This window comes from Sporolactobacillus terrae DSM 11697, from assembly GCF_000648615.1.
Classification (GTDB): Bacteria; Bacillota; Bacilli; order Bacillales; family Sporolactobacillaceae; genus Sporolactobacillus; species Sporolactobacillus terrae.
Genome location: NZ_JFZC01000009.1, coordinates 1 through 57,671 on the forward strand (window position 1 = coordinate 1; position 57,671 = coordinate 57,671).

At 42.9% G+C, this 57,671-nt stretch carries 46 protein-coding genes, 2 pseudogenes and 2 other annotated features (1 of these 50 running past the window's edge); of the genes and pseudogenes, 21 read left to right on the top strand and 27 right to left on the bottom strand.

Annotated features, from left to right (window positions below; all coding sequences use genetic code 11):
• Positions 1-146: 146 nt before the first annotated feature.
• Positions 147-1,034, top strand: coding sequence for a CvfB family protein (locus AA84_RS0100900; RefSeq protein WP_028975651.1), 888 nt, complete (start codon positions 147-149; stop codon positions 1,032-1,034).
• A 12-nt stretch (positions 1,035-1,046) separates the two neighbouring features.
• On the opposite strand, the gene AA84_RS0100905 is transcribed toward AA84_RS0100900, so the two are convergent.
• The 4 genes from AA84_RS0100905 to rpsN form a co-directional block, all read right to left on the bottom strand.
• A complete protein-coding gene (locus AA84_RS0100905; protein WP_028975652.1) occupies positions 1,047-1,859 on the bottom strand; it encodes a metal ABC transporter permease in 813 nt (270 codons plus the stop codon).
• Positions 1,860-1,910: 51 nt separating this feature from the next.
• Positions 1,911-2,681, bottom strand: coding sequence for a metal ABC transporter ATP-binding protein (locus AA84_RS16755; protein ID WP_051577721.1), 771 nt, complete (start codon positions 2,679-2,681; stop codon positions 1,911-1,913).
• 254 nt (positions 2,682-2,935) lie between these two features.
• Positions 2,936-3,838 carry a metal ABC transporter solute-binding protein gene (locus AA84_RS0100915; protein WP_028975653.1) on the bottom strand — a complete coding sequence of 301 codons (903 nt, stop codon included), beginning with the start codon at positions 3,836-3,838 and terminating at the stop codon, positions 2,936-2,938.
• 124 nt (positions 3,839-3,962) lie between these two features.
• Positions 3,963-4,232, bottom strand: a complete 270-nt coding sequence (gene rpsN, locus AA84_RS0100920) for a 30S ribosomal protein S14 (protein WP_028975654.1) — start codon at positions 4,230-4,232, stop codon at positions 3,963-3,965.
• 346 nt (positions 4,233-4,578) lie between these two features.
• On the opposite strand from rpsN, the gene AA84_RS0100925 reads away from it, so the two are divergent.
• Positions 4,579-5,049, top strand: coding sequence for an RpiB/LacA/LacB family sugar-phosphate isomerase (locus AA84_RS0100925; RefSeq protein WP_028975655.1), 471 nt, complete (start codon positions 4,579-4,581; stop codon positions 5,047-5,049).
• 43 nt (positions 5,050-5,092) lie between these two features.
• Here AA84_RS0100925 and AA84_RS0100930 read toward each other — a convergent pair whose 3' ends face one another.
• Positions 5,093-5,275 carry a hypothetical protein gene (locus AA84_RS0100930; protein WP_028975656.1) on the bottom strand — a complete coding sequence of 61 codons (183 nt, stop codon included), beginning with the start codon at positions 5,273-5,275 and terminating at the stop codon, positions 5,093-5,095.
• A gap of 358 nt (positions 5,276-5,633) precedes the next feature.
• On the opposite strand from AA84_RS0100930, the gene AA84_RS0100940 reads away from it, so the two are divergent.
• Both AA84_RS0100940 and AA84_RS0100945 read left to right on the top strand, forming a co-directional pair.
• Positions 5,634-6,629 carry an acyltransferase family protein gene (locus AA84_RS0100940; protein ID WP_028975657.1) on the top strand — a complete coding sequence of 332 codons (996 nt, stop codon included), beginning with the start codon at positions 5,634-5,636 and terminating at the stop codon, positions 6,627-6,629.
• Between the two features lie 223 nt (positions 6,630-6,852).
• Positions 6,853-7,038, top strand: a complete 186-nt coding sequence (locus AA84_RS0100945) for a DUF4083 family protein (RefSeq protein ID WP_010027353.1) — start codon at positions 6,853-6,855, stop codon at positions 7,036-7,038.
• A 159-nt stretch (positions 7,039-7,197) separates the two neighbouring features.
• Here the strand turns inward: AA84_RS0100945 and thrS are convergent, their stop codons facing one another.
• Entirely contained in the window at positions 7,198-9,126 is a 1,929-nt protein-coding gene (thrS, locus tag AA84_RS0100950) for a threonine--tRNA ligase (protein ID WP_028975658.1), read from the bottom strand.
• A 39-nt stretch (positions 9,127-9,165) separates the two neighbouring features.
• Positions 9,166-9,382, bottom strand: a binding site (T-box leader).
• A gap of 263 nt (positions 9,383-9,645) precedes the next feature.
• Between thrS and AA84_RS0100960 the strand changes: the two genes are divergently transcribed.
• From AA84_RS0100960 to AA84_RS0100990, 7 genes are all read left to right on the top strand, one after another.
• The gene (locus AA84_RS0100960; RefSeq protein WP_028975659.1) at positions 9,646-10,830 is read left to right on the top strand and encodes a hypothetical protein; all 1,185 of its coding nucleotides are present in this window, start codon (positions 9,646-9,648) and stop codon (positions 10,828-10,830) included.
• A gap of 22 nt (positions 10,831-10,852) precedes the next feature.
• Positions 10,853-12,040, top strand: coding sequence for a metal-dependent hydrolase family protein (locus AA84_RS0100965; RefSeq protein WP_028975660.1), 1,188 nt, complete (start codon positions 10,853-10,855; stop codon positions 12,038-12,040).
• A 391-nt stretch (positions 12,041-12,431) separates the two neighbouring features.
• Complete coding sequence (gene hisC, locus AA84_RS0100970) at positions 12,432-13,493, top strand: histidinol-phosphate transaminase (protein ID WP_028975661.1); 1,062 nt, start codon at positions 12,432-12,434, stop codon at positions 13,491-13,493.
• Between the two features lie 433 nt (positions 13,494-13,926).
• Positions 13,927-14,919 (top strand): FecCD family ABC transporter permease, encoded by a 993-nt coding sequence (locus tag AA84_RS0100975; RefSeq protein ID WP_081791692.1) that lies wholly within the window; start codon positions 13,927-13,929, stop codon positions 14,917-14,919.
• 3 nt (positions 14,920-14,922) lie between these two features.
• A complete protein-coding gene (locus AA84_RS0100980) occupies positions 14,923-15,684 on the top strand; it encodes an ABC transporter ATP-binding protein (RefSeq protein ID WP_028975663.1) in 762 nt (253 codons plus the stop codon).
• A gap of 14 nt (positions 15,685-15,698) precedes the next feature.
• Entirely contained in the window at positions 15,699-16,709 is a 1,011-nt protein-coding gene (locus AA84_RS0100985; protein ID WP_028975664.1) for an ABC transporter substrate-binding protein, read from the top strand.
• Positions 16,710-16,883: 174 nt separating this feature from the next.
• Positions 16,884-17,798 (top strand): methyl-accepting chemotaxis protein, encoded by a 915-nt coding sequence (locus AA84_RS0100990; protein WP_028975665.1) that lies wholly within the window; start codon positions 16,884-16,886, stop codon positions 17,796-17,798.
• A 153-nt stretch (positions 17,799-17,951) separates the two neighbouring features.
• Here the strand turns inward: AA84_RS0100990 and AA84_RS0100995 are convergent, their stop codons facing one another.
• Positions 17,952-18,320 (bottom strand): MerR family transcriptional regulator, encoded by a 369-nt coding sequence (locus AA84_RS0100995; RefSeq protein ID WP_028975666.1) that lies wholly within the window; start codon positions 18,318-18,320, stop codon positions 17,952-17,954.
• Positions 18,321-18,399: 79 nt separating this feature from the next.
• Here AA84_RS0100995 and AA84_RS0101000 point away from each other — a divergent pair, with 79 nt between their 5' ends.
• From AA84_RS0101000 to AA84_RS0101010, 3 genes are all read left to right on the top strand, one after another.
• Positions 18,400-18,705: a hypothetical protein gene (locus AA84_RS0101000; RefSeq protein ID WP_028975667.1), complete on the top strand. Its 306-nt coding sequence runs from the start codon at positions 18,400-18,402 to the stop codon at positions 18,703-18,705.
• A 98-nt stretch (positions 18,706-18,803) separates the two neighbouring features.
• On the top strand, positions 18,804-19,286 hold the full coding sequence (locus tag AA84_RS0101005; protein WP_028975668.1) for a DUF2975 domain-containing protein: 483 nt from the start codon (positions 18,804-18,806) through the stop codon (positions 19,284-19,286).
• Positions 19,287-19,296: 10 nt separating this feature from the next.
• The gene (locus AA84_RS0101010) at positions 19,297-19,527 is read left to right on the top strand and encodes a helix-turn-helix domain-containing protein (RefSeq protein ID WP_028975669.1); all 231 of its coding nucleotides are present in this window, start codon (positions 19,297-19,299) and stop codon (positions 19,525-19,527) included.
• 122 nt (positions 19,528-19,649) lie between these two features.
• Here AA84_RS0101010 and AA84_RS0101015 read toward each other — a convergent pair whose 3' ends face one another.
• From AA84_RS0101015 to AA84_RS0101025, 3 genes are all read right to left on the bottom strand, one after another.
• Complete coding sequence (locus AA84_RS0101015) at positions 19,650-19,976, bottom strand: hypothetical protein (protein WP_028975670.1); 327 nt, start codon at positions 19,974-19,976, stop codon at positions 19,650-19,652.
• Positions 19,977-20,106: 130 nt separating this feature from the next.
• On the bottom strand, positions 20,107-20,922 hold the full coding sequence (locus AA84_RS0101020; protein WP_028975671.1) for an ABC transporter permease: 816 nt from the start codon (positions 20,920-20,922) through the stop codon (positions 20,107-20,109).
• A complete protein-coding gene (locus AA84_RS0101025; RefSeq protein WP_037562609.1) occupies positions 20,919-21,944 on the bottom strand; it encodes a daunorubicin resistance protein DrrA family ABC transporter ATP-binding protein in 1,026 nt (341 codons plus the stop codon). Before AA84_RS0101025 ends, AA84_RS0101020 begins: the two co-directional genes overlap by 4 nt.
• 319 nt (positions 21,945-22,263) lie before the next feature.
• Between AA84_RS0101025 and AA84_RS0101035 the strand changes: the two genes are divergently transcribed.
• The 4 genes from AA84_RS0101035 (at position 22,264) to AA84_RS0101050 (ending at position 26,787) form a co-directional block, all read left to right on the top strand.
• Positions 22,264-23,022 (top strand): ABC transporter ATP-binding protein, encoded by a 759-nt coding sequence (locus AA84_RS0101035; RefSeq protein WP_028975673.1) that lies wholly within the window; start codon positions 22,264-22,266, stop codon positions 23,020-23,022.
• Positions 23,023-23,032: 10 nt separating this feature from the next.
• Entirely contained in the window at positions 23,033-25,048 is a 2,016-nt protein-coding gene (locus AA84_RS0101040) for an FtsX-like permease family protein (protein WP_236628045.1), read from the top strand.
• Positions 25,049-25,211: 163 nt separating this feature from the next.
• The gene (locus AA84_RS0101045; protein ID WP_028975675.1) at positions 25,212-25,862 is read left to right on the top strand and encodes a response regulator transcription factor; all 651 of its coding nucleotides are present in this window, start codon (positions 25,212-25,214) and stop codon (positions 25,860-25,862) included.
• Positions 25,849-26,787 carry a sensor histidine kinase gene (locus AA84_RS0101050; RefSeq protein WP_028975676.1) on the top strand — a complete coding sequence of 313 codons (939 nt, stop codon included), beginning with the start codon at positions 25,849-25,851 and terminating at the stop codon, positions 26,785-26,787. The genes AA84_RS0101045 and AA84_RS0101050 overlap by 14 nt, the downstream gene beginning before the upstream one ends.
• 159 nt (positions 26,788-26,946) lie before the next feature.
• Here the strand turns inward: AA84_RS0101050 and AA84_RS16760 are convergent, their stop codons facing one another.
• Both AA84_RS16760 and AA84_RS0101060 read right to left on the bottom strand, forming a co-directional pair.
• On the bottom strand, positions 26,947-27,255 hold the full coding sequence (locus AA84_RS16760) for a coiled-coil domain-containing protein (RefSeq protein ID WP_037562612.1): 309 nt from the start codon (positions 27,253-27,255) through the stop codon (positions 26,947-26,949).
• A gap of 170 nt (positions 27,256-27,425) precedes the next feature.
• Complete coding sequence (locus AA84_RS0101060) at positions 27,426-28,427, bottom strand: dihydroxyacetone kinase subunit DhaK (RefSeq protein WP_028975677.1); 1,002 nt, start codon at positions 28,425-28,427, stop codon at positions 27,426-27,428.
• Between the two features lie 106 nt (positions 28,428-28,533).
• Between AA84_RS0101060 and dhaS the strand changes: the two genes are divergently transcribed.
• The gene (dhaS, locus tag AA84_RS0101065) at positions 28,534-29,112 is read left to right on the top strand and encodes a dihydroxyacetone kinase transcriptional activator DhaS (RefSeq protein ID WP_028975678.1); all 579 of its coding nucleotides are present in this window, start codon (positions 28,534-28,536) and stop codon (positions 29,110-29,112) included.
• Between the two features lie 101 nt (positions 29,113-29,213).
• Here dhaS and AA84_RS0101070 read toward each other — a convergent pair whose 3' ends face one another.
• The 4 genes from AA84_RS0101070 to dhaK all read right to left on the bottom strand — a co-directional run bounded on the left by AA84_RS0101070 (position 29,214) and on the right by dhaK (position 32,521).
• Positions 29,214-30,362, bottom strand: coding sequence for a glycerol dehydrogenase (locus AA84_RS0101070; RefSeq protein WP_304363905.1), 1,149 nt, complete (start codon positions 30,360-30,362; stop codon positions 29,214-29,216).
• A gap of 214 nt (positions 30,363-30,576) precedes the next feature.
• On the bottom strand, positions 30,577-30,948 hold the full coding sequence (gene dhaM, locus AA84_RS0101075) for a dihydroxyacetone kinase phosphoryl donor subunit DhaM (RefSeq protein WP_028975680.1): 372 nt from the start codon (positions 30,946-30,948) through the stop codon (positions 30,577-30,579).
• The gene (gene dhaL, locus AA84_RS0101080) at positions 30,941-31,522 is read right to left on the bottom strand and encodes a dihydroxyacetone kinase subunit DhaL (protein WP_028975681.1); all 582 of its coding nucleotides are present in this window, start codon (positions 31,520-31,522) and stop codon (positions 30,941-30,943) included. The genes dhaM and dhaL overlap by 8 nt, the downstream gene beginning before the upstream one ends.
• Positions 31,523-31,531: 9 nt before the next feature.
• On the bottom strand, positions 31,532-32,521 hold the full coding sequence (gene dhaK, locus AA84_RS0101085) for a dihydroxyacetone kinase subunit DhaK (RefSeq protein ID WP_028975682.1): 990 nt from the start codon (positions 32,519-32,521) through the stop codon (positions 31,532-31,534).
• Positions 32,522-32,736: 215 nt separating this feature from the next.
• Positions 32,737-32,994: a binding site (T-box leader), on the top strand.
• Between the two features lie 62 nt (positions 32,995-33,056).
• Between dhaK and brnQ the strand changes: the two genes are divergently transcribed.
• Positions 33,057-34,457, top strand: coding sequence for a branched-chain amino acid transport system II carrier protein (gene brnQ, locus AA84_RS0101090; protein WP_037562614.1), 1,401 nt, complete (start codon positions 33,057-33,059; stop codon positions 34,455-34,457).
• 55 nt (positions 34,458-34,512) lie between these two features.
• Here the strand turns inward: brnQ and AA84_RS16765 are convergent, their stop codons facing one another.
• The 4 genes from AA84_RS16765 to AA84_RS19590 form a co-directional block, all read right to left on the bottom strand.
• A complete protein-coding gene (locus AA84_RS16765) occupies positions 34,513-35,166 on the bottom strand; it encodes a DUF1801 domain-containing protein (RefSeq protein WP_081791688.1) in 654 nt (217 codons plus the stop codon).
• 51 nt (positions 35,167-35,217) lie between these two features.
• Positions 35,218-35,649 carry a hypothetical protein gene (locus tag AA84_RS0101100; RefSeq protein WP_010027488.1) on the bottom strand — a complete coding sequence of 144 codons (432 nt, stop codon included), beginning with the start codon at positions 35,647-35,649 and terminating at the stop codon, positions 35,218-35,220.
• A 96-nt stretch (positions 35,650-35,745) separates the two neighbouring features.
• Positions 35,746-39,006: a DEAD/DEAH box helicase gene (locus tag AA84_RS0101105; RefSeq protein ID WP_028975684.1), complete on the bottom strand. Its 3,261-nt coding sequence runs from the start codon at positions 39,004-39,006 to the stop codon at positions 35,746-35,748.
• A gap of 251 nt (positions 39,007-39,257) precedes the next feature.
• A complete protein-coding gene (locus AA84_RS19590; RefSeq protein ID WP_081791689.1) occupies positions 39,258-39,458 on the bottom strand; it encodes a DUF4357 domain-containing protein in 201 nt (66 codons plus the stop codon).
• Between the two features lie 213 nt (positions 39,459-39,671).
• Here AA84_RS19590 and AA84_RS16770 point away from each other — a divergent pair.
• A pseudogene (locus AA84_RS16770) lies at positions 39,672-41,006 on the top strand (IS3 family transposase); the annotation flags it as partial.
• Positions 41,007-41,056: 50 nt separating this feature from the next.
• Here AA84_RS16770 and AA84_RS16775 read toward each other — a convergent pair.
• From AA84_RS16775 to AA84_RS0101155, 7 genes and pseudogenes are all read right to left on the bottom strand, one after another.
• A pseudogene (locus AA84_RS16775) lies at positions 41,057-41,332 on the bottom strand (transposase); the annotation flags it as partial.
• Between the two features lie 129 nt (positions 41,333-41,461).
• Positions 41,462-41,722, bottom strand: coding sequence for a hypothetical protein (locus tag AA84_RS0101125; protein ID WP_028975685.1), 261 nt, complete (start codon positions 41,720-41,722; stop codon positions 41,462-41,464).
• Positions 41,723-41,831: 109 nt separating this feature from the next.
• Positions 41,832-44,087, bottom strand: coding sequence for an AAA family ATPase (locus AA84_RS0101130; protein ID WP_028975686.1), 2,256 nt, complete (start codon positions 44,085-44,087; stop codon positions 41,832-41,834).
• A 90-nt stretch (positions 44,088-44,177) separates the two neighbouring features.
• On the bottom strand, positions 44,178-45,563 hold the full coding sequence (locus AA84_RS0101135) for a hypothetical protein (protein WP_201770033.1): 1,386 nt from the start codon (positions 45,561-45,563) through the stop codon (positions 44,178-44,180).
• A 98-nt stretch (positions 45,564-45,661) separates the two neighbouring features.
• Positions 45,662-50,383, bottom strand: a complete 4,722-nt coding sequence (locus tag AA84_RS0101140; protein ID WP_037562619.1) for a DEAD/DEAH box helicase — start codon at positions 50,381-50,383, stop codon at positions 45,662-45,664.
• 127 nt (positions 50,384-50,510) lie between these two features.
• On the bottom strand, positions 50,511-56,039 hold the full coding sequence (locus tag AA84_RS0101145) for a DUF3320 domain-containing protein (protein WP_028975689.1): 5,529 nt from the start codon (positions 56,037-56,039) through the stop codon (positions 50,511-50,513).
• An 874-nt stretch (positions 56,040-56,913) separates the two neighbouring features.
• On the bottom strand, positions 56,914-57,671 hold the 3' portion of the coding sequence (locus tag AA84_RS0101155) for an HNH endonuclease (protein ID WP_028975690.1). It continues 175 nt past the right edge of the window; 758 of the gene's 933 nt are visible here — the last part of the coding sequence; its start codon lies off the right edge, out of view; its stop codon occupies positions 56,914-56,916.

Genomic DNA, 57,671 nt, shown 5'->3' on the forward strand with positions numbered 1-57,671 from the left:
CTAATCGGTGAAAAAACGAAAAGGGTTATCTCCTTGTGGGGAAAGCGTTTTGGCCAGTTAGCAAATTAGGCTATGAATAATTCAGGAAGACACATGCTATAATGGAACTAATCGTAATCAGGAAATGCAAGAAAGAAGGAAACAATGTGTCTGAACTAACCGCCGGAACAATTACAACGCTCGAGGTTTCACATAAAGCACCGTTCGGCTATTTTCTAACCGACGGCAACCAGGAAGTGCTGCTTCACGAACATGATGTAACCGAACCATTGAACGAAAAAGATAAGCTGACCGTATTTCTCTATCATGATCACCAGCAGCGGATTGCCGCTACGATGACCATCCCAACGGTTCGATTTGATGCCTTCGACTGGGCAACTGCCGTCTCCCAGCATAAGAAATACGGGGTGTTCCTCGACATTGGAACGAGCAAGGATCTCCTGCTCTCAAAAGATGACCTTCCTTATGAATCCATCTACTGGCCGCAGCCCGGCGAACGCGTCTTCTGCAGCCTGAAACTGGACAAAAAGAAGCGCCTGTTCGCTCGTCTGGCCGATGAACAGATCATGCAAACGCAATCGGTTCCTGCTCCCGAAACAATGCAGAACAAAACGATCCAAGCGACGGTCTACCGGCAGCTTGAGGATGGAATCCATGTCATCAGCGAAGAGGGCTATCTCGGCTTCGTTCATAACAACGAACAGAGCGGCACACTGCGAATCGGCCAAGTCATTACCTGCCGCGTCATTGCCGTCAAAGAAAACGGCAGCTTAAATTTATCGATGAAGCCGCGCACTTACGAGCGAATCGACGACAATGCGGCAAAGATCATTGCCTATATGAACAGCCGTGATGGAGCCATGCCTTATTGGGATAAAAGTCTGCCTGAAGACATCAAAAAGCGATTCGGCATCAGCAAAGGCGACTTCAAAAAAGCGCTCGGCCAATTGATGAAAGAAAATCTCCTGTATCAAAAAGAAGGCTGGAGCTATCTGACGAAAGATCAAAAAGCGGATCAAGAGCACCACTCTTGACCCGCTTTTCATTTATGGTGCGAGCACGCGGCGCCGCTCCCTGACTCGATGAAAGAACATGCCGAAAAAGTAACTGATCGCATTGAAGAAAACAATGAAAAAACTGATTGGTGCATTTGTATAATAGCCGGCAATAAGTCCGAACCAAACACTGAGTACCGCAATGAGCGTTGAAATCAGAATCATGCCGAAAATAGATTGCGTATAGAAGCGTGCGGCGGCGGCAGGGACCGTCATTAACGCAAAGACGAGCAAAGCGCCGACAATCTGAACGGTCACACTTGTCGCCGCTGCCATCAGCAGGAGAAAACCGATCGAGATGAGCCGGATTGGTAATCCCGCAGATTGTGCGCCGACCTGATCAAACGAGTCAAACTTAAGCCAGCGGTAGCCAACTGCAAGTACAACAAGGACAAGAACAGTAATTAAAACAATCTGCCAGATATCCTGCATATCGATGCCGACAACACTGCCAAACAAAAGTGTGCGCGAGTAATTGCCTTGTATATTCCCGAGCGACAGGAATAAAATGCCCAGTCCAAGTGCCAGACTTAGGATAACACTGATCGATGCGTCACGCCGATACATGCGAACGCCGAGCTGACCGACACCAACTGCCCCCGCAATCGTAAACAGGAGCAAGCCAAGCAGCGGATCGATCCCTGCATAAGCGGAGAAAGCGGCACCGGCAAAGCCAATGTGCGACAGGGTATGCGCAATAAAAGAAAGCGACCGCGCAATGATAAACACACCAATCACACCACACATCATCGCTATCAGCGTGCCGGCGATAAACGCGTGCTGCATAAAATCATACTGAAACATTCAATTTCCCCCATTTTTCCAGTGCATTAAGGCAGCTCGCAGATGTTTGACTCACTGCGGAAAACCGGCGAGCGGCAGCTCGGACTCCGTCGGCACATGATGCATGGTGCCGTTCTCCGAAGATGATCCATGAAAAACCGTTGTCATCAATTTTCGGTCATGCAGAATATCTTCCGGATGACCCGTTTTGTACCCTTGCCGTGACAGAAGCAGAACATGATCTGCATAAGTGCCGACCATTTGCAGATCATGACAGATAAAGAGGGCGGTGACACCCCATTCTTTAGCCGCGTTTTTGACCAGTTCCATCATTTGAATTTGCGCCTCAGGATCGAGATTTGCTGTTGATTCATCAAGCAGCAGCAAATCCGGTTTCCGAACAAGTGCCTGAGCCAGAAAAACACGTTGCCGCTCTCCGCCGGACAAGGTTCCAATCGGCTTATTTGCCAATCGCTTCGTATCGGTAAACTGCATGATTTCATTCAGCGCTTTTTTTTCTTTCCGCGAGAGCCAAGGCAAGAAGCCGCTGATTTGACCTAATGAAACAAAATCGCTTGCACTGATCGGTGTTTCATCGTCAATCACCCGCGACTGCGGCACATAACCGACAATGACTTTTCTATGATCACCAAGAATTGAGACATCACCCTGTTGTGGATGAATCAATCCCAGTATTGATTTTAACAACGTTGACTTTCCTGCTCCATTCGGACCGATTATGGCAAATAACTCTCCTGGTGCTACCTTAAACGAAAGATCATTCAAGATTTGTTCCCCATTAAAACGGACTTGGAGTTGATGAATTTGAAGCTGGCGCAGCATAAGAAGCCCTCCGATCAACACCATTCGTGCTGCTGATTCATGGTTATTCAATAAGTTTATCAATAAATAGAGCAGTCCTACCCAGTATGCTTTCGACCTATAGATACTGGATAAATAGTAATGATTTCGATTTACTTTGTCAAGTGATCTTAAGCGCTGAAGGCAGAGACCTCTCTATCAATGATAGAAAAAGAGAATCAGAGAAGAACCATGTGCTACTTTTGCTCCGATTCAAACGGCCACTGTGGTTAGTGTCAGTTTTGCGCCGCTTCAATTTGGCTAAGTTGATCCAGCATCCATGTTTTATAGTTCTTTCCTTTCGGAAGTGTTTCGGTCACCTTAACCACCGGCACATGATGCTGATCAGCGAGTATCATCATTTTGCTCACTGTTGGACTGATTTCTTGGATGTTGCTGACAAAGAATGCAATCCGTTGCTCTTTGATATCCTGTTGCATTGCGGCGATATCTTTCGGTGAAGGATCGCTTTCTTGCTCCACCGCCGTTTCGAAATGATTGTTGGCGATCGTATAACCGAGTGCCTGCACCATGTAATCGAAAACCGGTTCGGATACATCAACCTTCTTATGATCGGCATGTTTGCTCAATGCGGCAACTTTCTCTTGAATTGGCCTTAATTCTTCAATGTACTTTTTCGCATTATTCTTGTACTCCACTGCATGCTTCTCATCAATTTTAGAAAGCTGCTCTGCAATAGCGTTGGTCAGTTTCGGCATTGTCTCGGGATTGTACCAAAGGTGCTCATTGTCGCCGTCTTTCTTACCCATCACGTCTTCAGCAACACGAATCGTCGTCTGCGCTTTAGATTGCTTCACGAGATTGTTCATCCAGCCGTCATAACCAATGCCGTTGAAAACGACTAGTTTTGCATCACTAACCGCCCTTGCCGTAGCGGCTGTCGGTTCAAAGTCATGCGGATCCATACTTGGTTTGTTAATGACCGACGTTACCGATACGCGCTTTCCGCCAACTGCTTGAACCGCTTCCCCATAGAAATCTTCAGCAGCAACGACCATAATTTTATTTGAAGCCCCTTCTTGTGAGGAGGGACCTCCGCACCCGGCAAGAAGGCCGAGGAGCAAACTAAAAATACTTATAAGCAAAAAAATAGGCCGTCTTTTGTATTGTCTCATCATCTATCGCTTCTCCTAATGAATCCTATGTATAACAAAACGTAATTATTACGATTTAAATGCACTATTAAATTTATCAAATTCTCTTTCTCATTGTCAAGTACTTCTGACCCATCATCCGAAGAAGTTACCAGCTAGCTTTTTTCACGCCGGGAATTTGGCCTTTATGGGCGTAATCACGAAAGGCAATCCGCGACATATTGAACTTGCGCATATAACCATGCGGTCGTCCCGTAAGCGGACAGCGATGATGCAAACGCGTCGGTGATGCATCACGCGGCAATTGGGAAAGGGCCGCATAATCTTTCTTCTCTTTTAATTCACGTCTGAGTTCTGCATACGCTGCGACCATTGCTTCACGTTTATGTTCTTTAACGACTTTTGATTTCTTTGCCATACAAAACTCCTTTCTTAATTTATAAATCGTAACAATTACGTTTTGCATATTTATTAAACCACCATTTCTTATCTTTTGCAAGGATGAACAAAGAAGTTCTCGCCTATCCATCCGCTGGATCCGCGTCTTTGGGACGCTTGACGTGCCAAAACATTCCGGTGCGCCGGTGTCGGTGATGACGCACGCCAAATAAGTCTACGATAGCGGCATTCTTTTAGATTAATGAATGAACGGTGAAGCAGCGCAAGCATCGTTTTTTTTAAGTCGATGCGTTTTCTTCGTCGATCCTATATTATAATAAACAAGGACGAACCTTGAGAATCTGTATCTTGTGGAGGTATTCATCGTGAAAATTGCAATGGCAAGCGACCATGCCGGTTACGCATTAAAAGGCGAAATCAAAGCATGGCTTGAAAATGAAGGACATGAAGTGATCGATTTCGGAACAGACAGCAGCGAATCCTGCGACTTGTCCGACTATGTCTATCCCGCCTCACTCGCAGTCGCAAAGGGTGAAGCAGAACGCGGCATTTTTGTCGATGGGGTTGGCTACGGCAGCGCGCTGATCGCCAACCGAATCTATGGTCTGAACGCAGCAGTGTGCCAAGACCCTTTTTGTGCCAAGCTGGCTCGCCAGCACACTGACAGCAACGTTCTGTGCATTGGCGGTAAGATTATCGGATCTGGAATCGCCTTGGAAATCGTCAATGTCTGGATGCATACCGATGTACTCAACGGTATCGACAAGTACACCAATCGCATAAAAAAAGTACAAGCCATCTCGGAAAAACATCTGAAAAAACTTTCCGAAATCTAAAAAGTCTTCTCAAAAAGCAGCCCCGACAAATGGGGCTGCTTTTTCACACTGGTAAGAAAGTATAGAAAATAAAAGATTTAAGGAAACGAGTGTAAGTGGTTCGGTAGAACGCCGCGGCCTGCGGCTCACCGAACACTAGGCCGTCCATGGCCGTCGCGGGCGGCGACTTTGCCTTCGCCAGAGGCTTGGCAAAGCCAAGTTTTCTAATTTGACCGATGCCAGCCATCCACCATTTTCTCCGCCAAAAAAGTAATATTCTTGTAAAAAAATACGTATTGAAACCGTTTTTCAAATGTGCTATAACATATCTTGCTTCTCGATTCTCTTCGATCCGGTGACGACTGGAGCAAAGGCAAGCGAATCGGGATGTCTTTTTTGTGCGCAAAATTTTTGTGCGCATTTTTTTAAGTCAAAATTAATCTGATTTTGCAAAAATAAACGGATCAACGTCGATTCGATTGGCATTCCCATTACAGTATTACATGCTTTTTTCAATCGGATCATCAATCGATGACAACACTGAATTTACTGCGAGAGGAAACGAAACAGATAGGATAACCACTGGAAAGGGAGAGAAGAAAAAGATGACGAAAGTCAGAGACAGTTATTTTGATAACGCCAAGTTCTTCTTAATCTTGCTTGTTGTATTTGGTCACAGTCTCACCAACCTGAAAAGTGACATTCCTGTGATTAACTCATTGTACACATTCATTTTTATTTTCCATATGCCTGCGTTTATTCTTATATCCGGTTATTTTTCGAAGCATTTTCGTAAACCCGGTTATGTGAAAAATGTTGTGAAGAAAACATTAATTCCCTATTTTATTTTTCAAGTTGCTTACTCGTATTTTTACTATATGACCGGTTATGAAAAAGTCTTTAAAATTGATTTAGTATCCCCGCATTGGACGCTTTGGTTCCTTGTCAGCATCCTGTTCTGGAAATTAATGATTATTCCTTTTTCTAGATTGGGAAAACTGGGGTTGCCTATCGCGATCATGCTCGGTATTGCCGCGGGATTCTTTGATACGTTTGAAACGGATTTCAGCGCATCGCGGACGCTCGCGTTTTTCCCGTTTTTCTATCTCGGTTACCTCGTAAAGAAAGAGCAGTTTATGCAGCTGCTGACACGAACTTCGGCGCGCGTCGCCAGCATTTTCGTATTCATCGGTGTCTTCCTGGCCTGCCACTATGTGTTCCCGGATGATCTGCAGGATTGGGTGCTTCATGATTCGTCCTACCATACCTTTGGGCTTTCAAATCTGGAAGGCGGGATCACACGTCTCTTTGTTTACGGCATCAGCTTCTTAACCATCTTCGCCTTCATGGCGCTGATCCCAAAGAAACGGTTTTCGTTCACAGCCCTTGGCAAAAACACTCTGTATGTCTACCTGCTGCACGGCTTTTTCATTAAAACAATGGTGCTGTTTCCACTCTACAAGAATATTGAGCATTTGTATCAATATTCGTTCTTGTTTACCGCGTCCTTGGCGCTCTGCTATCTGCTCGCCAGCCGCCCTGTACGCCTTTTCACAGAGCCGTTCATTGAAATTAGAATGCCGCGTCTGCAGCAGCGTTAGCATCTGGATCTGTAAGAAATGCTCCGGTACACGAGAAAAGCGGATAGTTCATGACGTTGTGCCGCATTGCATGCTACCGGTGCATGCAGCAACACGAGATGTACGCGCAATTCGGACGACTTCTTACTGAGACAAAAGCCTTCACATGGAGGCTTTTTTGTTTTGCTTCAAATCGCGCAATGCTATACTAGGCTATTAGAATACCACACACGGAGGGATGAATATGCTCTCATTTAGTTTGGGTACGGTTATTTTTCAACTGATTATCACACTTATCCTCGTTGCACTGTCCATCTTCATTGTTGCCTTTCTGGTTAAATATTTGGTCATCAGCCTGCCAAAACGCAGGAACAAAGAAATTCTCGACAAACTTGATGAGATCAGTAAAAAGTTAGACCAACGCAAATAACAGCTAAACCCCTAATGGAATCAGGCAATGCGTATGCTGCGTTTTAAAAGGTTAATGAACGCCCTTATACTATAATCCGTGGAATTTTTATACTTTCTATAGTGCAAAAAAGAAGCAGATGGGTTTATCCCCGTCTGCTTCTTTGGTTCTTATAACGGTTTATGCTTGCGGTACTTTTGTGACTCTGTTCTTAATTTCTGCAAGAATGTTTGCCTTAAATTCATCATAGGCAACGGTATTGGTTTCCTGTTGTCCATATTTGCGGACGTTGACGGCATTCTGTGCAATTTCTTGATCACCAATAACCAGTGCATAAGGAATCTTGTGCGTTTGAACATCGCGAATCTTATAACCCAGCTTCTCGCCGCGCAGATCAGCATGAGCTCGGATACCGACCTTTTTCAGATCCGTAACAAGTTTCTTCACGTGATCGATGTGCACATCGGCAACCGGGATCACTTCAACCTGTGTCGGTGCCAACCAAGTTGGGAAAGCGCCGGCAAAGTGTTCGATCAGAATCGCAAAGAAGCGATCAAGCGACCCATAAACGGCGCGATGAATCACGACCGGGCGTACCTTTTCATTGTTTTCGTCAACGTACGTAAGGTCGAATTTTTCCGGCATTTGATAGTCAAGCTGAATCGTCGCACATTGATGTTCACGTCCGATGGCATCCTTAATATGGAAGTCGATTTTCGGGCCGTAGAATGCGCCGTCGCCTGCATTAATCATATACGGCTGATTGATTGCTTCAAGCACACGCTTCAACCCTGCTTCTGCCTGTTGCCACATTTCCAAGCTGCCCATGTGGTCTTCCGGCATGGTTGACAGTTCAACCGTGTATTCAAAGCCAAAGGTTTGATAGATCTTGCTGATCAATTGGAAGATGTTTTTAATTTCGCTTTCAATTTGATCCGGACGAACAAAGATATGCGCGTCATCTTGGCAGAACGTGCGCACGCGAAGCATTCCGTTCAGTGCCCCGCTTAATTCATGACGATGAACTTGCCCGAATTCGGCAATCCGAATCGGCAGGTCGCGGTACGAATGCAGATCATCCTTGTAAATCAGCATATGTCCCGGGCAGTTCATCGGTTTCAGCGCATAATTGACATCATCGACTTTGGTGAAGTACATGTTTTCATGGTAGTGATCCCAGTGCCCTGAGTTTTCCCAGAGGCGCTGATTCATCATTAACGGCGTGCGGACTTCATCATAGTCCACTTGACGCTGCAGTTCACGTGAGAAGTTTTCCAGTTCCGTGCGGATAATCTGACCATTCGGCAGATAGAACGGCATGCCTGGCGCTTCTTCAGAGAACATGAACAGTTCAAGTTGTTTGCCGAGTTTGCGGTGATCTCGTTTTGCCGCTTCTTCAAGAAAATGCAAGTGCGCGTCGAGATCCTTCTGTTTCAGGAAAGCAACTCCGTAAATCCGCTGCAGCATTTCATTATCGCTGTCACCGCGCCAGTAAGCACCGGAAACGTTCATCAATTTGAATGCTTTAATCTTACCGGTTGACGGAAGATGTGGTCCGCGGCACAGGTCGACATAGTCGCCTTGCGAATAGATCGTAATCGTGGCGTCTTCCGGCAGATCACGGATCAATTCAAGTTTCAGATGATCATCAAGCTTTTTGAAAAGATCAATCGCTTCGGAGCGGCTGACTTCCTTGCGAACGATCGGCAAATTTTCGCTAACGATCTTCTTCATTTCCTTTTCAATCTTCGGGAAGTCCTCTTTGGAGAGCGAGTGCTCCATTTCAACATCGTAATAGAAGCCATTCTTAATTACCGGACCAATGCCCAATTTAACATCCGGATAAATCCGCCTTAAGGCTTGAGCAAGAAGGTGTGCGCAGCTGTGGCGCATGATTTCCAGACCGTCTTCGGAATCCTGTACAACAATTTCAATTGAAGCATCTGCGTCAATCGGCCGCGTTAAATCGTAGAGCGCTCCGTTGACTTTACCGGCAACCGCCTTTTTTTTCAAGCTGTTACTGATTGATTCTGCAACTTGTTCTGCAGTGACGCCCTTTGGAAATTCCCGTACATTGCCGTCCGGGAACGTTAATGATACAGATGACATGACTTTCACTCCTTTGAAAAATAAAAAACACCCGCCTCAATAAGAGACGAGTGTTTCTGCTCGTGGTTCCACCCTTGCTTCCGCAATCAAAAAGACTGCGGCACTTAATCCAATAACGGCGCTGCCGTCAGCGGCTACTCGCATTCACCGCTGAAACTCCGAGGTGGTGGGCGATGGCTCGCGGTCAGGAAGTTCGCAGCATCCTTCCCTCTCTGTGCACCGAAACAATCACTCGTGTCCTCTTCATTGCTTTTTTCTTTTATTTCGTGTTGCCCTTATTGTATGCGTTTCGTTTGCAAAGTGCAAGTCCACCTTTGTTTGCCTCAGGATGTGAAGCCTGAAGGCTAGGTTCAATGCGTTGCGCGCGTTCATCACAACATTTATGATTTTGCGAACAAAAAAAATACAATAAAAAATTATTATTTTACGAATCTTTTATTGATTTTATTGGTAGCTGGTGATAGTATTTACTCACACTTCACCACATTAAGTTATTAAATGTCATTGGGAGGCGCCATCATGTCTTTTCTGCTCTGTTTTTTGGCAGTCATGGTTTTTATGCTGATTGGTGAATGGGTGTCCACCGCATCAAAAGCCTATATTCCATCTGTTTTTGTGTCTGCCGTATTATTCATTATCGGGTTCTGGACGTTCATTCCAAAGGATGTTGTTGTTCAGGCTTCCTATAGTTCGCAATTCGTTCAAATCTGTATCGCCCTTTTGCTGGTTCACTTGGGCACGCTGATGAATCTGAAACAGCTGATTGCCCAATGGAAAGCGGTCGCCATCGCGCTGCTCGGTGTTTGCGGTACCATTCTGATCACACTGACGGTCGGTTCAATGATCTTTGACTGGCATACCGTTATCGCTGCGGTTCCGCCGCTGACGGGCGGACTCGTCGCCGCTCTATTGATGACGGACGGGCTTAAAGCTGCCGGGATTACGGCCTTAGTTGCACTGCCGGTATCCATGTTCATTACACACAGCCTGATCGGTTATCCGGTTACTTCGGCAATGCTGAAAAAGGAAAGTCAGCGTTTGCTGAAAAAATTCCGGGGTGGCAGCGTGAAACTGGATCCGAATCGGCAACGGATGATGCAGGGAGCAAGCGATGCCCCGGCAAAACGCATTTTCGGACTGCCGGATGACTATCAAACCTCTGCATTTATTTTGGTTCGTGTGGCAGTTGTTGCGGTTATCAGCCTTTACGTTGCCCAACTGATGCACGGCGTCATCAATTCCTTTGTTATCTGTCTGATTTTCGGCGTCATCGCACATCAATTCGGTTTTCTTGAAGACAATGCACTAAACCGTGCCGGTGTCTTCAGCTGGTTGATTTATGGTTTGCTTGCCTATGTGTTCTCGCAGCTGAATCTAACAACGCCGGCGATGCTCGGTCAGATTATTATTCAGATTGTGGTATTAATTCTCCTTGGTATACTAGGAATGTATCTTGCATCTCTAATTCTTGCAAAACCATTTGGGATGAGCCGGCCAATGGCGTTTGCCTGCTCGCTGACTGCGCTGTTCGGATTTCCTGCCGACTACATATTGACCACAGAAGTGTGCAAGAACAACGCCAAGACGGCTGATGAAGAAGAATACCTGCTTGAAAATATCCTTCCGAAAATGCTCGTTGGCGGTTTCGCAACAGTCTCAATCGCTTCAGTCATTATTGCTTCAATCTTCCTTAAACTCATCTAATCGCTAAAGGAGAGAATCATTTATGACAAAAACATTGTACCAGAACTTTTCACTATTTGACGGAACAACCGATCATTTCGAGACCGACGCGTACTTTGTTGTTGACGACGAAAGCGGAAAGATTATCGAAACAGGGACCGGTTCGCCTGCCTCTGCCGATCAAACCGTTGATCTGCAAAACAAATTCGTCATGCCGGGATTGATCAATGCACATACACATATCACTTCTGATGTCTCGGGCAAGCTTGACGCGCTCGGCTCACCGAATCTGAACCCGATTGTAGCAACCAAAATTGCACTTGATAACTTAAACCGTTTATTGAAACACGGCGTTACCTATATTCGTGATGTCGGTGCCGACTTCGATGTCGATATTCAACTATCCAAACTGGAAAAGGGCGGACACATTGTTTCGCCAGGCATTTGTGCTTCAGGACGGCCGCTCGCAATGACTGGCGGACACTTCTGCACGATTAGCTACGAAGTTGACAGCCCGGATGAAGCACGCAAGGCCGCTCGCAAAGCACTGAAAAACGGGGCCGACAACATTAAGCTGATGGCTACCGGTGGTGTTTCTTTCGGCGGTGAATCACCGAATGACGTGCAACTGACCGAGGAAGAACTGCGTGCCGCAGTTACCGAAGCTCATCATAAAGGCAGAACGGCAAATGCCCATGCTCAAGGTACCGAGGGCATTAAGAATGCGCTCCGTGCCGGCGTTGATTCGGTTGAACACGCGTTTTATCTCGATGATGAAGCCATTCAAATGTTCCTTGACCAAGGTACATTCATTGTTCCAACGCTCATCGCGGTTTACGGCATTTCCGACCGCGGCGAAGGACAAGTTCCGGACTTCATGCTTGATGTTGCCCGCGAAGTGAAAAGGGCACATATGGAAAGCATCAGCAAAGCGGCACATGCTGGCGTTAAACTAGCAATGGGCACCGATGCCGGAACACCGAACAACGATTTTAAAAATGATTCGGCGTTCGAGCTGGAACTCATGGTCGAAGCAGGGTGCACGCCGCTGCAGGCGCTGCAGGCAGCAACCATTAATGGTGCTCAGCTGCTCAAGATCGATGAAGAATACGGCACACTTGAAAGCGGAAAATTTGCCGATTTCATCGTCCTTGAGAACAATCCGCTCGAAAGCATCAAAACCGTTCAAGGCAAGAAACAGGTCTTCAAAAAAGGGCATGAAGTCCTCTGATTAAGACTAAATCCAATGAAGCGAGCCGGAGTCATTCAGACGCATGAAGTGCCTGAAGCTCCGGCTTTTTTTGTACCTAAGCGCTCTGGTGCCAGCAAGCACCGCAGATTCTTGCCTGTCTGAGGAGGCTCGCGGTGCGCCCGCGGCAAGCGAGTAACCGAAGCGACGATTCAACCTTTGAATTTTGTTTCTACTTTCGCGCAATTTCATTTATGGAGTGAAACCATTCGTCGCCAATTCAACCGAATCCTATACTCATATGAAATTATTTCTTTTTGCTTTTATTCAATAATACTGCATAATAGTAAAGAGAACGGTCGTCCGCAGAAAACTGCTCCGTTTGAATGCTTAATAGACGTGGACGAAATTGTTGATTACTGTGAGGTGCGCCATGAGTAGCTATTGGAACCAATTTGCTCAGAAACTCGATCCTTATGTGCCGGGTGAGCAGCCTAAGGATAAAAAGTATGTCAAACTGAACACAAATGAAAATCCGTATCCGCCTTCGCCAAAGGTTCTGACTGCGATCAAGGAGGCGGTGAATGATCAGCTTCGCCTCTACCCGGATCCAAACTGTGATCTGCTGCGCCAAAAAATTGCGGATCATTTTGAACTCGATGCAGATCAGGTCTTTGTCGGCAACGGTTCTGATGAAGTCCTTGCCTTCAGCTTCATGACCTTTTTTGAAGCAGAAAAGCCGGTTGCCTTCGCTGATATTACATACAGCTTTTACAAAGTGTACGCCAATCTGTGTTCACTGAACCCGAAAATCATCCCGCTGAACGCAGACTTCACGGTACCGACGGATGCGTTCTGCACCGCGAACGGCGGTGTGGTCCTCCCAAATCCAAACGCGCCAACCGGACGTGGTCTCTCGATCGAAGCTGTAAAACAAATCCTGGATGCAAATCAGGAACAGGTGGTCATCATCGATGAAGCGTACATCGATTTCGGCGGGACTTCGGTTGTTCCACTCATTAACGACTACCCAAACCTGCTCGTCGTTCGAACCCTGTCCAAATATTCATCGCTGGCCGGTATTCGCGTCGGATTCGCATTAGGGCAAAGCGATTTAATGAATGGACTCAATACAGTCAAAAACTCATTTAATTCCTATACGATCGATCGTCTTGCGCTCGCCGCTGCTTGTGCCGCGATCGAAGACGATGCCTATTACCGTGATCAGGCACAAAAAATCATCGCAACCCGTGAAAAAACGGCCAAACGTTTGGAAGCTCTCGGTTTCTCTGTTATACCTTCTCAGTCCAACTTTATCTTTGCCAGTCATTCTGAGGTGAATGCAGACATCATTTTCCACGCATTACGCGATAAAGGTGTACTGGTTCGCTATTTCAATCAACCACGCATTGACAACTTCATGCGTATCACAATGGGTACCGATGAAGAAATGGACAAACTGGTTAAAGCACTAAACGAGATTCTGGACAAATAACTGCTGAACGAATCGATCAGGCGAACAAAGCGCCTGCGCGTTTAAGCTATGGTCTCATTGATCGAACAACTTTTCGGGGCATTTCATAGTCAAAAGTAAGTTTTGGCTGTGAGATGCCCTTTTTTAGCATCCCTCCACGTGATCCTAAACTTCCTCAGAATCCCCATCCGTCTTCCCTTCTACCTATTCGAGCCGGTCAATCATTGCTGCCGTTACGCTTCATAAAAATTCGGATTACTTTGTATTTAATATTGTCTCATGATCGATCTTCGCTTATACTAATAGTCGATGACAATGATAATCATTTTCATTTAAAACGGTAACAATTCTTATTGGAGGTGTTTTTTTGGTTACACGCGCGGCTCATCGAAGCGGGAGCGCTTATCTCTATTATCCACTGATTCTCCTTCTTCTTTTCCTGATAGCGGCATCAATGGTCTTCTCCGTTTCAATTGGCCAAGTACATATCCCGCTCAGGCAATCGATGAACATCATGCTTCATATTTTGTCCGCTGACCATATCGGTTCTCTGGACAGCGTAACAAACGATTCGTATTTCAACATCATCTATCAAATCAGAATGCCGCGTGTGCTTTTCGCCCTGCTGATCGGCATGGGTCTGTCCCTTTGCGGTGCCGTGATGCAAGCGATTGTACAGAATCCGCTTGCGGATCCCTATATTATCGGCATCTCTTCAGGAGCTTCGCTTGGCGCAACCGTTGCTATTTTAATCGGCTTTGGAGCAGCCGCGTTTCTTTCTAATTTTGGTATTGCCTTCGGAGCATTTATCGGCGCAGTTTTAACTTCTGCTGCCGTACTCTTGCTCTCAAGCATCGGCGGCAGGGCTACATCGGTGAAGCTTATCCTCTCTGGCGTCGTGGTCGGCGCGTTTTACAGCTCGATGTCCAATCTCGTTATTTATTTTGCCAACAATGCCGAGGGTGTTCAAAAAGTCGCCTTCTGGTCAATGGGAAGCCTTGCTCCGTCAAGCTGGGACAAAGTCCCCATTCTCGCCAGCGTTGTCCTTGCCGGATGCGCTCTGTTTCTCTTTCAGCACCGCATTCTCAATACAATGCTGCTTGGCGACGAATCAGCGGTTACATTGGGCATTAATTTAAGCCTCTATCGCAAAATTTATATGGTTCTCGCTGCATTGATCACTGGAACCATGGTCGCTTATTCCGGCACAATCGGCTTTGTCGGCTTGATTGTACCGCATATCTGCCGCGGACTTTTCGGTGCAGACCATAAACGGTTGCTGCCGGCGACACTGCTCTTAGGCGGTCTTTTTCTCATCTGGGCAGATATTTTATCGCGCATTCTGATACCAAATGTTGATCTACCGATCGGCATCATTACCTCTGTGATCGGCTCACCGCTCTTTATCTATATGATTGTGAAAAAAGGCTACAATTTTGGAGGCTGAGCAATGGAACTCGCAGCAAAAGAATTGACAGTACGACGAGGGAAAAAAGAAATCATCAAACATGCATCGGTATTTGTCAAAAACAAACAATTTGTTGGTCTCATCGGCCCCAACGGCTGCGGCAAATCAACGCTGCTAAAAAGCATTTACAAAAGTCTCACCCCCGAGAGCGGCACCGTCTATTTGGACAACCTCGACGTTCTGAAAAGCTCGGAGAAACAGGTGTCACAGAAACTCGGTGTTGTTGGACAGTTTAATGAAATGAGCTTTGATTTGACCGTTGAACAAATGGTCCTGCTTGGCCGTACCCCGCATAAAAAGCTGCTGGAGCCGGATCAGCCAAATGATTTTCATCGTGTTGACGAAGCGCTGCGGCGCACGCGATTAACGGATTACCGGAAACGCAGCTATCTGTCGCTTTCCGGCGGCGAGAAACAACGGGTCATTCTTGCGCGTACAATTGCACAACAGCCGCAATTAATGATTCTCGACGAACCGACCAATCATTTGGATATTCGTTATCAGTTTGAGATTCTCTCCTGTGTCAAGCAGCTGGGCATCAGCGTCCTCGCCGCGCTCCACGATCTAGAACTGGCAGTTATGTATTGCGACTATGTCTATGCCGTTAAAGATGGCGACGTCTATGCCCATGGAAAGCCTGAAGAAGTGCTTACTCCCAAAATCATTGAAGCGCTTTATCAAATAAAATGTCAGACCTTTATAAACCCGGTCACTCATCGACTGGGATTTGCTTACGGACTATAAGGAGGATCATCATCATGAAAAAGAAGTCATTCATCGCCTGCGGTTTGGCAGCGCTCTTGCTGCTGGCCGGCTGCAGCAGCGCAACCAGTACATCGGACAAAAACAGCAAGAGCAGTAAATCCAACTACCCGCTGACTATCCATAATTATACGAAAGCTGAAGGCGGAAGCGAGTGGAAGAAAAAAGATCAGGTCATTAAAAAACAACCGAAACGCGTTATGGCAACAACCCGAACCGTTGCCGAGCTGCTGCTGCATCTTGGGCTAAAAGAGCAAATCGTCGGCGTTGGCGGCAACTTCGGGGCTCCGGATCAAACGGTTGCCAAAGACTATGACGCATTAAAGAAATTAAGCAGCTCCTATGTGGGCAAAGAAGCGGCAATCGGAACCAACCCGGACATCATTGTCAGTCGCGGCGGTTTGTTTGACAATGCCGACTGGGGTGTTGGAACCGTTGATTCACTGAATAATATGGGTATCAACACCTATGTCCTCAAGTCATCGATCAAAGGCGGTACTTATGATTCAATCTACGAAGATATCGACAATCTTGGAAAGCTCTTTAATGTACAGGATCGAGCAAAAGCATTTTCCGACCAATTGAAAGCGAAACAGAAAAAAATCACATCAGACTTAACAAAAATAAAAAAACCGCAAACCTTTGCCTATTTGCATATGTCGGATCCAAAAGAAGTTTACGTCTATTCTGCCTATGGTGAGACGTTCTTCAACAATGCATTCAAGATGGTCAAACTCGATAACGTCTTCCAAAATCAAAACGGCAACGTCAGTGTTGAAACCCTAGTAAAAACCAATCCCGATGTGCTGATCGTTCTCGATTGGGAAGGCGACGGCAAGACGATGAAAAAAGCCCTCTATTCTAATCCGAAACTATCAAGTATGAAAGCGATCAAGAACAAAAAGATCTACACCATGGACTATAACTACATGTTCAGTTACAGCTATAACACCCTTGACGGTCTCGAAAATTTGACCAAAGAAATGTACCCGGACCTGTATAAATAAAAAAGTTCACCTATAATAGTCATGAAAATTTGCAAAAAAATATACATGAATCTCTTTTTAGCTTTTCGCTCACTCAATCGAATTTAGAAAAATATTGATGGGTATGATCTCTCATCTATCTTTAAACGCAAATAAAGTGTAGAATGTACTCGCCTAAATAGAAGGAGGAGGAACATGATACAAGAAAAACAAAAATTTGATCTTCAGCTTCTGAGCAGGGCTTTTGAAGAAAATCTATCACTCATTAGTTTTAACACGAATCATAAAGTCATTTTTGTTAATGATAATTTTTCGAAAGCACTGGGCTACACTAAAGAAGAAATGATCGGTATGGATCACGCAATGCTCTGTTTTCCTGATTTTGCAAGCAGCGCAGATTATCAAGACTTTTGGAATAAGCTGCTTGGCGGCAACCGCTTTCAAGATAAGGTTAAACGTAAAGACAAACTCGGCCATGCCGTGTGGCTGGAAGCAACCTACATGCCGATTTTCGATGAAACGCATAGCCATGTGATTGGCGTGCTGAAGGTTGCAACCAATATTAGCCAGCGTGAACAGCGCATCAAACAATTCACGGACAGCTTAAAAGACACGGCTGCGGATCTCCATGAACAGGCGCAAGCAGGGAATCATCAGACCAAGGCACTTAATAAGGAAATCACGAATGTTGAACGCTTTTCTAATGAAAATGCGGAAACACTCGCGACCCTTCAGCAAGAGATCAAACAGATCAACGGCGTCGTTGAAATCATCCGCGATATCTCCGAACAGACGCATATTCTTGCCATTAATGCAGGAATTGAAGGCGCCCGTTCCGGAGAAAGCGGCCGCAGCTTTATCGTGATTGCTAAAGAAATGCAAAAACTATCCGATCAAGTTCATCAGTCCATTAAAAAGGTGGAGGAACAGACAAGACTGATAATCGCCAATGTCAATCAAATTGCCGATCGATCAGGCAATCTTCAACATAATGCCAAGGTGAGCCACGAGACAATGGAAGTAGCCACACAAGTATTCGATAAAATTGGACAAGCCGCCGAGTTGCTTAACGATCAAGCAAAAGCATTAAACAAATTGCTCAATCCATAATAGCCAGCAGCAAAAATTCTCTGACTCTCTCAGGGGATTTTTTGCTTTATCTGTGCCTCCACATCGTTTCGGATCAGGGTTTAGATCATTGATCCACTGGGTGTGTTCGTTTTCTGATCACAGACCAATATTCGTTTTTGTTCACAAATGGAGTCACTGCATTGAGCTTTCGATTCTCTTTAGTTTTGCAATCAGATGTTCAGTTCTCACACGCTTCTGTTTGATTCGTTGTTCTTCGGCAGCTAAGGCAAAACTCTGTTTTTTAAGCGCTTCAAGCACTGACTGAATGAGTGTCGCAGTCCCACAACCGGATTTTTCCTTCATGCAAAAAATTTGCTGTATCTGCGCTAAAGATAAATCCATTTTTTGCATTTCCTTCACTACTTGAAAATCGACAAATTCTTTTTCACCATAGTCTTTGTAGGTACCAATTTTCTTCGGCTGTATCAGATGCAGCTGTTCATAATGGCGAATGGTATCCTTAGTTGTTTCACAGCGCGCAACAAATGCACCGATTTTCATCGTTACATCTTCCCTCTTGACGTGGGGTCGACCCCATCGTTTTTACTAAGTATAATCTCATGTTATAGGAGGAACTTCAATGATCATCAGTGCAATCGGATTGATTGTTTACGCCCTATTTTGTCTTATTTCCGGAATCGTCATATGGTCAAAAACAGATCAAAAAGTCGTTGTCGTCTATTTTCTATGCATGCATCTGGTATGTCTGATTATGGGCATGCTCATGATCAGCACCCACTTGCCTTTACTGCTTGTTCTGATCATCCTTAGCGCTACTTTAGTAAGTAGAATAGCAAATGGCTGTTTTATTTTTCATCGCATTAACCTCCTCCATCATGTTTTTACGGGAGCTTATTTTATCGCACTGCTTCTTCTCAATGTATAAAGGGGACATGAAGACTTTATTGACTTTGAATAAACATTTATTGATAAGCAATAACAAATAGAGTAAAATCAATGTGCAAACAACTGAGTGAGGTGCTTTTGATGAAACGAGAAACACTTTTCTTAAAGCTCGCTGTTTTTCTAATAGGGCTGCCGATCCTGGCTGCATGTATCTTTGTTCTGCCTAGGCTCACTGCCTTTTTTGCAGCATTATATCCAAAGTTCGCCTATTTGCAGTATCCTTTTTTAGCCGGACTATATATTACAGCACTCGTCTTTTTCGCTGCATTGTATCAGACATTCAAACTCCTCACGTATATCGATAAGAACGAGGCTTTCTCGGAGCTATCGGTCACTTCACTGAAGAACATCAAATATTGTGCCGTGATCATCGGTGTCTTCTATGTTGCGTTTATGCCGGTCATCTATCTTATGGCGGAAGCAGATGACACTCCTGGCATGGTTATCATTGGGATGACGATCATTTTCGGCTGTATGGTGATTGCCGTTTTTGCCGCGGTGCTGCAAAAGCTGTTACAAAACGCCATTGCAATAAAATCAGAAAATGATCTAACAATCTGAGGTGAACCCTATGGCGATTATTATTCATCTTGATGTGATGCTGGCAAAGCGGAAAATGAGTGTTACCGCGCTCTCTGAAAAAGTGGGACTGACGATGGCAAACCTGTCAATATTGAAGAACGGAAAGGCTAAAGCCATTCGCTTTTCAACGCTGGAAGGAATCTGTAAGGCTTTAAACTGTCAGCCTGGAGATCTTTTGGAATATCAAAGTGAGGAAGATAAAGCCGACCAATTCGATTAAAAAGAAAAGAGTCTTAAAGCTGGCGCTCTAAGACTCTTTTTTCGTGCCTTACGTCTCGTGTTTCGTGCATGAATCTTGTTAACTAAAAAAGTCAGACTCTATTTGGCCGCCACAGAAACAATTCAACTTAATTTTCTCTCGATCGTTTTCATAAATTGGTGTGTAAACCATGTATCGTTGTTTATTTTTTGGTTTAAATCTGGATTCATATTGATAATCCTCGGCTTGGTCTTATCGCTGCTGAGCCCATTGGCTCTCGCAAAACAGATGCGGCCGTCAACCGAACTAATCGTCATATAAAACGGATGGTGTTCACGAAGCCTACGGAGGTAATGATCAACCGCCTCATTCACATCCGTTGTCGCGAAATAAAAATGCTCTTTGGGGCCGGCGTTTTGATCCTTTTGCCATTCAATAAAGTTAAATCGTGGAATTTCAGTCGCTTGCAAGTCGCAACACCTCTCCCTTACTCTATTCTTCAGAAGGAGAAATGATTCCTGCATTAGACCGATGGAATCAAAAGCCTAAGTTGATAAATGATTCAAGATCCACGCCCTAGGCGGTCGGTGTACACCACAATTAGGTCCGATGCATATACGCGCGAACGGTAAGCGGAGCAAAGACGACAACGATAACAGCTGCACCAATCAACGTCACTGTGAAATCCCAGCCAAAAGCTCCGGAATTGGTCAGATGCCTTACAGCTGTAATTAAATGAGACACCGGATTTATTTTTGCGAACCACTGCAGCCAGTCCGGCAGCGTATTGACCGGTACAAAAGCATTTGACAGAAACGTGAGCGGAAACAAAACGAGCATCGAAATGCCTTGAACGCTTGACGCGGTTCGCGCGATCACGCCGAAGAAAGCGAAGATCCAGCTGATTGACCAAGAGCAAACAATCACAAGCAAACCAGCAAGGACAACATCAGTAAGCCCTCCGTCGGGTCGATACCCCATAAGGTAGCCCATTGAAAATGTAAGTATTGTCGCAATCGTGTAACGAACCGTGTCGGCCAGAAGTGCACCGGCAAGTGGGGCGATCCGTGCAATCGGCAGCGACTTAAAGCGATCAAATACTCCTTTGTCCATATCTTCGCGCAGCTGCACGCCGGTCACAATCGAGGTCGTAATGACCGTTTGCACCAAGATACCGGGGATAATGACTGGCAAATAACGGGTTACATTTCCTGAAATGGCGCCACCAAAAATATAAGTGAACATCAGCGTAAAGATAATTGGCTGGAGTGTCACGTCAAATAATTGTTCCGGTGTGCGCTTAATTTTCAGCAACCCCCTATAGGCCATCGTAACGGAGTTGGCTAAACTCTGCGTAAAGCTTGTATTTCTTCTCAAGTGGCGATCGGCAACGGGCTGAATGGTGGTTGTTTTCATCGATTAGCTGCCCCCAATTTTTGTTTATTTTTGGCCTTATTTTCATTTACGCCATGCCCCGTAATGGTGAGGAAGACTTCGTCAAGTGTTGGCTTCTGCACACTGAGTTCTGCTAAATGAACATCCGCTGCACGCAGAGCAATCAGCAAATCCGTCACTCTATCGGCATCTGCTAAAGGAGCGGTAATCTTGCCGCCTTCTGGAGAAACAGCCGAGGCAACCGTAAGTGCTTGTTCGATGATACCGCGCGCCTGTTCTGTTTTAGTTGGGTCCTGAATACGAATCTGCAATGAGGAACGGCCAATGGAGGCCTTCAGCTCATTCGCCGTCCCTTCGGCAACCACCCTTCCTTGATCAATGACCGCAATGCGATCCGCCAGTTCATCCGCTTCCTGCAAATATTGTGTGGTCAGCAGCACGGTTGATCCACTATCCACCAAATTACGGATTGTTGCCCACATTTGATTTCGCGTGCGCGGATCAAGCCCCGTGGTCGGTTCATCCAAAAAGATCAGCGGCGGTTGTGCAATCAAGCTTGCCGCCAAATCCAAACGGCGGCGCATTCCGCCCGAGAAATGTTTCAATGGACGTTTGGCTGCTTCCGTCAGACCAAATGCCTGCAAAAGCTCTGCCGACTTGCGCCGTGCGTCAGCGCGGCTCAGCCCAAGCAACCTTGAAAAAATCATTAAATTTTCCGTTGCACTGAGCGTTTCATCCACCGATGCATACTGACCGGTCACGCCAATTAATTGGCGGACGCGATGCGACTCATTGCTCACATCATGCCCGAAAATTCGCGCGGTTCCTGCATCCGGTCTTAATAATGTCGAAAGCATTCGGATCGTTGTTGTTTTACCCGCTCCATTCGGCCCCAGCACACCATAAATAGATCCTGCCGGCACGTTTAAATCCACCCCATCGACCGCGCGGTGTTTGCCGAATTGTTTCATCAGCCCATGTGCTTCAATCGCCCAATCGTTTGAGGGTTTGTTCTTTTTCTTTCGATGATCATCTATTTTCATCTGCATGCCTCCTCGTCTAATACGTTTTGAAGTGCATCGTCATCCCTGTTCAACCCGGGAACTGCGTTCATTAGAATGCGATCCAACTGGCTTTTCCTCCTTTTCTACTAACTATAAAGGAACGTTGGTCTGCCCATAATGCACGGGAGACGGAAAGACAGCTCCTTCTACAGACCGATTTTTTATCCATCGGCTGGGGCATGAGTCGATAAGCAACCTTACAGATCTGTAAGCCGCGGCCTTGGAACTGTAAGCAAGCGCCGCACAAACCCTTGTATACTAGACACATCAGATAAATTAAAGTCAAGGAGCGATCACGATGTTGTTACAAGTCAATCATTTGCAGAAAATTTTTCAGACACGCTTCAGTAAAGAAAAAACCGTTGCCTTGCACGATGTAACCTTTAGTGTTGAGGACGGCGAATACATCGCCATTATGGGGGAAAGCGGCTCGGGGAAAACAACCTTGCTGAATACATTGGCCACACTTGAAAAACCGACGTCTGGGTCTGTGCTCCTGAGCGGTCAGGACGTCACAAAAATTAAGGAAAACAAACTGGCGGAGTTTCGCCGTACCCATTTGGGGTTCATTTTTCAGGACTTCAATCTGCTCGATACCCTGTCGGTTCGCGACAATATTTTCTTGCCGCTCGTCCTTGGTCGCCAAAAAGTACGCGTGATGGAACAGCGCCTAGAAAAACTCGCACCGAGATTAAATATCAGCGATCTGCTGAACAAACAGCCCTTCGAGTTATCCGGCGGTCAGAAACAGCGTGTGGCAATCGCACGCGCACTGATCACCGAACCGGAACTTGTTCTCGCCGATGAACCGACTGCAGCGCTCGACTTCAAGAACAGCGAGGGACTGCTCACCCTTCTTGAAGATATCAATGAAACGGGGCAAACCATTCTGATGGTGACGCACTCGGCGATCGCCGCAAGTCACGCCAAACGCGTGTTGTTTATTAAAGACGGTCGCATCTTTCATCAGCTTTACCGCGCAAATCGAGAAGCCGCCGATTTCATGCAAGAGATCAGCATGACAATGACGAACCTGCTGGGCACGGAGGTGAGATAATTTGTTTTACGTGAAATTAGCCGGTCGCAACATACATCAATCCATGAGCAATTTTCTTCCCTTTGCACTTTCAAGTGTTGTGATGTTTCTCATGAATCTTATGATCGCAACGATTTTGCTGAGTCCAAGCTTGAAAAAGCTGCAGCGTTGGGAAAACTTCGCGATGCTGCTGAGCTTAGGATTGATCGTTTTGACCATCTTTGCGACCATCTTTATGATTTATAGTTATCGTTTTTTACTTAAAAGACGGACAAAAGAATTTGGACTCTATAATATTCTCGGTCTGAAAAAACGGCAGATTGTCCGCATTTCTATACTGGAGCTGCTGATGATGTTTCTTGTGACTGTGGTTGCTGGAACCATTCTTGGCATTGTATTGGCCAAATTTTTATACCTCATCTTAATTAACCTAGTAGGTGAAAATTATTTCGACTTGCAGTGGAGTCCGCTTGCAGTTGGGATTGTGACGGTTCTATTTGCGTGTATCTATCTACTCTTGATGATCATCAGCAGCTTCTCGATCCGTCGTCAGTCCAGTCTGGAATTGCTCAAAAATGCGAACAAAGGTGAAAAAGAGCCCAAGTCACGCGGCATTCTCGCCCTGCTTGGCCTTGTCTCATTGGGCATCGGTTATTACCTTGCCGTAACGGTTGCCTCGCCGCTCGACGCCCTAACGAAATTCTTTATCGCCGTACTGTTTGTCATCTTCGGTACGCTGCTGTTCTACATGAGCTTTACAATTTGGCTGCTCAAACGTCAGAAGAAAAATAAAGGCTATTACTATCAACCAAAACACTTCATTACCGTTTCAAGCATGCTGTATCGCATGAAACAAAATGCGGTGGGATTGGCAAATATAACGATTTTGGTGACGATGACGTTCGTCACCTTAGCCACAACGGTTGGCCTCTTTTCCAGTATCAATGGATTTCTGAACGACTACTTCGTGCGCAACACGATCATCAACATCAATACAACGCAGCAGCAAAGCATTGAACTCGTTGATCAAGTGGCTGAGAAAAACGGAATAAAGTTGAGCAATCCGGTCGTTTACGAACGGTCAAACAGCATCGTCGGAGCATTGAACAATGGCAAATTCGAGAACAAACAAAACCTTGCCAATCTGACGGCTGTGAACTTTATGACTGCAGAAACCTATACCACATTGACTGGAAACCCTGTTCATCTGCGCGGAAATGAAGCGATTGCCTTCCCGGCAGTTGGCAGCTTAAACGAGAATCAAGTAAAATTTGGGAACCGCACGTTTAAAATCAAACAAAAAATTAACGGCATCCGCAATTTTCCATCAACCAGTAGGATGGCATCAAACTGGTTGATCCTGATTGTCAACTCAAAATCACAAATTCAACCCGTACTCGACGATGCAACCAAAGCGGCAGGCAATCATTACCTGCTTGGTTTTGATACGACCATCAGCGCCGATTTAACGGGCAAAGATGCCAAGAAGCTTCAAACTACTTTATCCAATTATCGTGTAAATGGAGACGCTCCGATTCAGCGCAGGGATGACTCAAAAACGAAAATCGAGCAGGATGACCGCGGCGAAGAAAAAACGCTTGCCGGTATGCCTCCGACCTTTGAACGTTATGATGACATGCACCAGCAACTTATATCTTTTGCAGGCGGCTTCCTGTTCATTGGCCTGGTCTTAGGGTTCACCTTTATTCTCGGTACCGCATTAATCATTTACTACAAACAAATTTCTGAAGGAGAACAAGATAAACGCAGCTTCGAAATCCTGCAAGAAGTCGGTTTAAGCAGCGATGAAGTGCGGCAAACGATTCGCTCACAAGTGCTGCTCGTCTTTTTCATGCCGATCGGCGTCGCAATTGTCCATTTCGGCTTTGCCTTCATCATGATTCAAAAATTGATCAGCTTATTTGGCACAACACGCTTTGGCCTACTGTTGCTGACAAGCATCGGTACAATCGCCGTCGTTGCTGCAATTTACTACATCATTTATAAACAAACGAGCCACGCCTATTACCGAATTGTGGAACGCTAATCGCCCGAAAACGGTGCCCATGCTGCGTTACGGCTGACGGCGTTGGTGCTCGAAACCGAGAAGGAGTCTCATCATTGATTGTTTGAGCTCCTTCTTTTCGCATTTGTCCCTTTTCAAAAAAATCGGTAGAATGAGTATAACAATCACTAGGGGAGAATTTCTGATGACTAAAGTCTTTATTGTGGAAGACGACGCAGCGATTGTGAAACAGCTCGCTTCTGCGCTGAATGACTATACCGTTGTTTCCGTACAGAATTTTCGCAGCGTCTGCCAAGAAATTGAAGCCGAGACTCCGGATTTGATTCTGATGGACATTACCCTACCCTATTTTAACGGGTTTTACTGGACAACTGAGATTCGCAAACATGCAACAACCCCAATCCTTTTTCTCAGTTCGGCAGATGACGAAATGAACCAGGTGATGGCAATGAACATGGGGGCCGACGATTACGTCACCAAACCGTTTTCAGTCGACGTGTTGAAGGCGAAAATCAATGCCTTGCTGCGCCGAACCTACAGCTTTTCTCAAGCACAATTGACGTTCAACGGCTTCGTCTTGGAAGGTACCGAAGTGAAAAAGGGGACGAACAAAGCGGTTTTGACGCCAACCGAAGCTAAACTACTGCGCACCTTCTTCGAACAGCCCAACCAAACGGTGACCAAAGACCTACTGCTTGCAAAGCTCTGGGAATCGGATGAATACATTGATGCTAATGCTCTGCACGTCAACATTGCTCGAATGCGCAAGAAACTGCACGCGATTGGCTTTGATTACATCGGAACGGTGCGAGGTGTCGGCTATGTACTGGCGTGAACGAAAGTATTTTATTTATGCCGTCCTCGTGATCGTCGTGGTCATCAGTCTGACCTTTTCTCTGCGTGGTCTGCCCATGCGCACGTTCTGGTCGAGTTTGCTGTTTAGCATGACCGTTCTGATCATTTTTAGCGGCTATGACTATTACCAATTTCAACGCCGCCACCACCAACGGCTCCAGCAAATCGTTCCTCAGGTTGACTTAAGCCCGCAGTCGCAAGCAGAAAAAGATATGCAGAAGTTGCTCGAGGAACAAAAAGAGTACTACGAAACGAAAATTGCCGCGATCAAACACTTTGATGACGACTTAACCGATGTGGTGCGTATATGGAGCCATCAGATGAAGGTGCCGCTCTCTGTCCTCAATTTGATGGGACAAACCGGTGATTTTACCCGAGACGAATTGAAAGAGCAAACGTTTCAATTGGAAAACTATTTGGAGATGCTGCTGCATTACCTGCGCTTGAACCACGAGCAAACCGATTATCGCTTTACCAAAGTGCCCATGAAGCCGCTCGTTCAGTCAATCGTGCGCAAGTTCGCCCCACTGTTCATTCGAAAAGGACTGAGCGTCACCGTTGATGGCGATACGACCTGGACGACAGACGAAAAGTGGCTCGGCTTCGCCCTTGAGCAAATCATCAGTAATAGCGTCAAATACACGAAACAAGGCAACGTCAGCATCCAAATCAAAGCAAAATCGATTCAAATCAGCGACACCGGCATCGGCATCTTAAAAGAAGATCTGCCGCGCCTATTCGAACACGGCTTCACCGGTTACAACGGGCGCCGCGACAAAAAAGCAACCGGCCTCGGTTTCTTCCTTGCAAAAGAAGTCGCCAATCGGCTCTCATTAAGCATCCATGTTGACTCCGAAATTGACAAAGGAACGACGGTGACACTAAAAAGGAATGATGGAGCGTGAAAGGGCTACAGCCATATTTTAATTTAAAAGGTGAACCTATTCATATTGAAGTATTGTGGATTAAATCCTTGCAGAAAAGAGATTAAACATATAATAACGTGGATGAAGGTGTGTTCATAAGTTAGAAAGGATTCATTCACAGAAGAAGAAAGGCTGAAATTACATACCGATTTTCTTTTTGATCTTCTGAACCTCTTTACGGGTTTCCCAATGTTCATCATGTACCATTTTAATTTGATCGGACAGATCCTCATACATGTCATCCATTCGCCGATTCGTTTTTTTCAGATCACGTTTAATCTCTGAGATGTCTTGTTTCATCTCAATGATGTCTTCTTTCATCACAACTATATCTTGCTTCATCTCTGTGATATCTTGTTTCATCTCGTCCATTTCAACGCGCATGCCTTTAACGTTCGCGTCAACTTCTCTAATCGCCTGCATGATCATGCTCAATTCCCCAGCCATAATCGCCCACCTCCTTTTGTTCTATCATAACAGCTGCCAAATGAATGCTGCAAGGACAGAGTCAGGCCTTCTTACAATCATTTTAAAAGAAGGACTGCCCCACCTGTTTGCTGTTTAAGCATGACTTTTCCGGCTAAGTGGAAGCAAAGCAACGATCTGTTGCATCGGTTTTATTTCCATGCATAAGCATCCGTTGGCATTTGCAGGTAACGCAACCATTGCGGATCAGCGAGACGAAGGAACGTTAGCGAAATGCCGTACATATCATTTGAGGTCATATAGTTGCCTGTTTTTCTGATCGGGGTTTTTAGTCCGTACAACTCGATCAGCCGACCCACGTCATTAACAAAAATAAACTGATCCATAAGCGGCGTCGAGCCAAGGCCATTGACCATGATTGCAAATGTTTCCCCTTTTTTCCATGCAAACGCATTTTTCAGCTTATTCATCAGTTCAATCGCCAGTCGTTCTGAGGAATGCATCTTCTCAATCCGGTAACCCGGCTCTCCGTGAATCCCGATGCCAAAATAAATTTCGTCTTCGTTTAATGAAAACAGAACTTTATCTTGATTGGTTATGGTGGAAGGCGACAGAGCAACCCCCAGCGTTTTTGTCGCTTCAACCACTTGGTCGCCTAAATTCTTCAATTCAGGCAAACGCAATCCGGATGCAGCGGCTGCGCCAATTATTTTCTGAACGAAGACCGTACCGGCAACGCCTCTTCGCGTCAACGCGTAGGTTTTGCGATCCAGACGCTCTGTTGAAATATCATCTGCAACAATAACCATTTCAACAGGAATGCCTTCTTGCTTTGCCCACTGTGCGGCTTGATTAAATGCTTCAATGTCCGCTTTGAAATTTTTCACAACGAGAAGAACGCCTTCAGGTCCAGCGACCTCTTTAATGGCCCTAGTTATTAATTCTGCTTTTGGCGGGGTAAACAGCTCCCCGCACACCGCTGCTGTCAGCATCCCATCCCCGACATATCCGGTATCGGTCGGTTCATGCCCACTTCCGCCCCCACCAATCACCGCAATCCGATCACGTGCCCACTTTTTTGAATAGAAGATGCCCGTCCGCCCAATACGTGTTAACAAATCCTGATAATTAAAGGCAATGCCTTGAAACATATCTTCAATGATGTCTGCTTTATGATTAATAATCTTTTTCACCGTAGCGATCCCTCTCTTTTACCTGTATTGTTACGCTTTTACTAGTCCGCGTCAATTCCCCAATGGTATAATTTAAATAGGGGTGTTCGGAGGCGAAGCTGAACCGATGACAGGATCACTAATCACCAAAAAAACGATTGCCACTGCATTAAGAGAACTTTTGAAAAAGGAATCGTTTGAAAAAGTAACGGTTCGAGACATCATGCGTCATTGCCACATGCGCAGACAAACCTTCTACAATTATTTTAAGGATAAATATGAATTGGTTTCCTGGATCTATTATGAAGAAGCAATCGAGAATATCCAGGATTATATGAACTATGAAAATACAGCAATGATCATTGAACGCATCTTCACCTACCTCTATGAGAATCAGAATTTCTATATAAAAGTCCTTGAATTTACCAGCCAGAATTCACTCAGCGACTATTTACTTGAGCAGACGAAACTTTTGATTCGCCATTGGATTGACGAATTGGACGATAACGGCGATTTATCCCTAACAAACGATTTCGCCGATTTTTTGAGCGACTTTTACAGTTATGCCATTGTTGGCGTAGCCATTAAGTGGCTGAATGACTCTTGTCCGGAAAAACCGAAGATCATCGCCAAGCGTATTGTACGGCTCTTGGATCAGGCGTTTCAATCCGCGCAAGATCGGTCGAAGCATCAAAGACGCGACTAACAATTGGTCAGTCAGTTATGAAAACCCCGGCATTTGGCCGAGGTTCTTTTGTTGATCATTCTAAATTAGCAGATAAAGAGCATGGCTTCGAAGAAACTCGGTTAGTCCACTGCTAGTAATTTCTTCTCGCTTTCGACAGACCAGCCATGGCGAGATTTATAGTCTTTGACATACGCATCGACACCTTTGATTGCTTGGACCACATCATCTGCCGTAATCGCAAACGGCATTTGATGGATCGTCTCTCCAGGAGCCGTCGCCTTTTCACCGACCTTGTAAAGTTCTTCATCCGTCGCTTTTTCAAGATGAATTTCTTTAAGTGAGGTTGGCAAACCAAGTTTCAGATAAAAGCCAATGTAGCGTTCCAGCTCATCAAACGGCTTATTCTCAAGAACAAGCTGAGTCAGCGCACCATACGCTACCTTTTCTCCGTGCGTCAGGTGGTGAATATCACCGGTCAAAGCGGTAAATCCGTTATGAATCGCATGGGCTGCGCCAAGTCCGCCATCTTCGAAACCTAGACCGCTGAGCAGCGTGTTCGCTTCGACAATCGCTTCAAGTGCCGGTGTAACAATTTTCTGTTGGTTCGCTTCAATCGCAGGAAGCGCATAATCGAAGAGCACTTTTTCGCAGGTTTCCGCAATTGCCTTACCTGCCAACGTCGGTTGTTTGCCGGACATGGTATTATTATGTCCTTCAGCAACCGCACGCGCTTCAATCCAGGTGGCCAGTGCATCTGAAATACCCGAAACAAGCATCCGATGCGGCGATTCAGCAATAATCCGCGTATCAACAATAACGAGTTCCGGATTCTTATCATAGAACAAATAGCTTTCAAAAGCACCGTCATCAGTATAGATTACAGACAGGCCTGCCGTTGGTGCATCGGCGGAGGCTACGGTCGGTGCGCAAACAACCGGAGTATCCAGATGATCCGCGACTGCCTTCACCGTATCTAGCGTTTTCCCGCCGCCAAGTCCGATCACCACATTCACTTTTTTTGTCTTTCCGGACTCTGTCAGTCGATTGATTTCATTAATGCTGCATTCGCCTTGAAAGACTTCTTTGACAACTTCGATTCCACCTTTTTTAAGCTGAGCGGAGAAGGCTTCAGCAGCAGCCTTCCACACAGTTTCATCGGCAACGACAAGCGCTAAATCGCCTAACTTTTTCACATACTGATCCGCTTTCTTGAATACATCTTTCCCTTGTACATAACGGCTTGGGCTGACAAAAACTTTTTCCATGATAACTTCCTCCTCTTTCACCAGTTATTAGATGGTATGGGTCGGCATCCAGCGACTTTTTTGCGGGTGACACGAATCATCCCGACCGGTCTCCCGACTGCAAGGTTTGCAGTGCTCCCATTGTTCGCTTCTCCCGCAGAGAGGGTACATAAACTTCCACTTGTTTTGCTATGCTCACGCGTACTCGTATTTCAAACAGCGTTTACGACGCGATCATTCATTTTATTTTAAGCGGTTTCAATTCTGAGTGTATCGAATCTTCCGAAGCATTCGCCTGAAGCATCGCCGCTGCAACATAAGCGCCTTCGACAAAAGAAACATTCTGAATCTCTAGGTTTTTATCTGTTGTCTCGCTAACGAGATCTAGATTCATCTTTGCGCTCCCCAGGTCGTAAAATGCCCAAATGCGCGGCTCTTCAAACGACGTAACGGCTTCATTGATCCGATCAAAACTTGTCCCAACACCATTGTCTTCTGTGCCTGCTGCAGCTTTAATCGTCACATCCCCGGCGACTTCCTTAAGCAGCCGCAACACACCATCACCGATTTCACGAACATGAGAGACTAAGAGGATACCAATCTCAGGCATGATCAGCACCAGCTTCCAAGAAGGCATGGAACAGATAACCACTTGATTGGGCACCTGGGTCAATATGGCCAACCGAACGATCGCCCAGATACGAAGCTCTACCTTTTTTTGCTTTCAAACTTTTGGTTTCGGCTACAAAGGCATCAATTTTCTCATGCGTTAATGAACCGTCTGCCAGTGCTTTCTGAACCGGCAGCCAAACATCCAGCATCGTCTTATCACCGGCTTCGGATTTTCCGCGATGAGCGATGGCTTCCGCTCCCGCCGCAATCCATTCACTGCGGTCATCGGTTTCACCCGCTTTTTTCGAGAGCGCGAGCAAAGCCGAACCGTACAGCGGTCCTGAAGCCCCTCCGACTTTGGAGAGGAGAGCCATCGCCGCGTTTTTAAATACAGCCGACGTGTCACCCGACTGATCCAAACTTTTTAATAAAAAGTCCGCGCCGCGTGCCATGTTATTCCCGTGATCCCCATCGCCAATCGCGCTATCTAACTCACTCAGATACGTTTTCTGTTCATGCAACTGCGCTGCAAATAGCTCCAACCATTTTTTTATTTTATCTACCATTAACATCATCTCCCTTTACCATGCAAGTGTGTGCGTTTCCCATTTCAAGTTCTCCAGCCAGCGCGCATCTTCCAATTTACAGAGCGTCAGCGAAAGTCCTTCCATATCTAACGAGGTCGTCAAACTGCCTACTTTGATAAAATCAATCAAGAGGCCGTCTTTCTTCAGTAATTTCTCCGCATCCTGCCAGAAAATGTATTGTTCCATCAACGGTGTGGCACCCAGTCCATTAACGAGTACCGCATAATGTTCGCCTTCAGACCATTGAAAAGCGTTCTTCAATTTAGAGACAATTTCTTCAGCTAATTCACGCGAGGTTTTCAGTGATTCACGTCTGTAGCCGGGCTCGCCGTGTATGCCGACGCCAAATTCAATTTCGGTGTCCCCTAATTCGAAGCCCGGTTTGCCGACTTCAGGAACCGTCGCCGCTTTAAGCGCGACGCCCAGTGTCTTGATATTGGGGACGATCCGGCCGGCAACCGCTTTCATTTCATCTATAGTCGTCCCTCTTGCTGCTTCGGCACCAAGGATTTTATGAACGAACACCGTTCCGGCAACTCCGCGTTTCCCCTCCGTATAAGTACTGTCCTCGACCGCAATATCATCATCAACGACAACGGATTCAACACGGATACCATCGGCTTCGGCCAAATCTTTGGCCATTTCGAAATTCATCACATCGCCTGAGTAATTTTTAATAACGAGAAAAACACCTTTCCCCTGATCCACCTGTTTAATCGCTTCATAAATCTGATCCGGAGTCGGTGACGTAAATACCGATCCGCAAACCGCCGCCGCAAGGATTCCGTCCCCGACAAATCCGGCGTGTGTCGGCTCATGACCACTACCGCCGCCACTGACTAAAGCGACTTTGTCTTTGGGCAGTTCCGAACGATAGATCACACCTGTTTCAGGGATATTTTTCAATTGACCACATCCCGCAGACACAATCCCCTGAACCATTTCGTCAACAGCCTGCTCCGGTTTATTCATGATTTTTTTCACTTTATCTGCCCCCTTTCATTTTCCACATGTCTATATTAACTTGTATGCGATTACATTGTAATGGACAGATTTCCAAATGTGTCCGCTTTCATTTGCGAATAGCTGTCCACAGCAGCTCACCCATTAAACACAAACCGCTAAATTTTCAATCGCAAGCTATTGACAGTTTTGAAAAAAGAGTATAAAGTAAAAACACTCTCAAAATTCGTGAATAAATCAATGCAATGATAGGGAGAGTAGCTTTTATCGAGCCTTTTAGCGAGCTTCTACCGGTGAAAAGGGAGCAGGTGTCGATAAAAAGTGAAGGTAGCCCTTGAGCGGTGAATGCGACATTCGACGAATGAAGTGTTCAACGGCAGCACCCGTTAACATGCCAGCGTCTTGCCGATGTTACTATCGGCAGTACGTGGCGAGGCGGCAGCCAGTGATGGCGCCGCAAACAAAGGTGGTAACGCGTATCCAACGCCCTTTAAAAGCATGATGATGCTTTTAAAGGGCGTTTTTATTTTTACAATTTTCAAGGAGGAGTTTACACATGAACACAGAGAATCAGCAATCCAAGCTGACATTCATTAACTATCTAACGATCGGATCACTGCTTTTCGGCATGTTTTTTGGTGCCGGCAATTTAATTTTCCCGCTGCATCTCGGCCAACTGGCGGGCAGCAATTGGTTTCCCGCCGCGATCGGTTTCCTACTTTCCGGCACACTGCTGCCGCTGCTTTCGATCATTGCCATCAGCATCACCAAAAGTGAAGGCATTTACGATGTTGCGCGACCAATCGGCCATCATTACGCCCTGATCTTTTTGATTTTGGTTCACGCCACACTGGGGCCTCTGTTCGCCACGCCGCGTACCGCAACCGTACCGTTTGAACTTGGTTTTGCTCCTTATGTTTCGGCAGACCACAAATGGATCTGGCTGCTCGTCTACTCGGCCATCTTTTTCGCGCTGACCTATTTCTTGTCGCGCAGCGAGTCACATATAATTGACGTCATCGGCAAACTGCTGAATCCCCTTTTCTTAGTCCTGCTCTTCATTATTTTCTTCGTCGCATTTCTTAAGCCAATGGGGGACGCCGGACAAGCAGCAATCAGCACCGACTACATTCACGCTGCGCTGACAAATGGTTTTCTCGAAGGCTATAATACAATGGATGCCCTAGCCGGCCTCGCCTTCGGTGTCACGATCGTGACTTCCATTAAGCTGATGGGCGTCCGCAATCCCAAATCGATTGCTGCGGCAACGGCAAAATCTGGAATCATCTGCATCAGTTTGGAAGCACTCATCTATCTTGGCCTTATTGTGATCGGTGCAATGAGTTTGGCACACTTCAAACTTTCGGAAAATGGCGGGATCGCTTTCGGTCAAATTGCCAATCATTATATGGGCGCAGTGGGCAGCGCCATCTTAGCCACGTTAGCGACCGTCACTTGTCTCACTACGGCGATGGGGCTGGTCACCGCCTTTGCCCAGGATTTCCATAAGCAGTTCCCGCGGATCAGTTATTTAGCGTTCCTGCGATTGACCTGTTTGATTTCATTCATCATTGCCAATGTCGGATTAACGCAGATTATCAACTGGTCACTGCCGATCTTAATGCTTTTGTACCCGCTCGCAATCACGGTAATTTTCTTATCAATCCTGTCACCATTGTTCAAAAAGTCGCCAATCGTTTACCGATTCACAACGCTCTTTACCGTTATTCCCGCTTTATTTGACGCCACGAACGCGCTGCCGCCAATCTTGAATCAGGCGGCGCCAATTCAAGCGCTGATCCACTTTGCAAGCAGCTATCTGCCACTGTTTAACCTTGGCTTCGCCTGGATTCCTTTTGCCCTGATCGGCTTCACCCTTGGCATCGCTGCGTATCTACTGTACAGCCGTGTGCCCTCACTATCGCTGAACGCAGAACTAAAAGCAAAACAAAAATAATTCAATGGAATGAAGGACAGCCATGCTGCACGGGCAGCGGCTGTCCTTTTTGTGTTTATTGGAACTGCTTATGCGAGCCATCACAGTTAGGCATTTTTTTCGAGTGCCCGCACACGCAATCGTTTAATCCTTTTCCTTTGAGGATTCTCGGCACACTTTTTTCAATTCTGGACGCCCGCGTTGCCGATCGTTTCGCTTGCGAAAAATAATAAATGTAAGCATTTTGCCTTCCCGGCGTCAGCGCCTCAAAAGCAGGCTTCAACTCAGGCAGTTCCTCGAACTTACTTTTCAACTCTTCGGGAACGCCGACTTCCGCACGCTTCTTCATCGGTACTTTTTGTCCCGCTTTTTCAACAGCAATGGCTTCAAGAATGTACGCCTTGATCACATCTTCCAGATCAGCAATTTCTTGCACCGTGGTAAAGCGAATCTGCCGCGCCGCCTGAACGTTTTCGGTTTGCTGAATCAGAATGCCATGCGCATCCTTCAACAATGCTCCTTTGTGAAACAGCAACGCGCAATAGTCTTTAAAGCCATGAATCAGTACAACGTTTTTTCCTTCAACTGTATAGCACGGATGCTTCCACTTAAACGCCTCCGTCAGCCCGCAGTCCAGAACAATCGCCCGGAGCCGCGCGTAGCATTCCGCCCACTTGCTCGGCTTACTTAAGAATTCATCAACTTTAGGGTTTAATCTGCTCTCTGTCATTGGGCAACACCTTTCTCTCGGTTTCTTCGAACACAACGTTTTGTGCCCGTTTCATCGATACTGCCTTTTCTGTGCACCGGTCAAGAGCATCCGCTGCTCTTCCCCTATAGCAACGTTTCGAATCTCAACTTCAAAGGCCTTAAAACAAGCTGAAGCCCACGACTTTCCCGTGATCGCTTTAAATACCGCGTCATCACAAATCGCAATGATTTTTCGATACGTGCGGCCCGTCATCTTTTCTAATAGAAGCATTTTCAGGATATCCGCCAACATCTTTTTCTGTTGCGGCGGCTTCAGTGAACCGATATGTGCATAGATTTCACCAATAATACCGTGCTCATCAGAATAAAAATCCGGCTGAATCGTCGCATCCCCACATGGAACAACCGGATTGGCGATAAGATCCGTCCCAAGCTCATCGCTTATAATCTGAAAAATATGCTTTTCAATCTGCTGTTGTTCCAGTGATGAAGATGCATGCATCCGATTCGTTTCCCCTTCAACTTTTCTGTGCACCGGTCAATCACGATCTGGCATTCTTCATCAACCAGATTATCCCGCACACTGCTGAGCAATTACTCAGATATTTAAAATCTCCTTGATATCCTTCTCAGTTAACCGAGACAGCGACTGATCGCCGGATTGAACGACGGATTCAATTAAATCGCGTTTATTTTGTTGCAGATCGTGAATTTTTTCCTCAATCGTGCCTTGGGTGATCAGCCGCACGACCTGCACAACGTTTCGTTGGCCGATTCGATGCGCTCTGCCAACCGCCTGATCCTCGACCGCGGGATTCCACCACAGATCATACAAGATCACCGTATCGGCACCCGTGAGATTAAGTCCGGTATTTCCAGCCTTTAGCGAAATTAGAAAAACATTCTTCTCTCCTTGGTTGAACTGATCGACCATCTCGACCCGATCTTTCGCCCGAGTTTGTCCGTCAAGGTAAAAGAAGCTCACGCCCTGCTCCGTAAACGCCTGGCGGATGATCGCCAGCATACTGGTAAATTGAGAAAAAATAAGTATTCTCCGGCCGCTTTCAAGTGCATCGGAAATCAGTTCCAAAAGCTGCTGCAGCTTCCCGGACGCGCCTTGATAGTCTTCGACAAAAAGAGCGGGATGACAACAAATTTGCCGCAGACGGGTGAGGCCGGCAAGAATCTTCATCCGGCTCTTTTGAAAGCCTTCGTTTTCAAGGGAATCCTTCGTTTCCTTCTGGATTTTCTGAAGATAGGCCAGATAGAGTTCCTTCTGCTCTTTCGTCAGCTCAGAGGTATGCACCGTCTCAATCTTGTCCGGAAGTTCCGACAAAACATCCTTTTTGATGCGACGGAGTAGGAACGGACGAATCATTCTCACAATTTTTTCTTGATCCATTTTTTTGAAATCGGAAAGCTTTGGAAAAAATCCGGGCAGGATGGTCTGGAAGATCGACCAGAGTTCATCAATTGAATTTTCGATCGGCGTACCGCTCAGCGCAAAGCGATTCCGGGCCTTGACGACACGGACGGATTTCGCCGTCTTTGTGTTAAAATTCTTGATCGTCTGCGCCTCATCAAGGATCAGCGTGCTGAATTCCTGATTCTCATAGGTACCGATATCCTGTCTTAGCGTTTGGTAGGACGTGATCCAAAGATCCGGTTTCGCCTCTTGCTGGTACAGGTCCTCTCGTTCCTGCACAGTACCGGAGGCGACCACTGCATGCAAGTCCGGGGCAAATTTTGCCAGCTCATTTTTCCAGTTGTAGATTAGAGAAGCCGGGGACACAATGAGCGCCGGCTGAGTTGTCGAATCCTTCTCTTTTTCCGATAAAAGAAAAGCGATCGTTTGTATGGTCTTACCCAAACCCATCTCATCCGCAAGAATACCACCAAGTCCATAGTGACCGAGCGTTTTCATCCATTGATAGCCATAAAACTGATAATCTCTGAGCTGTGCGTGCAGCGATTCCGGCACATCAAAGTCAATCAAGTCAGGATTCTTCAAACGATTGAGGAAGCGTCGGAACACCTTGCTGATTCCGATCCCTGCATGCTGTTCCCCGAGTATGGATTCAAGCTGTCCACCCCGATACATCGGCAGTTTCAATTGATGATTCTGCAACTCATGCTTCGAAATGTTCAGCTCGTCCAGCATCTGTCCGACAGACGCAAACGCCTCGTCCTCTAATGGGATAAATGCGCCGCTTGGCAGGCGATAATACCTTTTCTTTTCCACAAGCGACTGAAGAATCCTCTCGATATGATCCTCCGCGATGCCCTCGATCTGGAAGTTCACCTCCAGCCAGTTGCCACCGGAGTCCACATCAATGGATGCAAACGGCGTGTTCTGCGCCGGCAGCACAAACGACTTGACCGCATTGGTCATCAAAATTTCCGCCAGATCTTCCAGTTTCGGAAGCGTTTCAAACAAAAAGGTACAAATAGCCTCCTCCCCGTCGGCGCAGACCTTTCTATTGTTCATGGTTAACGGAGCCGACTCGAGCAGATCCATAATCCTCTGCTCTTTATCCACATCACGAATAAAGATCTGCTTGTCCGAATTGATGCTGCGATCGTTCTCAAAGGGCTTCACCATAGCATCGCCGTAATGGTATTCGAGCTGAACCGTCAGTTGTTCCCCTGCACGGTCGAGCAACACTTTCGCATGTAACGGGTACGAAGCAATCCGATCCGACACTTGATCGGCAATACTGAGCTGACTGATTTTCTTTAGACCCGGTGCAACTTGAGACAGAAACGGCTCGATCTGATCTTTTCCAATCGGCAGCGCGCTCAATCCGTCATAGCGGACAATCGAAACCAGATGGCTCGCAAACGCGCTCTGCGCATCAGAAAGCGGATATAATTCGCCATCCTTGATCAGACACCCATATTCATCTAAGTACTGACAGCCCTCCAAATCGGAAAGATCAACCTCATAATGACCATCGGAACGTTCATCGAGCCGAAGCGCAAAGGGCAGTTCATGCTCATGAACGACGGCCTGCTTGCGCCCCCAATAGCGATCGTCAAGAAAAACAGAACAGGATTGCAGTTTCGTCAAGAGTTCAGGAAATAGAGCCGGGGGAATCGTGAATTGGCGGTCATCATTGACTGTGCGTCTGCCGGTATAGGCATACTGCAGATTCCGGTAATTTCTATAGTTCATCTGCTTGCCAAGCAAATCGATCACGGCCTGATCTTCCGGTAAAAAGCCATGTTCCAATGGATCGAAGGAAAACTTTTTTGTAAATGTAAACGAGGTCTGATCGATCACGGAAAGGATAAAATCGCGGATGTCCTTGACCACATACAACCGGTCAACACCGCTTTTCATCTCCAGAACAAACCATGAACCGTCGTTCTTAAGCGTCCATTCCGTCTGCATCATCCGTTTATGCCCGCTTCGCTCCCGATCACTTTCCTTCTTCTGAAGCCAAGAGAAGCGATCAATCAGCCGATTGGTGAGCACTTCTTCCCGGTGCAAGCGCCCACGCTCAGCAGTGCGCGCGGCCGTCGATGCCACCTTGCGCCCTGATGATTGATGTCCCGCTTGCTTCCGCAGATTTTGCTGATCCTCCATAAGTTTAAGAAGAACAGCGGCCACATGCTTGCAAGGAGTTGGAAAACTTCGAGCCGCCGGACAATCACAGTGACTATACAACGATTGATCGTCAATACGGATACTGACACGGTATGGTTCCGTCCCGTCAACCGATGCCTGCCAGTCCCCGCCTTCCGGATCAAAATGAAAATCCCGGACACGCCCGTTTGCATAGTACCTGTGTCCACGCTGATAAATCGTCGACGAAAATAAGCCCTTAATCATTTCCTCTGTGAGTTGAATTCCCATTAAATAACACACCTGTTCCATCAATTTATCGGATCACGTTCATGCCCATGACCTGCGAATCACAAGACATGAACACTTTGTCAACATAACCCTGTAACGATCGCCGTATCAGTACTTGCGAAAAGACTAGCAACTAATCTCTCTGAATCTTTCTGATTTCACTATACCATAAGATCGATTGAAGGTTGACGACCGTAATTGATTTTCCAAACGGTGTGAGGTTGTGCTGAAAAATTACTTAGGAAAACTTATTAAATTTCCGTTTCAACCGATTTCAACGTTTGTCCCTCTTGAGTTTTCCACTCAGTTCTGCCATTCGCACTTCGGCCCATAACAACTGCCGCTGCCAATGACGGGCTAGAAAATATCCGATCCTCTGTGAATCTATAGCTTTTATCAATAGCACGTTCAGAAATAAGTTTATTTCGCAATTTTTTTAAAGAGGAAGGCATTGAGTTCGTTACGTGGGTTGCGACCGCCGAATACGATGCATTCAGTCCAAAACTCTTTACTTGAAAGATGCTGATTCAAACGATCAAAAACATTCTCAGCCTCCCCCAATGTAAACCTGGTTGGTACCATCTTCTTCCTTTTTGATTACGGCCAATGATATGTACCACTAGGACGTGCGGACAAAATCCTGGACTTCGGGTATACTATAAATCATGTATTCTAACGTAGATAAACTCAAAGCAGTTCAGCTATTCCATCAATACGATCGAGCATGGGCACAAGTCCTTCGTGAACTGGGCTATCCCTCACGAAGCGCCCTTAAGTTATGGGTTAGGCAATACGAATCAGACGCTCATGCCTTTGATGAGCGGAGTCGTGGAAAGTACACAGATTCTCAGCGTAAGGAAGCCGTAGATTACTACTTCGAACACGGTCGTAGTTCTGTTCGTGCAGTTCGCATCCTTGGTTTCCCTTCCCGCACTCTGCTAGACATCTGGGTACGGGAAGATTCTCGGTATACTGAGCACAAGATTACCGTTGCCCCGGATCGAGTGAAACACCCAATAAAGCCACGTGTGGTAAAGTCAAATACCACCGCTATGCAGGTCGCTAAACTAAAACAGAAAGCGCCGTGTGACGCTGTGAGTCGGGTTGCTCCTCGTAATCTAACTTCGCTGAACCACGAGGAGTTACTAAAAAGGGCACAAGAACTAGAGCTCCAGAATGATATCCTTCTCCAGGTGAATGATCTCTTAAAAAAAGATCTGGGCATCGATCAGCTCAACCTCACGAACCTGGAGAAGGTTCAAGTGATTGATGCCCTACATTTAAAGTATCCACTCAAGACACTCCTGGCTGCGCTCCAGCTATCCAAGAGTAGTTACTTCTACCAACACACGGCAATGGCCCGAGAGGACAAATATGCGCAGGTGCGGCCTCGGCTTCACGCTATCTTCAAGCAGAACTATTCCAGCTATGGCTATCGACGAATGACAGGGGAACTTCGCGATGAAGGTATCCGTCTCTCTGAGAAGGTTGTACGACGCCTAATGGTAGAAGAAGGCCTGTATGTCACGGTTACACGCTGTCGAAAGTATAGCTCTTACGCCGGTGAGATCACGCCGGCCGTTCCCAACCTCTTAGCACGTGACTTCACCGCAGATCGTCCTAACGAGAAGTGGCTCACAGACATCACGGAGTTTTCGATTCAAGCAGGCAAAGTCTATCTCTCACCAATCATTGATTGCTTTGATGGGCAGATTACGAGCTGGTCTATCGGTACAAGTCCGAACGCAGAGTTAGTCTCAACAATGCTTAAAGCAGCAGCTGAGACACTCAATGACAACGAGAAGCCAGTCGTCCATTCAGATCGTGGCGCGCATTATCGCTGGCCTGCCTGGATCGCCTTGATGGAGAAATACGAGCTCACTCGTTCGATGTCGAAAAAGGCAAGTACGCCCGATAACGCTCGAGCGGAGAGCCTCTTTGGGCATCTTAAGACTGAGTTTTTCTACAACCAAAGTTGGCAAGGCGTCTCGGTTCAGGACAGTAGATTACTACTTCGAACACGGTCGTAGTTCTGTTCGTGCAGTTCGTGCATGTATGGATTTTCAGTGATCTGCAGCACCGTTTCCCGGTCGGAGGTGCCCTGGCGCTGCTGGATAATCAGAGCACCCAAAGCCAAACGGGCCGAAAAGGGCTTGGTTCCCTTCGCCGTGGCTTTTTTGAAGGTAGCGGCATAGTGTTCCTCAACTTTCCACCAGGGAATGATTTGAGCCAGGATGACCCATCGATCCTCTTTATTCAAAACGCCCCCGAAAGGGAGAAAAAAGTCGTCCGGCATTATCAACTGATGTTCCTGATTTTTGTACAATTGAATCGCTCCATCTGCAAGGTCTGCAAGGTTTTTTTCCGGAAAAGCCCGGAAAATCGTTTCTTTTCCTTGCCTATCTATTCGACAAAAAGGCGTATAAATCCTGCCGTATCAACGTTTTTTGTATGTTCAGCAAACCCTAACTATCGTGAAACCAGAACTTTTAAGCAGTTTAATGAAACATTTACCAACTTTAGAGTTATTTTCAAACTCTTCCAACAAAATAATTTGAGCTTTACTTTTCATTATGTACTGCCATATATCTATCGCTCTTATCAATCGACTTAAAACCTGATCTGGGCTATTCCAGTCTTTAGTTATTTTTTTTATTTGGTTTCCACCAAAATTGTTTACGTTTAATGATAAAATGTTCAAATCATTTTTGCTCATCAGATTATTCTCCATTATCTTGCTTATCATTTGAAATATACTAGCATCTCATCACTCTAACTTCTATAACAGTTGGCTACTTCATATTTAATGTCTAATTTACACAAATTCAACTTAGTTTTTCCTTACTTGCTGCAACCTCACCTTGGCTTTCATTAATTCCCTCAATTTTGTCTTTATTTTTTTCAGATTCACCTCGTTGAACTCCCATCATCATATCGAAATGTGCTCCTTGATCAGAGTTTTTAAATATTCTCTTAAATACATCAAAATAAATTCTACTTGACTCTGGGTTAATATCTACATATAGATCATCATTTACATGATGTGAACCATCATTAGCCCATGAAAGCAAAGAATGACAAACTACCTTATCCTCTTCGGGAAAACCTTCTATTATTTTATTTACATCAATATTGCCGAAAAACTTAAAATAGTTTTCCAGTATTCTTCTCATAATATTTGGTGTAGTTATTGGATTGGGATTATCCTTTAATTCTTTCCACAATAACTCATATGAATTTTTAATTGGATTCTCATTGTATTCTTTAGCATGAGATACGTTATACACTTTTGTTAAAATCCAAAATGTTTCATCGTTTAATTTTTGACTTCCTTGACCTATATTAAACGAAACTTCCTTGTGAAAATAAACATTATGAGTAAATATTATCAATTGTTTAAAAGTGGAATCGTTATTTCTTATTTTTTGTTTTAGTCCATTAATTAAGTTGCTAACAACAAAAAGTATATTGCTATCAAGACTTGATATAGGATCATCTATAACAATTGCTCTTTTTGTTTTTACTTTTCCCTTTTCATTGCTACCATTAATTAACTGATAGAAGTACAAAAATGTTATAAAAGTCTTTTCTCCTTCACTTAATGTATCATTGGCGTCGCATCCATCTTCTCTTACAATTTTATAATTACCTTTTTCTTCCGACTCATCTAAATGAAAGTTTGTAAAACCAAAACACTTAAGCAGTTTATTTATTTCATTTATTGAAGGTAATGTACTGGTAAGCTGATTCTGATGTTGAATAATGTCTTGCTCTAATTTTCTACTAAATTCATCTATTTCAACTTTTCGCTTTTTCATTCCTGATAATGCTCTATTTTTTGAAGTAGATTCGCTCTTAAAATATTCATAATTTCTTTTGTTCTCTTCAACGACAAAACGCCATATATCTTTTGTTAGTTTCGCCTTCTCCTCTTTAATATTATCAATTAACCGATTATGTTCATTTATTTGCGTATTTATTTGTCTAATTTCTTCATTGATTTGCTTTATATATTTAGCGATCGGGTTTAACTCAACACTTCTACTTGGTTCACTACTTTTCTTTTCAAGAATTTGTTTATTTTCTTTATATATCGAATCTATCATTTCGAAAAAATGTTTGATTTTCCCAATGTCACCAAAAGGCATATATTCATCTGTTAAAAAATGCTGCTTGTCTAAAATTAACTGGATTACTTTGGAATAATTTTCAGAGGAGGACTTAAGGAGTGCTAATTGTTCAGTATAGGTTTCATCAAAATATTCATCTAATAATTCTTTGAATTTAAGTGGCAATTTTTGTTGGCAAAATGGACATAAATCATCAGAGAGATTAATATAATTCCGTCCTTGTCGTACCCAATCACTAATGTTCAGTTTAGAAATCAGTTTAGAAATATTTATATCCTCTTTGCCTATAATTTTTTCTTTAAAAATTGGCTTTCTCTCAATAGAAACGTCATAGTATATTTCTGGTATCGATCTAATCTTATCTTTATTCCCCTCAAATACGGACTCGACTCTTTTTTTCAAATCAATAAATGTATGTAGATCACAATCATTATTTTTCGCTTCTTTTACGCATCGTGACATAAAATATTCTTTTTTATTACGAAGACCCTTAAAAGCTTTTTTGAATGCTTCATCATATTTCAATTTTACATCCCAGCATTGATTCATGAATCTTGTCTCTACATTCTCTATTTCTACTTTCACTGTATCAATGTTACTATCTAATCTTCCTATTTTTTCCTTGTGCTTTACTATTTCACCTGAGATTTCATCGATCTTATTCAACAAGTCAGTAGATTCCTTACCTAAAGTAAAGATACCTTTTATCGCATTACGTACATTAAAGTTTTCATCAACAAAATGTCTATTATAAACATAAATATCCTGGGGAGTATTGTGCTCCCATTCAATGCTACATGACGAAGAACTTTCTTTACTTCTTAAAAACTCTGAAATTGTTGTTTTTCCTGTTCCATTACTTCCAAAAATATAATTGATTTTCTTTAAACTTAATTTACAACCTAACTCGTCAAAGGTCGCTGTTTTATTCATATTTATCTTTTTAATCATCTTTATCCCTCCCCACTAATCAAATAATTAAAATTAACAACCGTATCCATAAATGATTCATGTTCTCATAAGTTACTTATGTCTAGAGAATTAAAAGTTGCTGGCTGATGCTTTTGGTTTTGCATCTATAATAATGATTTGTGCAGGGTTCTCATTAAAGGATTTTTTTCTTTGGTAGCTAGCCTCTACCTGTTGAATTCTCTCTGAGTGCACCCCATTGTCTACAATTAAAAAGATCTTGTGTTTTGCTCCTTCTGACATTGCATATTCTTCTATTTGAACCTCAAAGCCATGCAATATATCCTTATTGGATGTTAATTTAATCTCTATAACAGTCTTATCTGTCCCTCTACTTATTTTAAAGTCAACTGGACCTCTGCCAGTATTAGACTCAGGGCTGATGTCCAAACCATTAAAAGCACAATAGTAATTTGCGACCCCATGTAATGTTCTTTGCACTATTTTTTCTGAATTCTTGCTACTTGCTTTTTCATAAACAGAATAGCCTTTTTGGTTTTCGACCCAATGCTTATATCCATCCAGTATTTCCAGCGTTGAATCATAGGAATTTTTATGAGACTCTAGAACAACATTAGACCTCTTATAAATTATATGAATTATTTTTTCAGTTAGATAATCCACATTTTTATTAATGTCATATTGATTAACAGCAGTGGTTTTATAGTTAGATATAACTTTACGTAATATTGCTGGATTTTTAAAGATGAACTCTTTCATGTAGTATTTCTTTTGACTGATTGTTATTTTTTTCCATTTGTCCCCTATCAATTCATTTATTTCTGATCTTATCGCTTCATTTTCTGAACAAACTCGATCAATATCGTCCCAATCTCTCGCTATTGGAAGTTCATGCAATAGATCTACTGGCAGAAACAAAAGTTCACATTTCTTGTATGGATTAATCATTAGCCCATTCTTAAACTCAATATTAGGATGTTTGTCCTTATTTATATCTAGAGTCTTACAAATCCTTTTAGTATACACAACAATGTCATCATAGATTAGACTAGCTATCATATCACTAAGCCTATCTGGCCCAACATTTTCTTCAAAAAGGCTTGTCAAATGAAAAATTTCTGGTTGTTCAGAACCACTTTTAATTATGTCATACGCATCTTTCATAATCTGTTCTTTTAACGTCTTTCCGAACCCTGCTCCATACCTACCCTTAGAAAACCCAAGATTAATTCCACGTACTTCTGGAAAATTGAATTTCTTAATTGCTGTCCTGAAAAGCTTATCTTCTTTATTATTGGAAGACTTGAGTAAAGTTCCAATCTCACCAAAATACTTGTTGATTTTATCATATGATCTAGCAAATTCAGGTACCTGTGTGACCTTTAAACGCTTAATATTAATGAAATAATTACTATCCATATCTAGTAGCGCATCAAACACACCTAAGTTTTCTAATTCATTACATAATCTCAACTCTTCTGAAACGAATACTGACATAACCTCATCCTCTCTCCCCATAGAAATATCGAGTCATTTGGTAGTTTGATTTATGAGTAACAACAAAAACTGTTCGTTTAGAAAATTAAACATCATGATTACTTAACAATTTCCAATGGTGGCAAGCTGTTTACCAAATCTACTGTTTGTACAGAAACATTTATTATGCGTAGCAGCAAGCCAAATATATAACGTTCATCGTTGGAATATAAGTTAGGATCATCTACGATACCTGACTTCTTATCCGTCTTTACTTGATACTGGTTAATAATCCATTCGATTGCTGGACGGCCATTTACAACGTACTCATACGCTTTCTCAGGAATGTTTGAAATGGAAATATCAGTATTGAACAAAATAGTGTCTAATTGACCACGCTTAGGATGTTTCATTTTTTTTACACGAAACGTCGGTCTATGAGAATTGTATTCGACTTCAACATGTTTGTACGGTGCACATTCTTCGTAGCACAAATGAAGTTGTATAAGTTGTTCACCAGCACGAACAAATTCTTTCATATTTTTCAATTTTGGAATTCGAGGAAATCCCTTAGTAAGGTCATTTGCATATTTATTTCGGTATTCATTGCTGTGAAGAACTGCATAGATATAATATATGAATTCTTTTTCATTCAACCCGAACTCCTTGCATCGTATCTCTGAAATTAAGCTCTGCTTATCATTCTTGAATAGTTTTCCTTCATCAATACCATTTAACAAGAATACTTGTCCTTTTTCCATAATATCCATACTAGGAATAGAATCTAAAGCTAATACAGAAAAACCTTTTCTTGAACCGATACCTGAAACCATTAGTCCAAGATTAGGTTTATCAAAGTAACCCTTCCAATATCCGCGAGCACTTTCGATAATATTCTTATCATAGTTTAAATATTTTTTTGTAAATGGACGATATATACTTTTTACAATTGTTTTATCACAAAATTCAATTTCTATATTGTTTTCCAACTTTTGACGAAGTGATCTAGACCACTTGATTATCTTTCCATTTTTTTCTGCTAGTTCAAATTTATTTTTTTCCTTCATGAGTCTCAGTCGTTCCGAATTATAGTTAGAAATTAACTTTTTAGTGTTCTCGTACACTATTTGCTTGGAAAAGTTATATACCCACGCATCACGATTAGTTACTATCCCCGAAGTTTTATCAGTAAATATTGACTTATCAACATCTTCTTCGTACATTGGAATAAAATTATTGTAGTTTTCATCACGTTGATTTATCCAGTCTCCATTCTTATCAGGTGTTACTTCTGACCAATCAGTGTTTCTTATTGACTGCCATTGATTAAGCAAATTAACTTTTTCATTTCGTGATAGATAATCTCCAATGTCTTTGTAAAATATTTTGTGATTTTCTGATCCATCTCTTACAAGAATGGAAATACTTACACCTGTCATTATGTCAAATACATTTTGCCCTTCACGTTTAGCTAAATCACCCGAACGCCCCCGAATCGCCCCTCTTAAATTCAATATAAATAAATAGTTATATTCTTGAGCAAAACTTCTTCTAATTCCATTCATAACAGGCTTATCAATAAATGAACTATTTGTTACAAAACCTATAACTCCTTGCTCCCCGATTCGATCTGTTGCCCATCGGAATGCCTTTATATAAGAATCATAATAAGTTCTCAACGATTTTGAACTAGCTAATTTTACATAAGTCTGGGCGATATTTTTGTCCAATTTTTCATATTTTATATTTTTATTATTATCATTTTCATTTCCTTGTCCTGCACTATATGGTGGATTCCCTATAATCGCAAAAATAGGCTGTTTACGCTGTCTTTCAAGACGATCGTTATTCTCGCCAAACAACTCATCCTCGAACGAATCCTCTTTCTCGGTACTTTCAAATGTATCCGTTAAAACAATGCCTTCAAAAGGCTTGTATTCTCCGTTCATAATTGAGTGGAACGTTTCTTCAATGTTGATTGCTGCAATATAGTAACTCAACAGCACAATTTCATTTGCATGAAGTTCTTGCGTGTATTTACGCAATAAATCTTCCTTAGAAATCAATCCACTTTGGAGTAATCGCACGATAAACGTTCCAGTACCTGTAAATGGATCAAGTATATGAACTCCTTCATCACTAATTGACTTACCGAAATGTTTCTTCAATACATCTTCAACGGAATGTATAATAAAATCCACCACTTCAACAGGTGTAAACACAATTCCCAAGCGTTCAGTAGTTTCTTTGAAACCTACTTTAAAGAACTTATCATACAACTGAACAATAATGTCCTGTTTTGCTTTAAGATTATCAATGCCCTCAGCACGTACACGTACACTGTCATAGAAGTCTTTTAATCTTTCTTGTTCCTTTACAAGACCTTGTTTATCCAAAACCATTAACATAGCATCCATGGCCCGTGAGACTGGGTTATCGTTCGCAAAGCTGTATGACTCAAATAATGCTTCAAAAACGGGTTTTGTAATTATGTGTTGTGCTAACATTTCAATTGCTTGTTGGTCTGAAATAGCCTCATTAATATTGTGACGTAGCCCTGAAACAAACTTTCGGAATGCTTTATGTGCCTCGCTATTTTTATCTTCTAGCATCACATGGATACGCATCATGTGCTGTTGAGCAATTTCAGCAACATCTTTCGACCAATCTTCCCAATATCGTACATTTCCAACTTTCTTTACAATCTTTCCATAAATTGCACGTTCAATGTCTGAAAATTCTTCTTCATCGAGATGAAGAGCCAACTGTTCTGTTGCTGGCTCTGCAACAGTAAATCCACCTTCACTTTCGTCAGGAGCTGCACCTACACCAACAACTTGAAGTTGCTCGGGTTTCTTTTTATTCAATTCCAATTTATTAATGGTTGCATCAAAACGCTCATCTAGCGAACGCAATGCATTTAGAACATCCCAAACAACTTGATATTTCTCGTTTTTATCTAAAACAGATTTTTCATCAACACCTGCAGGTATACCAATTGGGAGAATTACATAACCATAATCTTTTCCTTCTGCTTTACGCATAACACGCCCAACAGCCTGTGCCACATCAATACGTGATTTACGAGGTTTTAAGAACATGACAGCATCCAGATCAGGTATATCTACACCCTCTGTAAGGAATCGTGCATTAGAAAGGATGCGACATGTGTTGTCTGGAACATTCGCTTTTAACCAAGAGATTTTCTCATTTTTTTGCAATGCATTCATTGAACCATCTGCATGTTCTATTTCAACTCGTACTGGTTCTGATTGATTTCCTGACTCATTGATGTACATATCCACTACTTCAGTGAACATTTCTTTAATCAATTTTGACTCACGAATCGTACCGGCAAAAGCTATTGCACGTTTCATCGGATTTGCTGAAATTGCGTTTGAATTGCTCTTACGCTTAATTAATCCATTCCAACAACCAATAATTTTGGTTACATCATCGAATTCAAGTTCGGTATCACGCTTATTCGCTAACATAGTTTGAAAATGACGAGCAATCATTTTTTCATCAACAGCAAGAATCATTACTTTATAATCAGTTAATATTCCCTTATTTACAGCATCACCAAATCCAATACGATAAAACTCTTCTCCATAAATATCTTTGTCACTCATATCTGCAATAACCACAGACATTTCATCGGCTTTTTTCTTAGCATCCTCTCCATAAATTCGAGGTGTGGCTGTTTGATACAATCGTTTCTTCGCTTTAATATTGCTATTACTATGTACTTTTACAAATGCACTAGCTTCTTTTCCAATTTCTGTTGCACCGGTAGTACGGTGTGCTTCATCGCAGATAATCAAATCAAACTCATAGAAACCATTTTTCTGAGCCTCAATAATTACATCAATCGATTGATAGGTTGAAAACACAACTAGAAATTTGCTCTGACTATCGGATGAATCAATAACTTTCTGATGCTCCAGTAACTTATGGTAATCAGTTGTTGCAGGATAGCCTAAGTCAGCTGCTGCAATATCCTCAAACTCATTTTCACCTTTTACTTTCTTAGTAACTTTTCTATCCGAACATACAGCAAAAGTATCCATATCCTCACGATATTTAGAATCAGCAGTCCATCCTCTCAAGGATTGAGAAAGCAATTGAATACTTGGAACAAAATATAATACCCTAAAAGGTTCCGTTTTTTTCTCTGCCATCTTCTCAGCAATAACCATAGACGTATATGTTTTTCCTGTACCAGGAGCCATAATCAATTTGCCACGGTCAGTCTTTTCAAAGCCATTTACGACTGCATCAATTGCAGGAATCTGGTGAGAGCGTGGTTGTTTAGGTGATTTTAGTTCAATTTTCAGCGGTTTATCAAAAGAAAACTGTGACCAATCAATTTCGCTATCCCGTAATTGTGATAACCCAATACGAGCTATTTTTTTATCTCGATTTAGTAATGCGTCGTTTGCATTGCTACTCCACTTATCTGTTGAAGTTACAATAATCCCTTCTGCATAATAATTTTTCCCTACCTCATTTAAAAAAGAATCAATATGAGATTTTTGGATTGTTGTATCTTTTGAGTAATACTTACATTGAATAGCAATCAATTCACCAGTTTCTCTATTACGAGCAACTAAATCCACGCCCGTATCCTTCTTAGAAATGCCATACTCTTCAGGAACATCTGTCAACATCCAGACTTCATCAAATAAACGTGCATACATAGGTTCATTTTTCAAATATGCCGTAACTAACAACTCAAAAAGAGTTCCACGATCTCGTTGTGCCATGTTATCCCGCTCTAATTGAGAGATAATCTTATCGAATGATTGAGATGTCACATTATAACTTACCTTTTCTTCCATAACTAGAAAGTCCTCCGCTCCTTATAAAAATAAATTAAATATTGGTTTCCAAGATAAATAAATTCACCTATTATCTTCCATTTAGATTTCTTAACTCCCATTTTTAATACGTTGGTGGAGTTAATCGTTATGTTTTATTCAAAGATATTTTATAATTATTACTCTTTATTTTATCTGCACTCAATAAATCATTGTAAATCTCTTGCATGATCTGCATAATTTTATTTCCCGTTCTGTTGAAGCCAAATTCTCTTGAAGTTATTGAAATAAGATTGCTTTCATCAATACCGAAGCTGTTTTTAATTATTGTAAGCATGGCATTAGCTATTTCCTCAGGGCTGATGTATTGAATCGATCTTATCTCTTGATCAGATGCTGGTTTTCGAGCAGTAGCTTCTGTCTCGTTTTTTATCCAAAAGAAATCATTTCTAATATCGATTTTATCGGACAAATATTGGACGGTTGACTGTTGAACGATTTCTCTTACACGTTTTGTTACTCTTTGTTGTTTAAAGAATGGTAACAATCGTTTTGACAGTAGTTCCAAGTGAACAGGGCATTCTATTGAAACAACGTGGAGAATCATTTCTGTAAGGTAGTTAAACTTAATAAGATCATCTAATGCTGTTTCTTCATAATAAGCAAACCCATATGGATTTTCTAAATCACCCAAGACGCTTTCATCAATTGCTTTCACATAGTCCGGAGCAATATCAAAAGAATCTGTACTCTTAACTTCAGAACTAATACCCAACTTATTGTCCTCTTCAGATTCATCTAAGACAATTGCTGCTTGGACAGCATCTAATAATATTTTTCCTTCATTTTTTTCATCTTTTATCCAATCGGTGGACCATATCCGGTAAATTGTCCAACCCATATCTTCTAAGATTGTTTGACGAAGTCGATCACGTTCCCTCGCTGTTCGTGCAGAATGATAAGTGGCTCCGTCACATTCTATTCCTAAAACAAAGTGTCCTTCCTTTGTCGGAGATTCTATTGCAAGATCAATTCGGAATCCGGAGCAGCCAACCTGAGTTTGAACTTTATAACCGCTTTTTGTTAAATAGTCGTATACGGAATCTTCGAAAGGCGACTTCGTGTTCATTTCATTTGAATAATGTAGCTCTTTTTGTAGCACATCCACTCCATTCTTCGCGTAATCGATATAGGAGCGAAGCATCTTCACGCCTTCTGAGTTCGTTTTCTCCAGACTAATATCTTCTGGCTGTATGGATCCCACTAATTTTACATTGTATTTCGCCCGAGTAATAGCAACGTTTAAACGCCTGTATCCACCATCCCTGCTTAATGGTCCAAAGTTCATATACATAATTCCATTAGGATCTTTAGCATAGCCGATACTAAAGATTATTGTATCTCTTTCATCGCCTTGAACATTTTCAAGATTTTTAATAAAGAACGCATCTTCGCGATCCTCATTAAAGAAAGTCTCAAACCTTTGTTTCTGCTTTCTTAATTTATTTATAGCCCCTTCAATTGCTTGTTGTTGAGCCTCACTAAATGATACAACCCCTAGAGTCCGACTCGGATATTTTGTAAAGTGATCGAAAACTAACTCTGCGACTTTTTGGGCCTCTGTAATGTTATTCTTTTTCCCGCCTCGATCATAGATACCGTTAGGAACGTAAACATACTCGACGCCGAAATCAATATCCGTCTCCGAGCTCGATGGAAATGTGATTAAATTGCTGTTATATATATTTCTGTTAGAAAACGCAATAAGTTGTTCACTCCTGCTTCTATAATGCCATTTTAATGTACGTTCAGGAAGAACACTAACTGCTTGATCAAGCACGGATTCAAATGCTTCGTTATCTGTTTCAGTGTCATCTGCTTCATCCATATCAAAGTCTTCCTCTGTTTTAGAACCAAAGAAGTTGGTTGGTGGCAATTGTTTGCTGTCACCAGCAATGACCACTTGAGCTCCTCTTAAAATTGCTCCAATCGCATTTTCTGTACATACTTGGGAGGCTTCGTCAAAAACAACGAGATCAAATTTATAGTCTTCGGCATCCAAAAAGAGGCTGACAGATAGTGGAGACATCATCAAACAAGGCTTTAGTGTCAACAATAAATTAGGTATCCGTTTAAAAAGTTTTCGTAATGGCATAATTCGACGCTGCTTATTGAGCTCACGTTTTAGAATACCGACCTCATCAAAACCAGTGGTTAAACTATTCAAGTCCGGGAGTTTGTCTGCCAATAAAGCTCGAATTCTTTTTTGTGTGATTTTAAATTGTAGTTCATCTAACTTTTGAAATTCATTTATTCTTTCTTCCTGAGTACGTTCACGGAAGGCATTGACTGCTGGATATTTAGGCAGCGCACTATCGAGCCATAGCCTGTAGAATCGTTTAAGGAAAGCACCAATTATCTCATTTTTATGGATAGGGTGTGATTCAATTTGGTCAATAAAATCGGAAAGCCCTGCTTGTGCACATGCTTCTTTGCTTTTTCTATAATCAATCCATACTTCTAACAAATTTATTCCTGAATGACAGCTTTCTATTCTCTCCAGTAGAGAAAGCAGATCAAGAGAATTAAAATCAACCTCTTCTTTGAATAGCCCCAAGAACCATTCCCATTCTTGATGCAAATCATCGAACTGTCCTTTTAGCCGGTGACTGTATTTGTCCGTTTTTTTAATTGTGTCGTGATCCGTACAAATCTTCTCAATAAACTCACTGGGTAATGTATTCTTCTGGAGCATTTCCTTAAAACGATGGGTCCAAGACAGTGACTGATGAATATGCTCCCAGTCTGTTTCCAATCCACGAAACAGATAATGATATTTATTTTCTAAGTCAGATCGTTTTACCTCAATCGTAGACTCGATTTGCTGCAAACGTTCAAGTTTGCCAATATCGGTAATTAACTGTGGTATTGTGAGCGGTTTTCTAGCAAGATTCGACAACTGACTTTCAATTTCAATGACTTTGGCTAATGATTGACTCACTTCTAAAATATTTTTCTTGAGATGCTCAACCTCTTGTTTGCCTGGGTCTAGTGACACAATTAATCGCGAACTGATTTTCTCAGGTAATTTTTCTTCATTCTCTAGAACGTCAAACAACTTTTTGCAAGAAAGAAGGCTTTCATTATATTGGTTATCGGAAAGTAGGAATTGTTTTATTTTATCAGGAAATAAAGCACCATCAAAAAAATGAACAATCGTTTCAAAACGATCTATTGACTGATCGAGTTTCTCCCAATTTGTATAATCATCACAATAGTCTTTACCTATTGTCTGAGACCATTTTTTTTGATTTTCATTAATCATTGCTTTTTTATCTACTATATTTTTCACTTCAGAAAGCACGGAAATAATCGAGGCATCATTCAATTGCCCTGATACGTTTTTCGCATAAGATTGCACTATTTTTTTGTCTTGACGATATTGTTTCTTAAAGATTTTAAAAGTTGATGTATAGTCAGTTTTAAACCTTTTTAGCATTGAGGCAGCATCGATTTTTAAAATGTCTGGTTCATAATCTTTTTCAATCTTTTCTGTAGATCGATTCAAGTCAATAAAGACATCTCTAGCTTCTGCCAATATCTTTTTCACAACTGCCCGCTTATTCGTATCAAACCAATCTTCTGTCGGGTGAATTTGGGATAACAACGTATTGATGAGCGGACATAATGGAACAAAAGAGTTTAAGTTATCCTCAATTTGGATAGAAAAATCCTCAGCAAAAGTATTCTTTATCCGTTCAAGAACGCTTATTTCTTCTGAAATTTCATCTAATTCTTTACGATACTGTTTGGCTAAAATAATTGTCGCATCTTGGTCAAATATATTATCTCTCAGAACTGCTCGTACATTATTTATGTTTTCTTCAAATGTTTTCTTAATTTGCCTGCCGTCAACCTTTAAATATTCATTACTGTAATCCTCCATTAGTCCCTTTATTAGCGATTGATGTTCTTCCTTCATGACTTGGAACTGATCGGCCTGCTGACTTAGCAATTCGATATTTTCTTTATCAATCCATGAGACAGGAACCGTAGGAGATTGGGAAGAAATATCCATAATCGCCGTTAAACGAGTAACATCACTTATAGAAGAAGGCAAATTAATATTATAGGTATTTGTAATTTGTTCAAATGTACCCAATAACTGATGAATTTTAGAAGTCAAACGCGGTAAATACATTTCCAAGTCATGCCTCAACTCGTGAGTAACGCAATCGACCTGACAATCCTTCCATGGATTAGTGATATAATCATTGCTTTTTTCTGATAGTAAGTTTAAAAAGTTGTGCAAAAGAATTTTATACTGATTCAGTTTATCCTGAGTTGTATTCTCCACGTCCGCCATGGAAAAGAATACCTCTGGTGCATCTAATAGCTTGGCAATTTCTCCATTTACTTTATAAATCGTTTTATTTAAAGGTGGAACCAGTGTATGCAGCTCTTCATCATAATCATTCAATGCATCTCTTTTTTGTTTTAATGCCTCATACTGATACATCGCTTCATCAGTTACTTTGAACTTATTAATCTTTAAGGTTTTTCCTAGTTGTTGCATGACTTCTTTTTTATTCGCCTTATAACTATGTAATTTCAAACAAAAATCAGCGACTTCGGCTTTTGCAAGACGCTTGTAGACGACTTCAAGTGCTGCACTTTTTTCAGATACAAAAAGCACCTTTTTCCCTGCAGCAAGACTCTCAGAAATGATATTTGTTATAGTCTGGCTTTTTCCAGTCCCCGGAGGACCTTGCAGCACAAAACTAATCCCTTTTTTTGCAAATAAAATTGCATCTTGTTGGCTTGAGTCTGCATCGACAACTTGGAAAGAATCTGCAGGTTGTGTATGAAGATCATGGTCATAGTCGTTATACTCTTCCGGCAAAGATTGCACATCTTCTGGGTTATCCGCTAATGCTTTTATTACTGGATGAGTTTCAATTTGTTCACGATTAACTTTCAAATCCTTGTACATATTTATTTTTAAAAAAGACAGTAAGCTTAATGTAGTTTCTTCAACGACTTCCCAATTATTTGTTTTGATCGTTTCTCGAACATCATCTAGGTATTCTATTATTTTGCTGGAATGTTCATCAAAATTTGGAAGTTCAATACCATAGTCATTCTCCAGTTTATAAGCCAATGTAGGGTTAACAACTATATCATCCTCATGAAGACCCAATTCAAAAGGTGAAGTGATCGAATCCAATTTAAGGCTGACTGGCACTAATACAATAGGAGAAAGAAGTTCCTGATTTGAGTCCATACTTTCTGTCCACTTTAAAAACCCAAAGGCAAGATAAAGTATGTTGACACCTTGCTCCTCAATTGCAGACTTCGCTTTTCTTCTTAGACTTGCCAAAGTTTTCTGTTGATCTTTTACAGAACGATTGGTCTTTATATCGCCATTATCTGGTATTTCTTCAGGTTGATCCTCCTCACTATCATCCGCCTTATCTTGAGTCGAGATTGAAATTGGGTAAGGGAACTTCAGCAATTTTTCCTCATTCACAATATCAGTGAATAGTCCAGCCAACTCCGGAAATACAATTTTTATGTTTGATCGCTTTGTTTCCTTATAGTTAATGAGTCTGTTTCTTTTCCCTAAATCAAGCAGCTGATTCTCCCATTTATCTATATATGAACTAATATCAGCCATAAAAAATCCCCCCCACAGATCAACCTTATGTATTCCCATTCACAACCTTTAGTATTCTTTCTTCACTCAGCAGGGCACCGTACCCACAGAGGATCCTTGTTAAGTAAATTTACACTTGGATCAATTGATGCAGCGTTCTCCTAGTCTATAATATATTTGAGCCCAATAAAATAACCAGTTCTCGTTATGTTCTTACAAACAGTATAAATGCCAATAAGATTCATTCATACCTTATTATTATTTTACTATTACTTTAGATTCAAATATATCAGTTCTCTAGATTACCAAATAATGTATCCACGTAAATGGATGTTTTACCCATTTCAAGCATACCCAACTATTAAAAATTCAATGGAATAATTCTTCAAAACTATTATATTTCACTTTTAAAGCCGATTCTCGTGAACCTTCTATTCGAATTCGATAGCATTTTTCTTTCTTCTTCCGGCTCACTGTGAATGACATCTTACCAGCATTAATAATTTGAAGAATTTGCTCTTTATTCAATAATGCGAGTTCACTATTTACCAAATCTTTAGATCCACATACTAGAGCAAGAACCACATTCTTACCTTTCTCAATAAAATTCCTAAGTTCTTGGAAGTCTCCCGTAATATTAAAAACTCAACTATTGTAATCTAGCGTTTTTGTATTCTGTTGCTCTGCACGATACTTCATGAACAATCTGTACTCGTTTCCATAATTAGTCGTAAAGTCATAAACCTGACGATCATGTTCATCATTACCTTCAATTAATGCCGAGTCCATTATACCCTGAATAAATAGCATGGATAGAACAGCACCATAGTAGAAATCTGCAACTTTTAATTATGACCTGTTGTTCTTTCCCTCTAATTTATCTAAATATTACTCACTACCCCAAATACACATTCTCATTATGCCATTCTAAATAATGCCGATCTGGAAGTTGATCGCCACGTTCGGGTAATACTGTCAATTTACTGCCGTGAAAAGCATAATACTCTTTGCCATTGCCAAAGTCTTCTTTAATATGATGACTGACTTCTACGTTCAGTGTGTTATCAATGGTGATATAGCCTCGATCAAATAAGGTATGGAAATCACTTCTAAGGAGCAAACCATTCTTGATCTCATGAGGCCCGTTCATGCTGTAGGGTTTGATATGAGCAGCCTCGAGAACCGGCAGCGTTTTTTCACCGGTTATGGCACACCTTCTATGATAGGCATCAGCAATCAAGACTTTAAATGCTCCTTGACCCATTCGTGGTTTCATTAATCGCTCCTTGCCATAACGGTTAGCCAATGGATCTTCGTTAACTTGACCGGACCGCATGGCTTCGCTGTTTCTCAATCGATCCTGAACGTGCTCGTATAAGGATAAACCAACCGGTTCAGAAGTTTTATAGGTTTTACCTTGTACAATATTACTGTTCCAATCGTTTGGTTGAGGAATCCAATCCTTTTCATCAAAATAAAAAGGCATGGACAAAATGATGCAGCCAATCTGAGGATCGGGATCAGAAAAGCGATCTGTCTTTTTGTATTTATAAACGCGATCATTAAGCTCCATCAAACTGCTTGCACCATTTGCGATGCCAAACGCATCCCACGCGAGTGACGATGGGAGGATCGAAAATTTCAAAAAAAAGC

Coding starts and splice junctions, on each gene's coding strand:
- AA84_RS0100905 (WP_028975652.1), bottom strand. CDS start 1,859: ATGTTTCAGTATGATTTTATGCAGCACGCGTTTATCGCCGGCACGCTG.
- AA84_RS16755 (WP_051577721.1), bottom strand. CDS start 2,681: ATGCTGCGCCAGCTTCAAATTCATCAACTCCAAGTCCGTTTTAATGGG.
- AA84_RS0100915 (WP_028975653.1), bottom strand. CDS start 3,838: ATGATGAGACAATACAAAAGACGGCCTATTTTTTTGCTTATAAGTATT.
- rpsN (WP_028975654.1), bottom strand. CDS start 4,232: ATGGCAAAGAAATCAAAAGTCGTTAAAGAACATAAACGTGAAGCAATG.
- AA84_RS0100930 (WP_028975656.1), bottom strand. CDS start 5,275: ATGGCTGGCATCGGTCAAATTAGAAAACTTGGCTTTGCCAAGCCTCTG.
- AA84_RS0100940 (WP_028975657.1), top strand. CDS start 5,634: ATGACGAAAGTCAGAGACAGTTATTTTGATAACGCCAAGTTCTTCTTA.
- AA84_RS0100945 (WP_010027353.1), top strand. CDS start 6,853: ATGCTCTCATTTAGTTTGGGTACGGTTATTTTTCAACTGATTATCACA.
- thrS (WP_028975658.1), bottom strand. CDS start 9,126: ATGTCATCTGTATCATTAACGTTCCCGGACGGCAATGTACGGGAATTT.
- AA84_RS0100960 (WP_028975659.1), top strand. CDS start 9,646: ATGTCTTTTCTGCTCTGTTTTTTGGCAGTCATGGTTTTTATGCTGATT.
- AA84_RS0100965 (WP_028975660.1), top strand. CDS start 10,853: ATGACAAAAACATTGTACCAGAACTTTTCACTATTTGACGGAACAACC.
- hisC (WP_028975661.1), top strand. CDS start 12,432: ATGAGTAGCTATTGGAACCAATTTGCTCAGAAACTCGATCCTTATGTG.
- AA84_RS0100975 (WP_081791692.1), top strand. CDS start 13,927: ATGGTCTTCTCCGTTTCAATTGGCCAAGTACATATCCCGCTCAGGCAA.
- AA84_RS0100980 (WP_028975663.1), top strand. CDS start 14,923: ATGGAACTCGCAGCAAAAGAATTGACAGTACGACGAGGGAAAAAAGAA.
- AA84_RS0100985 (WP_028975664.1), top strand. CDS start 15,699: ATGAAAAAGAAGTCATTCATCGCCTGCGGTTTGGCAGCGCTCTTGCTG.
- AA84_RS0100990 (WP_028975665.1), top strand. CDS start 16,884: ATGATACAAGAAAAACAAAAATTTGATCTTCAGCTTCTGAGCAGGGCT.
- AA84_RS0100995 (WP_028975666.1), bottom strand. CDS start 18,320: ATGAAAATCGGTGCATTTGTTGCGCGCTGTGAAACAACTAAGGATACC.
- AA84_RS0101000 (WP_028975667.1), top strand. CDS start 18,400: ATGATCATCAGTGCAATCGGATTGATTGTTTACGCCCTATTTTGTCTT.
- AA84_RS0101010 (WP_028975669.1), top strand. CDS start 19,297: ATGGCGATTATTATTCATCTTGATGTGATGCTGGCAAAGCGGAAAATG.
- AA84_RS0101020 (WP_028975671.1), bottom strand. CDS start 20,922: ATGAAAACAACCACCATTCAGCCCGTTGCCGATCGCCACTTGAGAAGA.
- AA84_RS0101025 (WP_037562609.1), bottom strand. CDS start 21,944: ATGAAAATAGATGATCATCGAAAGAAAAAGAACAAACCCTCAAACGAT.
- AA84_RS0101035 (WP_028975673.1), top strand. CDS start 22,264: ATGTTGTTACAAGTCAATCATTTGCAGAAAATTTTTCAGACACGCTTC.
- AA84_RS0101045 (WP_028975675.1), top strand. CDS start 25,212: ATGACTAAAGTCTTTATTGTGGAAGACGACGCAGCGATTGTGAAACAG.
- AA84_RS0101050 (WP_028975676.1), top strand. CDS start 25,849: ATGTACTGGCGTGAACGAAAGTATTTTATTTATGCCGTCCTCGTGATC.
- AA84_RS16760 (WP_037562612.1), bottom strand. CDS start 27,255: ATGGCTGGGGAATTGAGCATGATCATGCAGGCGATTAGAGAAGTTGAC.
- dhaS (WP_028975678.1), top strand. CDS start 28,534: ATGACAGGATCACTAATCACCAAAAAAACGATTGCCACTGCATTAAGA.
- dhaM (WP_028975680.1), bottom strand. CDS start 30,948: ATGCCTGAGATTGGTATCCTCTTAGTCTCTCATGTTCGTGAAATCGGT.
- dhaL (WP_028975681.1), bottom strand. CDS start 31,522: ATGTTAATGGTAGATAAAATAAAAAAATGGTTGGAGCTATTTGCAGCG.
- brnQ (WP_037562614.1), top strand. CDS start 33,057: ATGAACACAGAGAATCAGCAATCCAAGCTGACATTCATTAACTATCTA.
- AA84_RS16765 (WP_081791688.1), bottom strand. CDS start 35,166: ATGACAGAGAGCAGATTAAACCCTAAAGTTGATGAATTCTTAAGTAAG.
- AA84_RS0101100 (WP_010027488.1), bottom strand. CDS start 35,649: ATGCATGCATCTTCATCACTGGAACAACAGCAGATTGAAAAGCATATT.
- AA84_RS0101105 (WP_028975684.1), bottom strand. CDS start 39,006: ATGGGAATTCAACTCACAGAGGAAATGATTAAGGGCTTATTTTCGTCG.
- AA84_RS19590 (WP_081791689.1), bottom strand. CDS start 39,458: ATGCCTTCCTCTTTAAAAAAATTGCGAAATAAACTTATTTCTGAACGT.
- AA84_RS0101125 (WP_028975685.1), bottom strand. CDS start 41,722: ATGAGCAAAAATGATTTGAACATTTTATCATTAAACGTAAACAATTTT.
- AA84_RS0101130 (WP_028975686.1), bottom strand. CDS start 44,087: ATGATTAAAAAGATAAATATGAATAAAACAGCGACCTTTGACGAGTTA.
- AA84_RS0101135 (WP_201770033.1), bottom strand. CDS start 45,563: ATGTCAGTATTCGTTTCAGAAGAGTTGAGATTATGTAATGAATTAGAA.
- AA84_RS0101140 (WP_037562619.1), bottom strand. CDS start 50,383: ATGGAAGAAAAGGTAAGTTATAATGTGACATCTCAATCATTCGATAAG.
- AA84_RS0101145 (WP_028975689.1), bottom strand. CDS start 56,039: ATGGCTGATATTAGTTCATATATAGATAAATGGGAGAATCAGCTGCTT.